Source organism: Pectobacterium sp. 1950-15 (genome assembly GCF_037136835.1).
Lineage (GTDB): Bacteria > Pseudomonadota > Gammaproteobacteria > Enterobacterales > Enterobacteriaceae > Pectobacterium.
Window position 1 is genome coordinate 115,343 of sequence record NZ_JBBBQR010000005.1, and the last position, 57,671, is coordinate 173,013.

55 protein-coding genes and 1 riboswitch (2 of these 56 running past the window's edge) are annotated in these 57,671 nt (G+C 53.4%); of the genes, 34 read left to right on the forward strand and 21 right to left on the reverse strand.

Features of this window, described 5'->3' with window-relative positions:
• Both lipB and lipA read left to right on the forward strand, forming a co-directional pair.
• Window positions 1-124, forward strand: the 3' end of a protein-coding gene (lipB, locus tag WCT94_RS07900; RefSeq protein ID WP_336868965.1) for a lipoyl(octanoyl) transferase LipB. The gene continues 560 nt to the left of window position 1, outside the view; the window shows 124 of its 684 coding nt (coding positions 561-684); the start codon falls outside the window, past its left edge; its stop codon occupies window positions 122-124.
• 227 nt (window positions 125-351) lie between these two features.
• Window positions 352-1,317: a lipoyl synthase gene (gene lipA, locus WCT94_RS07905; protein WP_010298756.1), complete on the forward strand. Its 966-nt coding sequence runs from the start codon at window positions 352-354 to the stop codon at window positions 1,315-1,317.
• An 82-nt stretch (window positions 1,318-1,399) separates the two neighbouring features.
• Here lipA and tatA read toward each other — a convergent pair whose 3' ends face one another.
• Window positions 1,400-1,597, reverse strand: coding sequence for a Sec-independent protein translocase subunit TatA (gene tatA, locus WCT94_RS07910; RefSeq protein ID WP_015839460.1), 198 nt, complete (start codon window positions 1,595-1,597; stop codon window positions 1,400-1,402).
• 226 nt (window positions 1,598-1,823) lie between these two features.
• A riboswitch (Fluoride riboswitch) is annotated at window positions 1,824-1,926 on the forward strand.
• A 99-nt stretch (window positions 1,927-2,025) separates the two neighbouring features.
• Between tatA and crcB the strand changes: the two genes are divergently transcribed.
• Window positions 2,026-2,409, forward strand: coding sequence for a fluoride efflux transporter CrcB (crcB, locus tag WCT94_RS07915; protein ID WP_095994005.1), 384 nt, complete (start codon window positions 2,026-2,028; stop codon window positions 2,407-2,409).
• A gap of 81 nt (window positions 2,410-2,490) precedes the next feature.
• Here the strand turns inward: crcB and cspE are convergent, their stop codons facing one another.
• Window positions 2,491-2,700, reverse strand: a complete 210-nt coding sequence (gene cspE / locus WCT94_RS07920) for a transcription antiterminator/RNA stability regulator CspE (protein WP_005976270.1) — start codon at window positions 2,698-2,700, stop codon at window positions 2,491-2,493.
• Window positions 2,701-2,918: 218 nt separating this feature from the next.
• Here cspE and WCT94_RS07925 point away from each other — a divergent pair, with 218 nt between their 5' ends.
• Complete coding sequence (locus WCT94_RS07925; RefSeq protein WP_336868966.1) at window positions 2,919-3,626, forward strand: aspartate/glutamate racemase family protein; 708 nt, start codon at window positions 2,919-2,921, stop codon at window positions 3,624-3,626.
• A gap of 288 nt (window positions 3,627-3,914) precedes the next feature.
• On the opposite strand, the gene ypfM is transcribed toward WCT94_RS07925, so the two are convergent.
• On the reverse strand, window positions 3,915-3,974 hold the full coding sequence (gene ypfM, locus WCT94_RS20820) for a protein YpfM (RefSeq protein ID WP_145962348.1): 60 nt from the start codon (window positions 3,972-3,974) through the stop codon (window positions 3,915-3,917).
• A 233-nt stretch (window positions 3,975-4,207) separates the two neighbouring features.
• On the opposite strand from ypfM, the gene WCT94_RS07930 reads away from it, so the two are divergent.
• The 4 genes from WCT94_RS07930 to WCT94_RS07945 are packed head-to-tail and all read left to right on the forward strand — an operon-like array spanning window position 4,208 to window position 6,579.
• On the forward strand, window positions 4,208-4,585 hold the full coding sequence (locus tag WCT94_RS07930) for an ArsC family reductase (protein WP_336868967.1): 378 nt from the start codon (window positions 4,208-4,210) through the stop codon (window positions 4,583-4,585).
• A 1-nt stretch (window position 4,586) separates the two neighbouring features.
• Window positions 4,587-5,714 (forward strand): succinyl-diaminopimelate desuccinylase, encoded by a 1,128-nt coding sequence (dapE, locus tag WCT94_RS07935; RefSeq protein ID WP_336868968.1) that lies wholly within the window; start codon window positions 4,587-4,589, stop codon window positions 5,712-5,714.
• The gene (locus tag WCT94_RS07940) at window positions 5,711-6,385 is read left to right on the forward strand and encodes a M15 family metallopeptidase (RefSeq protein WP_336868969.1); all 675 of its coding nucleotides are present in this window, start codon (window positions 5,711-5,713) and stop codon (window positions 6,383-6,385) included. Before dapE ends, WCT94_RS07940 begins: the two co-directional genes overlap by 4 nt.
• A 2-nt stretch (window positions 6,386-6,387) precedes the next feature.
• Window positions 6,388-6,579, forward strand: coding sequence for a YpfN family protein (locus tag WCT94_RS07945; protein WP_015839454.1), 192 nt, complete (start codon window positions 6,388-6,390; stop codon window positions 6,577-6,579).
• 63 nt (window positions 6,580-6,642) lie between these two features.
• On the opposite strand, the gene WCT94_RS07950 is transcribed toward WCT94_RS07945, so the two are convergent.
• Window positions 6,643-7,542 (reverse strand): LysR family transcriptional regulator, encoded by a 900-nt coding sequence (locus WCT94_RS07950; protein WP_180778347.1) that lies wholly within the window; start codon window positions 7,540-7,542, stop codon window positions 6,643-6,645.
• A 483-nt stretch (window positions 7,543-8,025) separates the two neighbouring features.
• Between WCT94_RS07950 and WCT94_RS07955 the strand changes: the two genes are divergently transcribed.
• The 6 genes from WCT94_RS07955 (at window position 8,026) to WCT94_RS07980 (ending at window position 13,691) form a co-directional block, all read left to right on the forward strand.
• Window positions 8,026-9,348 (forward strand): CitMHS family transporter, encoded by a 1,323-nt coding sequence (locus WCT94_RS07955; RefSeq protein ID WP_336868971.1) that lies wholly within the window; start codon window positions 8,026-8,028, stop codon window positions 9,346-9,348.
• Window positions 9,349-9,409: 61 nt separating this feature from the next.
• Window positions 9,410-10,750 carry an acyclic terpene utilization AtuA family protein gene (locus WCT94_RS07960; RefSeq protein WP_336868973.1) on the forward strand — a complete coding sequence of 447 codons (1,341 nt, stop codon included), beginning with the start codon at window positions 9,410-9,412 and terminating at the stop codon, window positions 10,748-10,750.
• The gene (locus tag WCT94_RS07965) at window positions 10,750-11,049 is read left to right on the forward strand and encodes an AtuA-related protein (protein WP_319847024.1); all 300 of its coding nucleotides are present in this window, start codon (window positions 10,750-10,752) and stop codon (window positions 11,047-11,049) included. Before WCT94_RS07960 ends, WCT94_RS07965 begins: the two co-directional genes overlap by 1 nt.
• A gap of 148 nt (window positions 11,050-11,197) precedes the next feature.
• Window positions 11,198-11,854 carry an acetate CoA-transferase subunit alpha gene (gene atoD, locus WCT94_RS07970; RefSeq protein ID WP_336868975.1) on the forward strand — a complete coding sequence of 219 codons (657 nt, stop codon included), beginning with the start codon at window positions 11,198-11,200 and terminating at the stop codon, window positions 11,852-11,854.
• Window positions 11,854-12,501, forward strand: a complete 648-nt coding sequence (locus tag WCT94_RS07975) for a 3-oxoacid CoA-transferase subunit B (RefSeq protein WP_180778345.1) — start codon at window positions 11,854-11,856, stop codon at window positions 12,499-12,501. The genes atoD and WCT94_RS07975 overlap by 1 nt, the downstream gene beginning before the upstream one ends.
• 11 nt (window positions 12,502-12,512) lie before the next feature.
• Entirely contained in the window at window positions 12,513-13,691 is a 1,179-nt protein-coding gene (locus WCT94_RS07980; RefSeq protein ID WP_256599655.1) for an acetyl-CoA C-acetyltransferase, read from the forward strand.
• Window positions 13,692-14,002: 311 nt separating this feature from the next.
• Here WCT94_RS07980 and WCT94_RS07985 read toward each other — a convergent pair whose 3' ends face one another.
• The 3 genes from WCT94_RS07985 to WCT94_RS07995 all read right to left on the reverse strand — a co-directional run bounded on the left by WCT94_RS07985 (window position 14,003) and on the right by WCT94_RS07995 (window position 17,050).
• Window positions 14,003-15,673 (reverse strand): methyl-accepting chemotaxis protein, encoded by a 1,671-nt coding sequence (locus WCT94_RS07985; protein WP_336868977.1) that lies wholly within the window; start codon window positions 15,671-15,673, stop codon window positions 14,003-14,005.
• 362 nt (window positions 15,674-16,035) lie between these two features.
• Window positions 16,036-16,653: an esterase gene (gene ypfH / locus WCT94_RS07990; protein ID WP_336868979.1), complete on the reverse strand. Its 618-nt coding sequence runs from the start codon at window positions 16,651-16,653 to the stop codon at window positions 16,036-16,038.
• Between the two features lie 169 nt (window positions 16,654-16,822).
• Complete coding sequence (locus tag WCT94_RS07995) at window positions 16,823-17,050, reverse strand: DUF1272 domain-containing protein (RefSeq protein ID WP_336868981.1); 228 nt, start codon at window positions 17,048-17,050, stop codon at window positions 16,823-16,825.
• 229 nt (window positions 17,051-17,279) lie between these two features.
• Here WCT94_RS07995 and WCT94_RS08000 point away from each other — a divergent pair, with 229 nt between their 5' ends.
• The 3 genes from WCT94_RS08000 to WCT94_RS08010 all read left to right on the forward strand — a co-directional run bounded on the left by WCT94_RS08000 (window position 17,280) and on the right by WCT94_RS08010 (window position 21,611).
• Window positions 17,280-20,228 carry an autotransporter domain-containing protein gene (locus tag WCT94_RS08000; RefSeq protein ID WP_336868982.1) on the forward strand — a complete coding sequence of 983 codons (2,949 nt, stop codon included), beginning with the start codon at window positions 17,280-17,282 and terminating at the stop codon, window positions 20,226-20,228.
• A gap of 220 nt (window positions 20,229-20,448) precedes the next feature.
• Window positions 20,449-20,820, forward strand: a complete 372-nt coding sequence (locus WCT94_RS08005; protein ID WP_336868983.1) for a hypothetical protein — start codon at window positions 20,449-20,451, stop codon at window positions 20,818-20,820.
• Window positions 20,821-20,849: 29 nt separating this feature from the next.
• Window positions 20,850-21,611: an AAA family ATPase gene (locus WCT94_RS08010; RefSeq protein WP_336868984.1), complete on the forward strand. Its 762-nt coding sequence runs from the start codon at window positions 20,850-20,852 to the stop codon at window positions 21,609-21,611.
• 2 nt (window positions 21,612-21,613) lie between these two features.
• On the opposite strand, the gene WCT94_RS08015 is transcribed toward WCT94_RS08010, so the two are convergent.
• Genes WCT94_RS08015 through WCT94_RS08025 form a run of 3 tightly spaced genes read right to left on the reverse strand, consistent with a single transcriptional unit; the run spans window position 21,614 to window position 28,079 of the window.
• Window positions 21,614-23,938: a S9 family peptidase gene (locus WCT94_RS08015; RefSeq protein WP_336868986.1), complete on the reverse strand. Its 2,325-nt coding sequence runs from the start codon at window positions 23,936-23,938 to the stop codon at window positions 21,614-21,616.
• Window positions 23,844-25,646, reverse strand: a complete 1,803-nt coding sequence (locus WCT94_RS08020; RefSeq protein ID WP_336868987.1) for an ABC transporter ATP-binding protein/permease — start codon at window positions 25,644-25,646, stop codon at window positions 23,844-23,846. The genes WCT94_RS08015 and WCT94_RS08020 overlap by 95 nt, the downstream gene beginning before the upstream one ends.
• 60 nt (window positions 25,647-25,706) lie before the next feature.
• A complete protein-coding gene (locus WCT94_RS08025) occupies window positions 25,707-28,079 on the reverse strand; it encodes a TonB-dependent siderophore receptor (protein ID WP_336868989.1) in 2,373 nt (790 codons plus the stop codon).
• A 408-nt stretch (window positions 28,080-28,487) separates the two neighbouring features.
• On the opposite strand from WCT94_RS08025, the gene WCT94_RS08030 reads away from it, so the two are divergent.
• The 8 genes from WCT94_RS08030 to trxA all read left to right on the forward strand — a co-directional run bounded on the left by WCT94_RS08030 (window position 28,488) and on the right by trxA (window position 36,601).
• Entirely contained in the window at window positions 28,488-29,009 is a 522-nt protein-coding gene (locus WCT94_RS08030; RefSeq protein WP_336868991.1) for a sigma-70 family RNA polymerase sigma factor, read from the forward strand.
• A gap of 9 nt (window positions 29,010-29,018) precedes the next feature.
• The gene (locus tag WCT94_RS08035; protein WP_336868993.1) at window positions 29,019-29,987 is read left to right on the forward strand and encodes a FecR family protein; all 969 of its coding nucleotides are present in this window, start codon (window positions 29,019-29,021) and stop codon (window positions 29,985-29,987) included.
• Between the two features lie 100 nt (window positions 29,988-30,087).
• Complete coding sequence (locus WCT94_RS08040) at window positions 30,088-31,011, forward strand: energy transducer TonB (protein WP_336868995.1); 924 nt, start codon at window positions 30,088-30,090, stop codon at window positions 31,009-31,011.
• Between the two features lie 78 nt (window positions 31,012-31,089).
• Window positions 31,090-31,830, forward strand: coding sequence for a MotA/TolQ/ExbB proton channel family protein (locus WCT94_RS08045; RefSeq protein ID WP_336868997.1), 741 nt, complete (start codon window positions 31,090-31,092; stop codon window positions 31,828-31,830).
• Window positions 31,831-31,844: 14 nt separating this feature from the next.
• Window positions 31,845-32,267 (forward strand): ExbD/TolR family protein, encoded by a 423-nt coding sequence (locus tag WCT94_RS08050; protein WP_336868998.1) that lies wholly within the window; start codon window positions 31,845-31,847, stop codon window positions 32,265-32,267.
• Between the two features lie 157 nt (window positions 32,268-32,424).
• The gene (locus WCT94_RS08055; protein WP_336868999.1) at window positions 32,425-33,789 is read left to right on the forward strand and encodes a TldD/PmbA family protein; all 1,365 of its coding nucleotides are present in this window, start codon (window positions 32,425-32,427) and stop codon (window positions 33,787-33,789) included.
• A gap of 34 nt (window positions 33,790-33,823) precedes the next feature.
• Window positions 33,824-35,269: a metalloprotease TldD gene (gene tldD / locus WCT94_RS08060; protein WP_336869001.1), complete on the forward strand. Its 1,446-nt coding sequence runs from the start codon at window positions 33,824-33,826 to the stop codon at window positions 35,267-35,269.
• Window positions 35,270-35,335: 66 nt separating this feature from the next.
• On the forward strand, window positions 35,336-36,601 hold the full coding sequence (trxA, locus tag WCT94_RS08065; protein ID WP_336869003.1) for a thioredoxin: 1,266 nt from the start codon (window positions 35,336-35,338) through the stop codon (window positions 36,599-36,601).
• Between the two features lie 32 nt (window positions 36,602-36,633).
• Here the strand turns inward: trxA and WCT94_RS08070 are convergent, their stop codons facing one another.
• From WCT94_RS08070 to WCT94_RS08100, 7 genes are all read right to left on the reverse strand, one after another.
• The gene (locus WCT94_RS08070; protein ID WP_336869005.1) at window positions 36,634-38,709 is read right to left on the reverse strand and encodes a tRNA(Met) cytidine acetyltransferase TmcA; all 2,076 of its coding nucleotides are present in this window, start codon (window positions 38,707-38,709) and stop codon (window positions 36,634-36,636) included.
• Window positions 38,710-38,726: 17 nt separating this feature from the next.
• Complete coding sequence (locus WCT94_RS08075; protein WP_336869007.1) at window positions 38,727-39,179, reverse strand: DUF441 domain-containing protein; 453 nt, start codon at window positions 39,177-39,179, stop codon at window positions 38,727-38,729.
• Between the two features lie 210 nt (window positions 39,180-39,389).
• On the reverse strand, window positions 39,390-40,103 hold the full coding sequence (purC, locus tag WCT94_RS08080) for a phosphoribosylaminoimidazolesuccinocarboxamide synthase (protein ID WP_015839428.1): 714 nt from the start codon (window positions 40,101-40,103) through the stop codon (window positions 39,390-39,392).
• 143 nt (window positions 40,104-40,246) lie between these two features.
• On the reverse strand, window positions 40,247-41,284 hold the full coding sequence (gene bamC, locus WCT94_RS08085) for an outer membrane protein assembly factor BamC (RefSeq protein WP_336869009.1): 1,038 nt from the start codon (window positions 41,282-41,284) through the stop codon (window positions 40,247-40,249).
• 16 nt (window positions 41,285-41,300) lie between these two features.
• On the reverse strand, window positions 41,301-42,179 hold the full coding sequence (dapA, locus tag WCT94_RS08090; RefSeq protein WP_180742319.1) for a 4-hydroxy-tetrahydrodipicolinate synthase: 879 nt from the start codon (window positions 42,177-42,179) through the stop codon (window positions 41,301-41,303).
• 214 nt (window positions 42,180-42,393) lie between these two features.
• Window positions 42,394-42,756, reverse strand: a complete 363-nt coding sequence (locus WCT94_RS08095; RefSeq protein ID WP_336869010.1) for a cupin domain-containing protein — start codon at window positions 42,754-42,756, stop codon at window positions 42,394-42,396.
• 76 nt (window positions 42,757-42,832) lie between these two features.
• Entirely contained in the window at window positions 42,833-43,645 is an 813-nt protein-coding gene (locus WCT94_RS08100; RefSeq protein WP_336869011.1) for an AraC family transcriptional regulator, read from the reverse strand.
• Between the two features lie 230 nt (window positions 43,646-43,875).
• Here WCT94_RS08100 and WCT94_RS08105 point away from each other — a divergent pair, with 230 nt between their 5' ends.
• From WCT94_RS08105 to arsC, 4 genes are all read left to right on the forward strand, one after another.
• The gene (locus tag WCT94_RS08105) at window positions 43,876-44,427 is read left to right on the forward strand and encodes a glycine cleavage system transcriptional repressor (RefSeq protein WP_271878935.1); all 552 of its coding nucleotides are present in this window, start codon (window positions 43,876-43,878) and stop codon (window positions 44,425-44,427) included.
• Between the two features lie 108 nt (window positions 44,428-44,535).
• A complete protein-coding gene (gene bcp, locus WCT94_RS08110) occupies window positions 44,536-45,003 on the forward strand; it encodes a thioredoxin-dependent thiol peroxidase (protein ID WP_010286501.1) in 468 nt (155 codons plus the stop codon).
• A gap of 196 nt (window positions 45,004-45,199) precedes the next feature.
• Window positions 45,200-46,636: a beta-barrel assembly-enhancing protease gene (locus tag WCT94_RS08115; protein WP_431892137.1), complete on the forward strand. Its 1,437-nt coding sequence runs from the start codon at window positions 45,200-45,202 to the stop codon at window positions 46,634-46,636.
• Between the two features lie 14 nt (window positions 46,637-46,650).
• Window positions 46,651-47,028: an arsenate reductase (glutaredoxin) gene (gene arsC / locus WCT94_RS08120; protein ID WP_336869017.1), complete on the forward strand. Its 378-nt coding sequence runs from the start codon at window positions 46,651-46,653 to the stop codon at window positions 47,026-47,028.
• A gap of 76 nt (window positions 47,029-47,104) precedes the next feature.
• On the opposite strand, the gene hda is transcribed toward arsC, so the two are convergent.
• The 3 genes from hda to upp form a co-directional block, all read right to left on the reverse strand.
• Window positions 47,105-47,812: a DnaA inactivator Hda gene (gene hda, locus WCT94_RS08125; RefSeq protein WP_180742315.1), complete on the reverse strand. Its 708-nt coding sequence runs from the start codon at window positions 47,810-47,812 to the stop codon at window positions 47,105-47,107.
• A gap of 99 nt (window positions 47,813-47,911) precedes the next feature.
• Window positions 47,912-49,201: a uracil permease gene (gene uraA / locus WCT94_RS08130; RefSeq protein WP_015839418.1), complete on the reverse strand. Its 1,290-nt coding sequence runs from the start codon at window positions 49,199-49,201 to the stop codon at window positions 47,912-47,914.
• 351 nt (window positions 49,202-49,552) lie between these two features.
• Entirely contained in the window at window positions 49,553-50,179 is a 627-nt protein-coding gene (gene upp / locus WCT94_RS08135; RefSeq protein WP_014914591.1) for a uracil phosphoribosyltransferase, read from the reverse strand.
• Between the two features lie 337 nt (window positions 50,180-50,516).
• On the opposite strand from upp, the gene purM reads away from it, so the two are divergent.
• The 5 genes from purM (at window position 50,517) to speG (ending at window position 56,469) form a co-directional block, all read left to right on the forward strand.
• Entirely contained in the window at window positions 50,517-51,554 is a 1,038-nt protein-coding gene (purM, locus tag WCT94_RS08140) for a phosphoribosylformylglycinamidine cyclo-ligase (protein ID WP_015839417.1), read from the forward strand.
• Entirely contained in the window at window positions 51,554-52,192 is a 639-nt protein-coding gene (purN, locus tag WCT94_RS08145; protein ID WP_336869018.1) for a phosphoribosylglycinamide formyltransferase, read from the forward strand. The genes purM and purN overlap by 1 nt, the downstream gene beginning before the upstream one ends.
• Before the next feature lie 279 nt (window positions 52,193-52,471).
• Complete coding sequence (locus WCT94_RS08150) at window positions 52,472-53,578, forward strand: ABC transporter substrate-binding protein (protein ID WP_336869019.1); 1,107 nt, start codon at window positions 52,472-52,474, stop codon at window positions 53,576-53,578.
• A complete protein-coding gene (locus WCT94_RS08155) occupies window positions 53,571-55,727 on the forward strand; it encodes a TonB-dependent siderophore receptor (protein ID WP_336869021.1) in 2,157 nt (718 codons plus the stop codon). Before WCT94_RS08150 ends, WCT94_RS08155 begins: the two co-directional genes overlap by 8 nt.
• Window positions 55,728-55,893: 166 nt before the next feature.
• On the forward strand, window positions 55,894-56,469 hold the full coding sequence (gene speG / locus WCT94_RS08160) for a spermidine N1-acetyltransferase (protein WP_180778323.1): 576 nt from the start codon (window positions 55,894-55,896) through the stop codon (window positions 56,467-56,469).
• 333 nt (window positions 56,470-56,802) lie between these two features.
• Here speG and ybbP read toward each other — a convergent pair whose 3' ends face one another.
• Window positions 56,803-57,671, reverse strand: the 3' end of a protein-coding gene (ybbP, locus tag WCT94_RS08165) for a putative ABC transporter permease subunit YbbP (RefSeq protein ID WP_336869024.1). Its footprint extends 1,561 nt past the window's final position; only the last 869 of its 2,430 coding nucleotides appear in the window; the start codon falls outside the window, past its right edge — the gene reads right to left on this strand; its stop codon occupies window positions 56,803-56,805.

Genomic DNA, 57,671 nt, shown 5'->3' on the forward strand with positions numbered 1-57,671 from the left:
GGGCGTCACGTTGGATGACACCGCTCCCGTGCTGGTGAACACCTTTTTGCAGTTAGTTGGCTATTCCGCACCCGAGTTTACTCCGTGGAATCTTGATGTACAGGGTGAGCCGCTTCCTGGTTAACATGTTTCATCCTGTCAATAAAAATCAGTCAGTTAGGCGATCGTTTTTTGATAAATTACATTTTATTCACATAATTTCTTCATTTTGATCGCGCAAAGGCTGATTGTGGTTAGGCAAGATGATATAATTTTTATAGTTTTTTAAAAAAAAGTTTAATCAAAAACATAATCCTTTGAATTTGAATAACAAATTTAAAGAAACGATTCAGAACTGGAACTTACGCAAACATGAGTAAACCGATTCAGATCGAACGCGGCGTCAAATACCGCGATGCCGATAAGATGGCGCTAATCCCGGTACGTACTGTCGTTACCGAACGCCAAGAGCTTCTGCGCAAACCTGAATGGATGAAGATTAAGCTTCCGGCAGATTCAAGCCGTATTCAGGGAATCAAAGCGGCCATGCGCAAAAACGGGTTGCACTCAGTTTGCGAAGAAGCGTCCTGTCCGAATCTGGCGGAATGTTTCAACCACGGTACCGCCACCTTCATGATTCTGGGCGCCATTTGTACGCGTCGCTGCCCGTTCTGTGACGTTGCCCACGGCCGCCCGCTTACGCCAGATGCCAATGAGCCAGAGAAACTGGCTCAGACTATCCATGACATGGGCTTACGCTACGTTGTGATCACCTCGGTTGACCGTGATGACCTGCGCGATGGTGGAGCACAGCATTTTGCGGACTGCATTAGCGCTATTCGCCGTAAAAACCCGAATATCCGCATCGAAACGCTGGTGCCAGACTTCCGTGGTCGTATGGATCGCGCGTTAGAGATCCTGACCGCTACGCCGCCGGATGTGTTCAACCACAATCTGGAAAACGTACCGCGCGTTTATCGTCAGGTTCGCCCTGGCGCGAATTATGAGTGGTCACTGAAACTGCTGGAAAACTTCAAAAAAGCGCATCCAGATATCCCGACCAAATCTGGCCTGATGGTTGGATTGGGGGAAACCAATGCTGAGATCGTGGAAGTCATGCGCGACCTACGCCGCCACGGTGTGACAATGCTGACGCTGGGACAATATTTACAGCCGAGCCGCCATCACCTGCCGGTACAGCGTTACGTCAGCCCTGATGAATTTGATGAGATGAAAGCGGAAGCGATGGCGATGGGCTTTACCCACGCAGCATGCGGCCCATTTGTTCGCTCGTCCTACCATGCCGACCTGCAGGCGAAGGGCATCGAAGTAAAATAAGCGCTCATACATTTTTACACATTTTTTGTGTGGGATAAAAAACGGACGGCTATTGCCGTCCGTTTTGCTGTGTGAGGCGTGATCAGGATTCTTTGCGCGACGAATCATTCAGCGCTGCGGTATCATCCGTTTTTGCTGGCTGATCGTCATTCATCGCCTTCTTGAAACCTTTAATCGCCGCGCCCAGATCACCGCCTAAGCTACGAAGTTTATTCGTACCGAACAGCAGAATGATTAATGCGCCAATTACCAACAGCTTGGCAATACTAATACCTTCCATACAGACCTACCTGATTTACAGATGCTGGAGACGCCAGCGAACGAGAACACGTGCTTGTCGAAAAAATGCTTTATATCCTATGTCCTCTATGTAAAACCTTACGCAGCACGACACAATTGGCATCTGTAACAAAGTAAGACGTAGCGCTTTTGCACGCATTCAGATTGCTTTACAACTTTCCCCCTCAGCCTCACTACAAAAATCCCTTCTGAAGGCGTAAACTCCCCCACTGCGCGGAGATGACATTCCTCCCTACCCTGGCGCAGCCAAAACGCTGACCGCTGCAGACAGGGTACAACCGCCACCCGGCTAATGATGTCTACGTCCACCTCGCAGAGAGGGCGTAGCGTCCTGCCCAATACTCTCCGAGATCGTGAAAACAATCGATGTAAGAACATCCAAACAAAAACAGGCCAGGAAAGGTTTCTATGTTTAGTACATTACTCGCGGTATTTATTGGCGGCGGAGTGGGTAGCGTGGCGCGCTGGCAGCTCGGCGTGAAGTTTAATAATCTGTACCCAACGCTGCCGTTGGGCACCCTGCTTGCCAATCTAATCGGTGCCTTTGTTATTGGCGGCGCACTCGCTTTCTTCCTGCGCCATCCTCATCTCGATCAGGACTGGAAAATATTGATTACCACCGGGCTATGCGGCGGCTTAACGACGTTTTCTACCTTTTCCGCAGAGGTTGTCATGTTCCTGCAAAGCGGGCAGCTGGCAGCGGCGGGGTTACATGTGCTGTTGAATCTGGCAGGGTCGTTACTGATGACCGCGTTGGCGTTTGCCTTGGTCACGTGGGTGACAACACACTGATATCTTGTGGAAATGGATAGCACGTGGAAAATTAAGCAAAAAAAACCCGCCATTGGCGGGTTTTTCACGAAATCGGTATAATTAAATAGCGTTAACGTTAGCAGCAGAAGGACCTTTGGCACCGTCAGTGATTTCGAACTCTACACGCTGACCTTCAGCCAGAGTTTTGAAACCATTGCTCTGGATGGCAGAGAAGTGTACGAACACGTCTTTGCTACCATCTTCAGGAGTAATGAAACCGAAGCCTTTGGACTCATTAAACCACTTAACACTACCTTTAATCTTAGACATCAAACTTACCTTTACATGAATGAAAGACACAAAATCTGTGTCAGGTACAGTACAACAATAGATTGGCCTTTTGTCCAGTTGAAGTTGGATAAAAAGTGATAAAAATCGCTAAAAAGATATACCGGACGACCTCGCTGCCCTATTTTAACTCGATGCAGAACACAGAGCGCTCGGTTCGGGCCGATTCATCACTTTTTATGATATCGAAGGAAGGTAGTATGGTAAGCAAAACGCTGGGTCTGATCGGGGGAATGAGTTGGGAATCCACCATCCCGTATTACCGTCTCATCAACGAGTATGTGAAAAGCCAACTTGGTGGCCTGCACTCCGCCAAAATCATCCTGCACAGCGTCGATTTCCACGAGATAGAACAATTGCAGGCACAAGGTGATTGGGAGCAGTCAGCCGCCGTCCTCGGCAATATCGCGGTGGGATTACGCCAGGCAGGCGCGGATGCTATCGTCATCTGTACCAACACCATGCATAAAGTGGCCGATGACGTTGAACGTGCCTGCCAGCTTCCTCTTTTACATATTGCCGATGCCACCGGCGCCAGCCTGAAACAGCACGGATTGAAGAAAGTCGGCCTGCTCGGAACCCGCTACACAATGGAGCAAGATTTCTATCGTCAGCGCATTCAGGAACGATTTGGCGTGGAGGTAGTGGTTCCCAACCATGAGGGAAAAGCGATCGTTAATCGCATCATTTACGACGAACTTTGTCTGGGGAACATTAACGACGTCTCACGGCAGGCCTATCGGGACATTATCCAGCAGCTTGAACAGCAAGGCGCAGAAGGCATCATCTTGGGTTGTACAGAAATTCCGTTACTGATCGGTGATCAAGATGCGACAGTTCCTCTTTTTGATACCAGCAAGCTTCACGCGATTGCCGCAGCAAAATTTGCGCTTAACCAATCATCATGATGAATTAATTGAATAAAAGGGAAATTACCCGCGAACTTAATAATACCCTCTTTTATTCACTCAAGTTTCCCCTTTTTTCCTCTAAATAATTCGAGTTGCAGGCAGGCGGCGACACAGTGAATCCCCAGGAGCTTACATCAGTAAGTGACTGGGGTGAGCGAGGAAAGCCAACGTACATGCAACTTGAAGTATGACGAGGATAGAAAAAAAGCAGTATTGAGAGACTCAATACTGCTTTTTCGCATAATTTTATTCCTGGTATGGAATGACTAACAGTACTTCTCGTTATTATTTACGTAACATTGTTTCAATAAAATCTTTCCAAGTGCTTACTTCTACTTCTACCATACAAACCTCTTGGTGATTAACGGCGACGTATTATATGCACAGTTTTTAATCAAATAAAAGTACCGTACCAGTATAAAAAGCGTACTAACATTTATTTCTGCTACACAGTTCACAGTAGATCTCCCCGCCTTTTTTCGGCATGCTGGGCTATCGCACGATCGGGCCCCGTCGGGCCGTGCTGTCGAGTACAGCAATCGTTATGCAACCCAATAAGCAGAAAGGATTTTACCCCTATGGCGCTGACCATGTACGGCATCAAAAACTGTGACACTATAAAGAAAGCGCGCCGCTGGCTGGACGATCAAAAGGTGGCGTATCGCTTCCATGATTACCGTGCCGACGGTCTGGATGAACAGTTGCTCCAGCGCTTTATCGACCAACTGGGGTTTCAGGCCTTACTCAACACACGTGGAACAACCTGGCGTAAGCTCAGTGAAGAGCTGCGTGAACGCATCAACAGCGATAACCACGACAGCGCAGAGGCCGCCAAAAACCTGATGCTGGAGCAGCCGGCGGTGATTAAACGACCGTTGCTGATTGCCGATGACGGCAACGCGCTGCTGGGGTTCAGTATCGACAGCTACCAGAAATTTATTGCGGAGAAAAAATAACGTGTCTTGCCCAGTCATAGAGCTCGCTCAACAGTTAATTAAACGCCCTTCCCTTAGCCCGAACGACGAGGGCTGCCAGGCGCTCATGATTGAACGCCTGGCAGCGATGGGCTTTACCGTCGAAGCAATGGATTTTGGCGATACCCAAAATTTCTGGGCATGGCGCGGCACAGGAAAAACGCTGGCCTTCGCCGGGCACACTGACGTGGTTCCCAGCGGGGATGAAAGCCAGTGGCAGCACCCGCCGTTTGAGCCGATCATTCGCGACGGTATGCTGTACGGCCGTGGCGCGGCGGACATGAAAGGTTCACTGGCCGCGATGGTGATTGCCGCCGAGCGCTTTGTCGCCGCCCACCCGAATCATCAAGGGCGTCTTGCGTTTCTGATTACCTCGGACGAAGAAGCCAGCGCCGTTAACGGCACGGTAAAAGTGGTTGAGGCGCTGATGGCACGCAACGAGCGATTGGACTACTGTCTGGTCGGCGAGCCGTCCAGTACGCACGTCGTGGGCGATGTGGTAAAAAACGGCCGTCGTGGTTCCATCACGGCGAACCTGCGCGTACACGGCGTACAGGGGCACGTTGCCTACCCTCATCTGGCGGACAACCCTGTTCACCGAGCAGCACCAGCGCTGAACGAGCTGATCGCCACCGAGTGGGATCGGGGCAACGATTTCTTCCCGCCAACCACTATGCAGATTGCCAATATTCAGGCAGGCACCGGCAGCAATAACGTCATCCCCGGCGAACTGTTTGTGCAGTTTAATTTCCGTTTCAGCACCGAATTAACGGATACGCTGATTCAACAGCGCGTAGCGGAATTGCTGGATCGCCACCAGCTCAATTACACCATTGACTGGAAGCTTTCCGGCCAGCCATTCCTGACCGCACGCGGCGAACTGGTCGATGCCGTAGTGAATGCCGTCAAGCATTACAATGAGGTTACGCCAGAGCTGCTGACCAATGGCGGCACTTCCGATGGCCGCTTTATCGCTCGTATGGGCGCGCAGGTGGTTGAACTGGGTCCCGTCAATGCCACGATCCATAAAGTGGACGAATGCGTCAGCGCCGCAGACCTGCAACTGCTGAGCCGCATGTACCAGCGCATTATGGAGCAGCTCATCGCATGATGACGTCAGCTATGTTAACCGGTAAAAGCGACCAGCATCTGGTCGCTTTAGACGGTCGCCATCGCCTTCAGCCGGAGGCGGTAACGGCATTTCTGGCGCTCCAGCTGGCGGCAAAAACCGCAGGGTTTAACCTACAGCCTGCCAGCACGTTTCGTGATTTCGAACGCCAGCGTCAGATCTGGAATGGTAAATTTCGCGGCGAGCGTCCCGTCATGGACGCAAACAGCCAGCCGCTGGATGTCTCATCTCTGGACGACGGCGAGCGCTGTGAAGCGATTCTACGCTGGTCTGCCATGCCCGGCTCCAGCCGTCACCACTGGGGCAGCGATCTCGATATCTACGATCCCGATTTATTACCCGCAGGCAGCTCGCTCCAGTTGGAGCCGTGGGAATATGAAGAAGGCGGTTATTTTGCCGCATTGAACGCGTGGATGAGCGCGCACATGCATGAATACGGTTTTTATCGGCCTTATGCGCACGATCTCGGCGGTGTCGCAGTCGAACCCTGGCATATCAGCTATTATCCATTAGCACAGTATGCGGAAGAACAGCTTACACCCGACCTCATTCTTGCCGCCTGGCAAGATGAAGATATTGCAGGCTACCACTGGCTTTGCCAGAACTTGCCGCAGCTGTTTACCCGTTATATTCATAATGTTGATGAGGCGTAACCATGGCATGGCTGGCTGATTACTGGTGGATAATCCTGATTATCCTGATAGGCATGCTGATTAACGGCATCAAAGAATTGCGCAACGTTGACCACACGCGTTTTCTGCTCAACAAACCCAAACTTCCCCCGCATCGTGACAACAACGATAAATGGGACGATGAAGACGACGACTGGCCAAAGAAAAAACCCTGATACCGGCCATCGCCAAACCGCCTGCACGCGAGTTAAGCCCCGCGCTGCGGACGGTTTGGGTTCTCACGCGGCGGGAACAAAACTTTCTGCCCGTTCCAGAAGAAAATCATAAAACTCTTTCGCACACACCGAAAGCTGGCGCTCTCTATCCGTCACCAGATAGATACCGCGCTGTAGCGATAAATCCCGGAATGGGATAATCGCAATGTCTTTGTGCTGAAACTGGAACAGCGTCAGCCCCGTCACAATACTCACGCCATAATTTGCCGCCACCAGCCCCATCATGGTGGTCAACTGACGCACTTCCAGCACGTAGTTAAAACCTTCCGGTTCGATAAGCTGATCGGTGTACTGTCGGATACTGGTGCCTTTGCAGAACCCGACAAACGGGTATTGCGCGACATCGGCCACATCGACACTGTCGCGCTGCGCCAACGGGTGCGAGTTCTGGCAGATCAGATAAAAGCTGTCGGCAAACAGCATGCGAGAACTGAACGTTCCCGGTGACGGCTGCCCTGCCGTCAGCGCCAGATCGGCGCGCCCATCCAGCACCGCCTTCAGGCAGCGATCCCACTGCGTATCCAGCAGTTCAACCTTAATCTTGGGGTAAGCGCGGTGATATTGCGCCAGCACCTGAGGTAACCATTCCACTGCCATTGACGGCAATACCGCCAGTACAATCTTCCCTTTGTACCCCGTGGCATACGACTTGATTTCACCGACGGCATCGTCATGGGTTTGCACCAGCCGACGGGCAATATCAATGAAATGGAGGCCATCAGCATTGAGTTGCACTTTACGTGTATCACGGTCAAATAGCCGATAGCCGACTTCTTCCTCCAACCCGGCAATTAATGAACTAAATGCAGGCTGAGAGAGATTTATTTTCTGAGCCGCGCGCGTGAAATTATCGGTTTCCGTCAGCGCGATAAAGGCTCGTAATTGTTTTATCGATAAGTTCATAGTGTTTTTATATAAATAAAATGAAGTCTCCGGTAAGAAAGGAACAAATTCAATAAAAAAAATCGGTAACTGCCATTTTTATGATCCTTCCCGCATTTATTTAATTCCATTCAAACACAGCCCACTATTCATAAAAATGGACACTTTCGATAAATATCACAAATCATAAAAAACAATTACGTAAAAAGACCCAATTAAATAAACCAAATCAATCAATTAGACATTAATAAGAAAATCAAAACAGTTAATACCATTAACAAATAAAATAAACCCATCAGATTTACGAATAAAACCATTGCGATTACGAGTTAGTATAAAGAGGGTTGAGGGTGATAAAAATAGTGCAGACAAGAAATCAAATGACTCTGGCGTAAGCACTCATTTGTTTTGTTAATTATGACAAGGATTGTTATTGAGTTGTTTAATTTATTGTAAATAAAACAAATAGGCAACATACAAATATATTATTAAAGAGGATCTTTTATGCTAGCTCTCATCGGGGTGCTAACCATAGCCACCCTGCTCTTTTTCATCATGACCAAACGAATGTCGCCTCTGGTGGCGCTGATCGTGATTCCCGTTCTTGGCGCGCTCGCGGCAGGCAGCGGCACCGATACCGCGAAATACGTGGTGGACGGCATCACCAAACTGGCCCCAATGGCGGCGATGTTTGTGTTTGCCATCGCCTTTTTCGGTGTCGTCACCGATGCTGGCATGTTTGATCCTATCATCAAAGGGATCTTACGCATGGTCGGCACCAGCCCGGTAAAAATCATTATCGGCACGGGCGTATTAGCACTGATCGCGCATCTGGACGGTAACGGTGCCGTCACCTTCCTAATCACCATTCCTGCAATGCTGCCGCTGTTTAATAAGCTCGGCATGGACAAGCGCATTCTGGTCGGTATTACCGCACTCAGCGCGGGTGTTAACTTCCTGCCGTGGACCGGGCCGATGATCCGCGCCGCCGCCGCGTTAAACACCACCACGCATGACCTGTTTATTCCGCTTATCCCAGCGCAGCTTTGCGGTCTGACCTTCATGGTGCTCATGGGCTATTACTGGGGCAAAAAAGAAGAGAAGCGTCTGGGATTAGCGTCGGGTAATCCGCTGGCTGGCAGCTCACCGTCCATCGCGGCCGAAGCGCATGTGAAAGAACTGACCGATGCCGAAAAAGCGCTGCGTCGTCCGAAGATGTTCTGGGTCAACATCGCGCTGGTGCTTGCCGTTATCGGCACGATGGTGTTTACCAAAATTTCACCTACGGTCGCCTTCATGATCGCGCTGACGCTGGCGCTGATGTTCAACTACCCCAACGTTGAAATGCAGAAAGAGCGCATTAATGCCCATGCCAAAGCGGCGCTGATGATGGCCAGCATCCTGTTTGCAGCGGGTGCGTTCACCGGCATCATGAGCGGCACCGGTATGCTGAAAGCCATGTCGCTCTCGGCGGTCAGCTTTGTGCCGGAATCTTTTGCCTCCCACATTCCGTTTATCGTCGGCCTGATCTCCATGCCACTGAGTCTGGTGTTTGACCCTGATTCGTACTACTTCGGCATCATGCCAGTCATTGCCCACACTGTGGACATGCTGGGTGTACCACCGATTCAGGTCGCGCAGGCTTCCGTATTAGGACAGATGACCACTGGCTTCCCGGTTAGCCCGCTGACGCCTGCCACCTTCCTCCTGGTTAGTCTGGCGGGTGTCGATCTCGCCGACCACCAGAAGTTCTCTATCCCTGTGCTCTGGGCCGCCAGCGTCATCATGACGTTCGCCTGCGTCATCTTCGGGGTCTTTCCTCTGTAGGAAACGCACCGTTTCCCATTGATGACGCCAACAGACACATTTCATTGATAAAGGTAAGTTTATGAAGACAATTCGTATTGGTTCCGGCGCTGGCTATGCGGGCGATCGCATCGAACCGGCCGTAGAACTGGCTCAAAAAGGTGACATTCAATATCTGGTATTTGAATGTCTGGCGGAACGCACTATCGCTATCGGCCAAAAGCAGAAGCAGCAGAACCCGGAAAAGGGCTACAACGAACTGCTGTCTGACCGCATGCACGCCGTGCTGCCGCTCTGTCTGGAAAAAGGTATCAAGATCATCACCAACATGGGCTCGGCTAACCCCGTGGCAGCCGGTCAGCGCGTATTGGAAATCGCCAAAGAGATTGGCGCAGACAAGCTGAAAATCGCCGTCGTCACCGGTGATGATGTGCATTCGGTACTGATTGCACAGGATTCCAAGCTGGATGAGATAGGTCAGCCTGTTTCACGCTGCGGCAAAGACATTATTTCCGCCAATGCCTATCTGGGCGCGGATGCACTGGTAGAGGCTCTGCGTCAGGGCGCAGACGTGATTATTGCCGGACGCGTTTCCGACCCGTCGCTGTTCCTGTCCGCCATGATGTATGAATTCAACTGGGCAGCCGATGACTGGGATCATCTGGGCAAAGGTACCTGCCTCGGTCACCTGTTGGAATGTGCAGGTCAAATCACCGGCGGCTACTACGCCGATCCTGGTGTTAAAGACATCCCTCATCTTGATCGTTTGGGCTTCCCAATCGCGGAAATTAGCGAAGATGGCAGCGCCGTGATTACCAAAGTAGAAGGTTCCGGCGGCCGCGTCTGTGTGGATACCTGCAAAGAACAGCTGCTGTACGAAATCCACCGCCCGGATAGCTATATCACCCCGGACGTGATTGCCGATTTCAGCCACGTCACGTTTACCCAAGACGGTGAAAACCGCGTACGCGTGCAGGGTGCCACCGGACGCGCGAAAACCGACACGCTGAAAGTCTCCGTCGGCTATCAGGACGGGTTCATCGGCGAAGGCGAAATTTCTTACGCCGGCCCCGGTGCCGTCGCGCGCGGCCGTTTAGCGCTGGATATCGTCAAAGGGCGCTTTGCACTGTGCCAGATTGATCTTCAGGAAGTGCGCTATGACCTGATCGGTGTCGATGCCCTGCACGGTGCGCAACGGTCGCAAAGCAGCGAACCGTATGAAGTCCGCGCACGCGTCGCGGCACGCTGCACCACCAGAGCGCAGGCGGTGAAAGTGGGCAACGAAGTTGAAACGCTCTATACCAATGGCCCGGCAGGCGGCGGCGGTGTTAACAAAGCGGTGAAAGAAATACTGGCGATGGATTCTACCCTGCTGTCTCGCGCCTGCGTCACACCAGCCGTTGATTATCTGGAGATTAAATAATGAAACTGCGTGAAATTGCTCATTCCCGTACCGGCGATAAAGGAAATACCTCCAATATTTCGCTGATTGCCTACCGGGCAGAAGACTATGACGTGCTGAAAGAGACGATCACGGCCGAGAAAGTAAAGGCCTGGTTTGCCGATATCGTGACAGGTGATGTCGTTCGCTATGAGCTACCCGCGATCGGCGCTCTGAACTTCGTTATGTACGGTGCTCTGGGCGGTGGTGTTACGCGTTCACTGGCACTGGATATGCACGGCAAAGGATTAAGCTCGGCCATACTGGATATCGATATTTAATCCGATAACAGAGAGCAGGTGGCGGTGATTTATCCCCCCTGCTCCCGCGAAATAACTGACATGTGCCACAGTAATTAACAGGTATTTATTTACCTGTGGGGATTCGTGCGGCCATTTTCCAGAGTCATCATTTAAGAGTAAAGATGCAATGAATAATAAAGTCATTGATGCCAGCCATTTCCGTTCTTATTTATTTGATGGAATGACAATTATGTTCGGTGGTTTTATGGGCGTCGGAACACCGAAATTATTGGTAGATGAGATCATTAAATCCGGCGTCTCTGATTTAACCCTGATCGGCAATGATACCGGCTTTGTCGATACCGGCGTTGGGCCGTTAATTGTCAGCGGTCAGGTAAAAAAACTGATTACCTCACATATTGGTACAAACCCGGAAACCGGACGTCGCATGATCGCCGGTGAATTGGACGTAGAGCTGGTGCCGCAAGGGACGCTGGCAGAACGCATTCGCAGTGGTGGTGCAGGCTTAGGCGGCTTTCTGACGCCAACAGGCGTTGGCACCATTGTCGAAGAGAATAAACAAAAAATAACCCTTAACGACATTACCTATTTATTAGAACTGCCGATTATGGCAGATCTCGCCATATTACAGGCCAGTGTTGCCGACACCAGCGGAAACCTTATTTACCATCTCACCGCCCGTAATTTTAACCCGCTCATTGCGCTTGCCGCGAAGAAAGTCGTGGCGCAATGCGAACAGGTTATTCCGGTTGGTCAATTAGCACCAGAATGTATTGTCACCCCAGCGGCGCTGGTCGATCACCTTTATTTGGGAGAAAAATAATGGATGCGAAAGAATTAATCGCCCGCCGCGTTGCGCTGGAGCTGAAAAACGGCGACGTGGTGAATTTGGGTATTGGTTTGCCCACCAAAGTCGCGAATTACGTCCCGCACGGCATTGAAGTCACCTTCCAGTCGGAGAACGGCTTTTTAGGATTGGGGGCAATCACTGAACCGGACAGCAATCTGGTTAATGCCGGTGGTCAGGCATGCGGCATGGTGCCCGGCGCGGCCATGTTCGACAGCGCGTTTTCCTTTGCGCTGATTCGCGGCGGCCATGTCGATGTCTGCGTGCTGGGCGGCTTGCAGGTGGACGAGCACGGTAGCCTCGCCAACTGGATGGTACCGGGGAAAATGGTGCCCGGCATGGGCGGCGCGATGGATCTGGTTGTCGGCGCGAAGAAGGTCATTATCGCCCTGGAACACTGCGCCAAAAATGGCGATGCGAAGCTATTGCACCAGTGCACCTACCCGCTGACCGCCGCCAATAAAGTTAGCATGGTCGTCACAGAACTGGCGGTCTTCCAGTTTATCGACCAACAAATGGTGCTGACCGAAATCAGCCCTGACATCACCGTGGACGAACTGCGCCAAAAAACCGAGGCGAACTTCATCGTGTCCGCCGATTTAAAACCCTTCAGCATCCATTAATCGAGGCGACCATGAACGACTCCGTTGTTATTGTTAATGCCAAACGCACCGCAATCGGTAAATTCGCAGGCAGTCTGGCCAACACATCCGCTATCGAGATGGCGTCAGCCACCATTCGTGACTGTCTGTCGACGCTGCCGGACACGCTGGCGGTTGATGAAGTGATTCTCGGCAATGTGCTGCAAGCTGGTCTGGGTCAAAACCCGGCACATCAGGCGAGTCAGGCTGCCGGTCTCTCTTTTGAGACCCCCTCGCTGACCGTCAGCAAAGTCTGTGGTTCCGGCCTGAAGGCCGTCGTGCTCGGCGCACAGTCTATTCTGTCCGGCGATAATCAGGTCTGCGTAACGGGCGGGATGGAAAACATGAGCGCCGCGCCTTACCTGCTGGAAAAAGCGCGCCACGGTTACCGCATGGGAAATGGCAAGCTCGTTGACATCATGATTAACGATGGCCTGTGGTGTGCGTTTAACGATTACCACATGGGCACCACGGCGGAAAATATCGCCGAGCGCTACCAGCTTACGCGTGAAGAACAAGATCGGGTGGCGCTGGCGTCCCAGCAGAAAGCCGTCGCCGCAATTGAGGCTGGCCGCTTCAAGGCGGAAATTACTCCGCTGTCACTGCGTAACAAGAAAGAGACGCGGATCTTCGATCGGGACGAATTCCCTCGTGCGGATACCACGCTAGCGTCGCTGGCAGCGCTACGTCCGGCATTCTCCGCGAACGGCACCGTCACCGCAGGCAATGCGTCCGGCATTAACGATGCGGCCGCGACGCTGGTGTTAATGCGTGAATCCGAAGCGAAAAAACAGGGGATTACCCCGCTGGCGCGTATCCGCAGTTGGGCATCTGCTGGTGTACCGAGTGAAGTCATGGGGCTGGGGCCGATTCCGGCGACGCAGAAAGCGCTACTCAAAGCCGGGCTGACAATCGGCGATATCGACCTGATTGAAGCCAACGAAGCCTTTGCCGCGCAGTTTCTGGCCGTACAGCGCGATCTCCAGCTCGATCCAGAAAAAGTGAACGTCAACGGCGGTGCGATTGCGCTGGGTCACCCTATCGGAGCAAGCGGCGCGCGCATTCTTGTCACGTTGGTACACGCGCTGCACAGCTACAACAAAACGCTGGGGCTGGCGACGCTGTGCATCGGCGGTGGGCAAGGTATCGCGATGATCGTTGAGCGCATTTAAAACGGGTTGTTGGTCGAAACATGTGTCAGAGAATAAAGTAATCCGACCATCGACAAACCTATTTGCAGAACGAAAACGGGAGTAACGGAATAGAAGAGTAAAGCGTTTGCGCCAGGGACAAAAACGTCAGGAACGTTTTTGAACGTCGCTTGCGACGGCCCTGAAAGGGTGAATCTCAGGGATGAGATTCATATCTGCGCAAGCCGAGCGTACATGGACGTATTCACAGCGTCTTTACGATCTATCCGTTACTACCGCTCTACGGACGGTTTTTATTGTTTTAACTGGGGAACAGCAGCACGACTCCTAGGCTAAAACGTTTCCCAGTTCGCATTTGCCGAGCCAGAGGATGCGGGTTTGGGCAACAGCGATGTCGGTAATGCAGCAAGAGACGGCGCACTCTCGGTGCGATGTTCCTGTGCTGCCGATTGATTAATTTTGAACACCGCCACCGCGTTCTGTAAATATCTGGCCTGCTCTTCCAATGCCGCCGCGGCAGAAGCCGATTCCTCCACTAGCGAGGCGTTTTGCTGGGTGACGCGATCCATTTCATTGACCGCCTGCCCGACCTGCTCGATCCCCCGGCTTTGTTCATCGGACGCCGACGCGATTTCCCCCATGATATCCGTTACCCGACTCACGGCGCTGACGATTTCTTTCATCGTATCGCCCGCGTCTTTTACCTGCACAGAGCCGGTATTGGTGCGGCTAACCGAATCATCAATCAGCGTTTTGATCTCTTTAGCTGCCTGAGCGCTGCGCTGCGCCAGCGTTCGCACCTCCCCTGCCACCACGGCAAAACCTCGTCCTTGCTCACCGGCACGCGCGGCCTCTACCGCCGCATTCAGCGCCAGAATATTGGTTTGGAAAGCGATGCTATCAATCACGCTGGTAATGTGGGCAATTTTTTGCGAACTGTCGGCGATCTCATTCATCGTTTTCACGACATTATCGACGACAGTGCCGCCTTTATTCGCCGTATCTGACGCATTTTTTGCCAGCTGCGTAGCCTGACGCGCATTGTCAGAGTTTTGTTTCACCGTTGAGGTCAACTGTTCCATGCTGGCGGCTGTTTCCTGTAGCGAGGCGGCCTGTTGCTCCGTACGCGAAGACAGATCGTTGCTGCCGACCGAGATTTCACTCGCCCCAGAGTGGATGGAGTGGGAACTGTCGCGCACCAGACTCACGGTGCGGATTAATGACTGCTGCATATGGTGCAGCCCCGCCGCGAGCTGGCTCATTTCATTACGGCCGGCGGTATCAATAGGATGCGTCAGATTGCCCTCGGCGATCGCGCTGATATGCCGCATGAGCGTGCGCAGCGGGTGCAAAAGAATGCGCTGCAACCCGATCCAACTGAGGATAATCACCAGTACGACAACAACGGACAAAGCGCCCAGCAGCCACAACATCGTTTCAAACGCCGTGTGGTTTTCCTTCAAGCCGTCATCCGACAGTTGGTTTTGCGCCTCACGCCACGTAATGTAGGTGTCCTGCATCGCCACGTTAAGCGGCGTGGCACCACTACTCAATTTCATCGCCGCCCCCGCTAACCCGCCGGAAAGCGAATCAACAATATCATTCAGCAGCTTGTCGTAAGCGGTATAACTCGCCTCAAGTTTTTTGGATAACGCGTCATCCAATCCGGGCGTATTAGGCAGAGACAAATAGTGTTTATAACTACTCTCTGAGGCAGCCAATTGCGATTTAGCCTGCTGTAAGAGCGCCTGCATCGCCTCTTTATCCGCATTCCCCATCATCATGTTTTGTATAATCGAGCCAATAGCGATGCGCGTCTGATTCATCATAATCCATGCATCAGTAAAGGCGGCCACATTCTGGTTAGAGCGTTGGGAAACAAGGAATCCCTCTCTGTCGTTAATCAGTGCCCGAACGGATAGCGCACCGGTTAAGAATTGAGATATCCCCAAGACAAACAACAAGATAACAAGGATGGTAATGACTTTTATGCGTTTAAACATGGCACACCCTCTTTTTCCATAAGGATGGAATATTTATATCGGAAAAAAGAAGATAAATATTGAACACTCAACACAAATAAAAACATTGCCTATATTATTTAACATCCAAATATGGATTATTTTATTTTTAATATGGATAAAAATTCATTCCTAAATGACATACTCGAATTTGAATGCAGCGTAGGAAAAAAAAGCAATAAGAGAATCTGATGGAATGAACGCTAAATAATTCGAGTAGCGTGATAACACATTCGCACGTTGAGCGACATATGCCCGTGTTCCTGCAAAGCCAGCCCTGTAACGGACCGGCATGTAAAGGAAACCAACGAACAGGCAGATTAGAGTATGGCGGAACTAGCGGGTTATTTGAGATAGGCCAACGCCTGTTTCAGCATCCGTTCATCAATCCCGTGCCCAACAGCGGGCGCGATATCCAACGTAAACGCAGTCCCCAGTCTCTGAAAACGCTCAGCGGCAGCATGAGCGTGTCCAACCACAATCACACCGTCCGCTTCACCGTGAATCAGGTGTACCGTAACATCAGCAAAGGCTTTTTCTGGCAACACGGCAAAGCGGCCGCTGAACGCGATAATGTGCCTGGCCAGCGCAGATTCTGACTTCAACGCTTCGAGCGACATAATACTGCCCTGAGAGAAGCCCACCAGCACGGTTTGTTCCGCACTCATGCCACTTTGTTCCTGCCAGTGGCGCACCGTCTCCACAAAACGCGGCAGGTTTGCTTCAATACGAGATAAACGATTCTCTTCCGTGATCCCCTGCACAGAGAACCACTGCCGACCGTCGCCATAGCCGGTGCTGAACGGCCCGGCGATACTGATCACCATCGCCTGCGGCAAGGCGGCGGCAAAATAGCGCCCAATCTGTGCCATGCCCGCGGCGGTATCGCCCACGCCATGAAACAACAGGATTAACCGATTCGCCGCCGAAGGCTGCTGAACAACAACATAATCTTGATTCACGTTTCTCTCCTGAGAACCTGCGCCGAACGCCACCCTCTGCCAGCATTCGTCATAAAGTACGGTTAATGCTCACTATACGCCGCGTGCTAAAAGGAGAAATCGGGAATTACTGAACGAGATGTTCCATTTTTTGCAACGACAGCGGGGACATGCCGCCTTCCTCGCCCTGTCAGTGCGGTTTGACGATACGGATCGTTGAAGCCGGATCGTTCGCCAGACAGCGGGCCGGACGCACAGGCCGTTTGACCAGACCACCGCCGCAGTTCGGACAGGCGTGGTGAAACACGGTCTCCGCACAGTCGGGACAGAACGTACATTCATAGGAGCAGATATACGTTTCGGCGTCCGGCGGCAAATCACAGTCGCAGTGTTCACAGTTGGGGCGTAATTCCAGCATCGGCTTATCCTGACTCAGCAAAAAATAATAGGGTTCGCGCTGTCACTTTCCTGTGGTTGTTGCACAAAGATCGGTGAAGGGGAATAAGGTTCTTTTCTACCAGAAACCGTCCTTCGTGCAAATAAGGTTTATTCACCAGAATAACGCCTCTCAGTAGCGGAAATTGGCTTTCCAAATCCCTGTTTTTTCTGGGAGGCGGTTCCATGTTCTAAAAATACAGGGAAATATAATGACAGCAGCGCAGCTATTCTCATTAAAAAGCACCAATTCATTAAAAAATAACGTATTCAGGCGGTCAATCATCGCTGCCCATATCAGTCTCGCGTTACTGGTATTGGCAGGCTGCGGAAGTAGCGGAGGGGGCGCCGGTGAAACTGCCAGCGTCGCGCCAACGACGCCCTCGCCCACTACGCCGACGACGCCAACCACACCCACTACGCCGGAAACGCCGACGTCATCTGCCGTGAAGGTAGGCATTATTGACTCTGGTCTGGAAGCCGCGCGCCCAGAATTTAATTACAGCAACCTGCATTTTGCCTCTTTTGTCGGCGGCAGTTCGCAGCTTAACGATAATCAGGGCGTGAACGGCCACGGTACGCTGGTGGCATTAACGTTAGCGGGTTTGGCAACGGAAAGCTATGCGGGAGGCGTCGCGCCAGACAGCGAACTCTATATTGCGCAAACGTCGTTAAATAACCGCTTCGATTATCAAAACACCACGTCTGCCGTGAACTGGCTGCTCAATTCAGGCGTGAAAATCATCAATATGTCCTATGCGGCAGATGAGCGATTAACAACCGCCGAGACACTGAACGCCGCGAGAAACAATTTTAGCTATCTCTTAGTGCGTAACGAATTGAAAAGCATTGTCGATGCCGAGGCGCTAAGTATTGTCGCTACCGGGAACAATGCCACCTCCACACCGTCCCCCAATACCCAGATCCCACTGATTTTTGACGATGCCTCGCTGCAGAAAGGGATTTTGGCCGTTACCGGCTATGTTCCCGAATGGGTAGGCAATGATGGCACCACACGCCCTTCAGAACTCTATCTCTTTGATGCCTGTGGTAATGTCGCGGCCTATTGCATGAGCGCACCGGGCTACGTCGATTATCCGCTGGCTAACAGCAGCACCATAGAACGCAGTCATGGCACCTCGTTTGCGGCTCCGCGCGTCGCTGGAGGCGCCTCGCTTGTCAAGGCGACTTACCCATGGATGACGGGCTACAACCTGCAACAGACCTTGCTCACTACCGCGACCTATCACACCGATGGCTATCGACGATACGACGCGGATAATTCTTACTATGAAACCATCAGGGACAGCGAGGGGAATGTTACCGCCGTTATTTTCCGTCCGGCTTATATCACCGTCGCCGACACCGCCAACGGCAGGCCTTACAATGACACCTTTGGCTGGGGCGATCTGAACGTCGATAAAGCGGTAAAAGGCCCGGCCATGTTTTATGCCGATAACTTCACCGCTCGTTTAACGGCGGGTGACTACACGTTTGCTAACGATATCAGCGGTGATTACGGCCTGATTGTCAACGGCGCCAGCAATGCGGGAGGCGTTCTGCATTTAACCGGCAGTAACACCTATAGGGGCGACACGCTGATTACCGCCAACAGCCTGTACGTTGATGGTTCAATTACGGGCAATGCCAGCGTATCCGGCTCCGGCACGCTGGCAGGAAAAGGCCGTATTGGCGGCAATGTGAGTAACACGGGTATCGTTGCCACCACCGCAGATGGCGGGTTGACCGTCGCAGGCAATTACACGCAGGGCAGTACCGGCCTGCTGAGCGTAACGTTAGCCAATCCATTCACCGTTGAAGGCCGCGCGGCACTGGATGGCGGGTTACGCGTTGGTCTCCCCAGCAACACCTATATCGTTCAGGCACAAGAAACGCTCCTGCACAGTAATCAGGGCATTAGCGGTACGTTCAGCAATCTCGACCTCGGCCTGTTCCTGACCGGCAACCTGACCTACGGCAGTAACGATGTGATCGGCGCTTTCAGCCGTCTGAATACTGTTGATGCGGTAACCGCCAGCGGCTTACGCAGTGCTGCACAGCTGCAAACGGCGGCCAATATCGAGTCAGCATTACAGGTCGCTGACCGTTGGTCTGCCCAATCGTCAACGTCCGCACAGCAATCCGGTTTACTGGCGAAGGCCGCTGCGTTTCAACAGTTAGGCAGCGCGAGCGCCGCCGCCGTTGCGCTAGATTCATTGTCTGGTCAGGCGCACGCCTCCAGCAACGCGATTCTGTTTAACAGCCTGGATTATCAGAATCAGTTGCTGAACAACCGTCTGGATTTATTGGGAAGAGAGAAAAGCTACGGCCTGTGGATTGAGACGGGCAAGTTGCGCGGTGACCTGAAACAGTCGGGCTATCTGGGCAGCCATTACGACATCACGCTGACGGCCATCGGCACGGATACCGACTTCAACACCCCTGGATTACGCGCCGGGATTGCCTATACCAACAGTCAGATCAAAGCCGACTACGACGGTAGTGGCGGCAGCAGTGAGAATGAGCTGCACGGGGTGATGACCTACGCCCGATATAATCTCACGCCAGAATGGTATGTTCAGGGCAACCTGAGCTATCAGCACGGCCGCGATAAGCTGAAGCGTTCTATCCTGCTGGACAATGTTGAGGCGGTTTCCAGCAGCACCTCAAGCGATAGCTGGCAGGGTCTGCTCAAAACGGGCTACGATCTGGCGCTCAACGATATCTTTAGCGTGCAGCCCTATGCCGGGCTCAAATACAGCTACCTGTCCACCGGCAGCTTTACGGACACCGGCAGTGCGTTCGGCCTGACGGGAGAAGGCAACGATTATTCCCGTACCGTTGGCCTGACGGGGGTGAACCTGCGAGCGCTGTTGCAATGGAATCAGGGATGGTGGAGCAGCGTCGGCCTTAGCGGAGAATATCAACACGCGTTTACCAACCCGTCGCTCGACGTTTCTGCCCGCTGGAGCGGTCTGGGCCGCGAAGGTGAGCGCCTGGATATTCCCGGCATCCGACTGGATAAAGATTCGCAGTGGGCAGGTGTGAGGTTGGACGTGGGTAAAGCCGCCGATGCCCGTTTCTTCCTGCGTGCTGACAAACACTTTGCCGATCGCGGTAACGAAGAAGTGCTGCGCGGCGGCGTTGACGTTTCCTTCTGATAGCCATGACGCCGACGGTCTCCGTCGGCGTCAATATAAGATTTCCATCATCACGGAAAAACTCAAATTAAAATGTCGCTAACGCACAAGCAGCTCAAGGTATATATTCATATTTCTTCTGTTCTATACCAATTTAATCATGAGACCTAAATTCACACATACCGTAAAATAACGCAATCTGGGCTCTTAATTCTCAATCAGTTCAATAAGGGAAAATGGTGTGAAAAGAATAATTTTACCCTTTGTTATTTCCAGCATTTTAATCCTCTTCGTCGCAGGTTACTTTGCAATCGAGAATAATCCTTATTCAGGTACCGCAGCATCCATCGCTGGATATATCATCGGCGCCATCATCGTGTTAGCAGCTAAGGCAATCATATTCAGGCACAAAATATCACCCTATGACGTCCTAGCTATTACCGCCATCACGATATTATTTTCTCTAACCACGGCGACTTTCGACCTATTCTTCTCAAGCTCTCCGCCACTCATTAAAGCATTACTAGCCAGCACTATTTTACTGACTGCTGGTTTTATCACTCTGAAAATTTTCCATCATCCAAATAAAGGCACTTTATTAGGAAAAAAATAAGATGCCTTCAATATCAAAAGGTAAATAAGGTGGAACAACGTGACAAACCCTATCTGCAACGTGTCTATTTTCATCCAAAGAAAATACGTGATCCCCAGCATTATCCCTTTAGCATTCCGGCAATCAGCGATCTCGAAAAGATTCGCTTCCACCCCGATGTTACTTTCCTTGTAGGGGAGAATGGCTCTGGAAAATCAACTTTTTTAGAGGCGGTGGCGATCGCGATGGGGTTCAACCCGGAAGGCGGATCGCGTAACTTCAATTTCAGCACACGCGACTCCCATTCCAACCTGAGCGACTACATCCGCATCGTCAAAGGTATAACACGTCCACGCACCGGCTATTTTTTACGGGCAGAAAGTTTTTTCAACGTCGCGACAGAAATAGAAAATATTGACCCTGGTCTGATTCAACTGGCTTACGGTGGTGTTTCGCTACACCAGCAATCGCACGGCGAATCGTTCATGGCGCTGTTAAACCATCGCTTCGGTGCCAACGGGTTTTATCTGCTGGATGAACCGGAAGCGGCACTCTCTCCAACCCGACAGCTTGCAGCCTTAGCGCGCATCCATCAGCTAGTGAATACGGGATGTCAGTTCATCATTGCCACCCACTCGCCTATTATTCTGGCTTACCCCAACGCGGTGATTTATCAGTTCGATGACAATGGCATTCAGCAGGTCGCCTGGCAGGAGACCGAGCACTATCAAATCACGCGGCAGTTTTTAAATAACCCACAGGGTATGATGGATGTCTTATTCGCCGATGATGACATCGGCGAATCCCTTTAGTGTCAGGGTGATTGCTCCACCGGGCTGTTCCAGTCGGGTGTTTTGCGCCCTGCGAGATGACGAATAAAAAAGTCCCACATCAGCCGCTGACCGTATGCACTGCCGCTTACACCATGGCCTCCACCGGGCATGTAGAACAGGTCAAAATCCTTATTGGCTTTAATCAACCGATCGACAACCTGCATCGTGGTGGATGGATCAACGTTTTCATCCAACTCCCCCACCATCAGCAACAATTTACCCTGCAAACGCCAGGCATTTTCTGCATTGGAAGACGCCGTATACTCCTTGCTTATTGGCCACCCCATCCACTGCTCATTCCACCAGATTTTATCCATACGGTTATCGTGACTGCCAGAATCCGCCACCGCGACAGTATAAAATTCAGGATGAAAGAGCAGTGCTGCCATCGCACTCTGCCCACCCGCAGAAACACCGGTAATACCGACGCCACGAGCAATGTCATACCAGGGATACTGTCGTGCTACTGCCTGATGCCACAGAATCCTATCGGGGAAACCCGCATCCTTGAGGTTACGCCATGCCATATCGTGAAATGCACGCGAGCGGTTATTGGTGCCCATACCGTCAATCTTTGCCACAGCAAAGCCTAATTCGGTCAAGGGTTCGGGCCAAAAGGAAAAATCTTTCGGCACAAAAGAGCCATGCGGCCCGGCATAGATCCCCTCCACAACAGGGTATTTTTCCCCTTCATTAACATGACGTGGCGGATAAATAAGCCCCCAGATTTCGGTTTTACCGTCTCTACCCGGCGCCATGAACGGAACAGGAGGACGCCAGCCAGCAGCACGCAAACGGCTGATATCGGTGGTATTGACGCGCATAACGGCTTGATTATCGACCGTACGATAGAGCGTGGTGATCGGCGGCAGATCGTAGCGCGAGTAGGTATCGATATAGTAATCGCCGTTGGGTGAAAAATTCAGCGTGTGGTTGGCGGGTTCCGGTGTTAATGCCGTCAACTCGCTACCGTCAAAGCCGATTTTATAGCCGTGTGTGTAATAGGGATCTTCACCTTGATTGATGCCTGATGCACTGAAGTAAATGACCCGATTCTTTTCATCAACCCAGTTAACGGCGCGCACCACCCAATCACCTTGGGTAATGGCGTTTTTCACTGTTCCGGTCACCGCATCATACAGGTACAGATGCTGCCACCCACTGCGCTCTGAAGCCCAAACGATCTCTGTACCGTTAGTCAGATCGTGCCGGTAATATTTACCGCTACCGGTCAACACCCCTGTCAGCGGCATATAATCGATAAACGTGTCCGACGTTTCGTTAATCAGCGTGCGTGCCTTACCCGTTTCACTATCCACTTCAATAACCCGATATACCTGATGGCCACGCTGATTATATTCAAATGTGAAAACACGTCCCCCTTTCTGCCAAACGGGGTAAGAGAGCGAATAGGGATTGGGAAACAGCGCCGGGTCGATAGCCGTAATACGTCGTGAAGCCACTTCAATCACGACGGGCTGAGGTCTATCCAATACATCGCCCGGTTTGGGGTAGGCAATCTGACGATGTTTCGGCTGTAACTGGTCTGTGGGGGAAGATTCAATATAGTGAACATAACGTTTCTCACCCCGCTGAGTACGAAACAGGACTACTCTCGCGCTATCTGGAGACCAGCTCAATCGTTCGATCTCGTACTCATTCTCTGCTGTTCCGTCCTGCGTGATGGTGATCCGTTCACCATCCTGCTTACCGATCAGCACCAGATTGTGATTATCAACGATCGCCTCCCATTTCCCATCGGGCGATATCCGGCTCTGATACGCGGGAACCTCTTGCTTTTGTTCTGCTGATTGAGAGAGATCGGACACAACACGACATTGGTAGAGATGAATATCACAGCCAAGCAGTCGTGCCCCTTGAGGGATAAATAACAGTTTTGCCTGTTCGTTATAATCCACCTGTTCAAACGGCAGTGTCGTCGCCGTCACTGGCTTAGTGAGTAATGGGTTGAGCGCCTGTGCCAGACGCTCGTGATCAAAAGCAGGCCGCTGAGTCTGGCTGGCAATCTCCACCCGCATAAATTCATAACCACTGGGTCTATCTGCTGTAGCAACAACCGAGCGACGATAAACAAATGACTGACCATCCGACTGCCACATCATCCGCCCCGGATAATGGTCAACCAGCGTCCGGTAATACTGTCCCAGCTCCCGCACACGGCGATAATCCTCGCGGTTCAGATCGGGCGACTCATTCGCCACGCCAGGCAAGGCCACGCTCGCTAAAAGCACTATCAGTACGTTGATACCGTGGCGCGTCATCGCCAGTCTGGTTTTCCCTATCATGATGGTTATCACTTCCGGTTAGCGGTGTCAGATGTAAATGATGAGTATGGAAAGCAGCCAGCGTTTCACGATGTGCCACGCTGATGATAGCGCTGTCAGGTAAAGCGTTTACCAGCGCTTGATAAACCCGCTGTTCCGTCTCCGGGTCAAGCGCGCTCGTGGCTTCATCCAGAAAAATAAAATCGGGTCGATGCAGTAACGTGCGGGCTATCGCCACTCGCTGCTGTTCACCGCCAGATAGCCGATGCTGCCAGCGATCTTCATCATTCAGCTGTTCGGCCATGTTCGGTAATGCGCTGTCTATCAGCGCCTGCCGACACGCCTCATCGCTAAAATCACGCGCCTGACCGGGGTAACACAACGCGGCTTTCAGCGTGCCTGTTGGAAGGTAGCTTTTTTGCGGTAAAAACAGCGTGCGACAGCGGCGAGGCCTGGCAATCGCCCCGCTACCGTGCTGCCACAGACCGGCACAGGCGCGCAGTAGCGTGCTCTTCCCTACACCGGACGCCCCGTTAATCATCCAGCGCTCGCCCGGCGACACCTGCCAGTTATCTAACGCCGTCAGTGCCCGCCCCGCTGGCGTAAACAACCGCAGGTTCTGACAGGAAAAATCAGAGCCATCATGATCCGTAATCCGAATAGGCGATGGCGACTGCTCGCTTTTATTCAGCGCTTCCTCCATATCCTGCAAACGCTTCGTCAGCGCCAGCCAGCGCGTGAAGGACTGATACGCCTGCATAAAGTAACTCAGCGTCGCACCGAGAGAGCCGTAGGCCATCTGAATCCGTGTCATATCGCCAAAGGTAATCTCGCCGCTTAATAACAGCGGTAAAGCCAGCAGCGTCGGTAAGGGCGAAAGGAAATGGCTAAACAGGCTCTGGCCAAACGACACTTTGAAACCGCGCAGCAGCACAGACAGCGCGTTATCACGCACGCGGGCAAAGCGCTGAGCAAGGCGCTCTCCTTCTCGCGCCCCGCCTTGATAGAAGGCAATCTGTTCAGCATTTTCACGTAGCTGAACGCCCAGAAAGCGGAAGTCTCCCTCCGCGTTCTGCTGATTCATATTCAATCGGATCAGAGCCTTACCGAGCCAGTGCGACAGCGCGACCTGAAGCACGTACTCGATGTAAAGGGCATAGACCATGTAGCCGGGAATCGCCCAGTCGCTGCCCATAAATGAAAAACGCAGCACGCCGGACACCGACCACAGCAGCGCCGTGTACGTGACGGTGCTGATGATGACCGAGATAATGCTGAGAAAAAAATTCAGCGAGGCCGACACCAGCTCGTTAACGTCATCGGCGATGCGCTGATCGATATTCGACAGCGCACCATCCCTTTCTATTTGGTAATAAGCCGATGTTCCCGTCCACCGCCGAATATAGTGGAGCGTCATCCAGGTACGCCAGCGCAGCGCCAGATAGCCTTGACTCAGTACGTTTACCCACCTCAGCATCATGGCTCCCAAACCGAGCACAAAACTGAAGATAAATAGCGGTTTTATTTGCTCCCAATCCAGCCCAATCAGCGCATCGGTAAATTTCCCCGCTATCCGGTTCGCCTCCACGCTGATATAGGCTGTCCCCAGATTAATGCTAATAATCACCGCCAGAATAAACAGCGCCAGATATTTCTCTGACGTCTGCCAATAGGGCATCAGAATCTGGCTGATGCCCGGTCTTGCCGTACTTGTCTCTCTTGCGTTCATGCGCCGTATCTACCTGCTGATTCGTATGAATACCCGTTTTCGTCTTCGCCAAACGGATTATCAGAACGAATACGTCCCGGTGAGACGCCATACTCGACCATCTTTTACCCCCACCCACGAACGTGTGGATGATGGATAATAGATATCACGATCGAAAACGTTATTGACGCCCAGCGTCAGCGACCATACAGGCTGGCGATAGAAGACGGACGCATCTGTAGAGTATTGGCTACCGATATCAAAGGATTGCGTACCACGACCACTGCTGGCTCGTGATGTGCCGCTCACCCCTACAGAGGCACCTGCGCCCTGTAGACTCCCTGACTGAATTTCATAGGATGTCCAGACATTGCTGGCATGACGTGGCGATCCCTGTGACTGAACCAAAGAAGGATCTTTGTTTTCCGAGTAGGTATAGCTGGCCGTGATATCCCATCCTGGCAACACAGTGCCATTCAGATCCACATCAAAACCTTGTGTTTCACGCCCTTCCGTACCGACCGCAATCCCATTCTGGAACACCACCAGATTTTGCTGTTTCAGACTGAAGAAAGCCGTCGTTAATGTCAGGTCGTCATCCAGCAAGTTGAACTTCAACCCTGCCTCCTTGGATTTCCCCGTTGTCGGCGGCAGAGTTTCTCCGGTACGACTCACCTGAGCATTACCGCTGAAGCTGTTCAGCAAATTGGCATAAATCGTAATATCAGGCGTAATATCAAAGCTCAGCCCGTAATTTGGAATCCATTTACTCGTGGAATAATTAGAAGGACGCGTTCCCACCAGATAAGAGTTATTCCAACTGGAGCGCTTCAGAGCAAGTTGAGCGTGCCATCTTTCCCATAGATCAATTTGATCCTGCAACAGGAAACCACTCTGGATCAGCTTCGAGCTATAAGTACGGCTGGTGGGTTCACCAATACCGGGATAGACCAGCGAATCAGGATTGTAGACATTGCCGTTAGTCAGCAACGTAAAGTCGCCATCGTAGCTAGTGAAGCGCCCGTATTGGTAATCATGCCCAACCAATAATGTTTGGGTAATCGGCCCTAACTCCACTTTGCCACGGAAATCGTTTTGCAGGCTCCAGTTCTGGTTGGTGGATTTATAGGCCAATGGATGACTGAATTTGCTGCCATCATTATTGATTTGCAGCGTTTCATTCATCTTGGCCTGCATAGAGGCGCTTTGGAAACCCGCTTTACTGTTGAACGTCCAGCCATGCAGCAGATCCTGCTCAAACTCGTAATAGGCATTGGTCGTTTTCAGCTTGTTGTGATCGTCCTTATCGCCCAGCCGATAAACAGGGAGTTTCTGTACAGCCCCGTTATTGTAGAACGTTCCTGCCGGGCCGGAATCACGGAGCTGATTGATTTCCGCGCCCACAGTCAGCCGTGTCGCGTCCCCTTTCCATGAGAAAGCCGGGGCCAAATAATCGTTGTGGTTGCCGTTGAAGTCAGGATAAGACTGACTGGACTTCATGGTAGATGCATTTAAACGGTAGCTGAAAGCCTTGTCATCCGTGAGCGCACCGCCGAGATCAATGGCAGTTTTGAATTCACCATAACGCGCGGCCTCAACCTTAACGCGCCGGATCGTCTCCGCCACAGGCTTTTTGCGCACGATGTTAATCGTCCCTGCGGCAGAGCTGCTTCCCGCCAATACCGATTGCGGCCCTTTCAGTACCTCAACACGTTCGATACCATCGATAGCCGTTCCCTGACCAATACCAGCGTTGCTGGATCCGGCAAGACCGTCCGTCGCGCCCGATGTCACGTTAAAACCGCGAATCCAATAGGTGGGAGTACCCCGGTTAGACTGCACCGTCACTACACTACCGGAGTTTTTTAACGCATCTTCCAGCGACGTTGCCTGACGGGCGGTAATCAACTTATTACTGATCACCTGCACCGACTGTGCCGTTTGCTGCAATGATGTACTGGTGCGTAATGCCGAAGATGACGTGCCGGGGTTCAATACGGTTTCATCTTCACTGCCTGCGCTGACCGTAATCGCTGGCAGCGTTTTGTCACTTGCCTGCGCCACTTCCGCATCATTGGCGCGGGAAGATACAATCGTCAGCGTGCCATTATCCGTCGTCGTCAATAATAAGGGCGTGCCTTGCAGTAAGCGTAAAATAGCCTGACGCGTTGAATAGTTGCCATTCAGCGCGGCACTCTGATAATTCGCCACCAGCGCAGGATTAAAAGAGAGCGTCTGTTTGCTTTGATTAGCGATAGCCAATAAGCCTTTTTGCAGGTCGCCAGCCGGAATAGAAAAGGCAATCGTGTCATTTTCACCCGCCGCGTAGACGCTCACAGGAGCGGCCGTCGCACCGATGAATAGCGCAGAATTAAGCGCTAGCATGTTAGTAAAAAATAAGCGTTTCTTAAAACTCAACCCCAGAGCGGGAGAGGCAGTATTACGTTTTTTCATTTTTCCCTCGTCAATTGCTTCAACAAATCAGTTTTTATTGGTCTTCGTATGAGTTGTGCAATGACGATGAAAAAGTGACAGCGGGAAGTCGATTTTTACGACAATTATTTTTTCACGATAACGAACCTATTGATTCGGAAAATACTTTTTCTTTGTGTTTTTAATACGGGCAATACGTCTTTCTTCTACACCTTCTTTTTATTTCATTTTGCAGAAGTCTCTGGAAATAGCGATTTCTCCCTTTCAGGCAGTAACAGAACATTTCTAACTAACTATAGAAAAAAAACGTGTTTTGACTCCTGCAAATTTTGACTTAAAAACAGCACAGGACGCATCGTTCCTTTTTTCTGCGGCCCTGGGGTATCCCGGCTCAAGCATTGTTGTGATTTACGCTATTTAAGGATGCCCATGTACACAGAGGCTGCTAAAAAACCCGATTTGCTGTCGTTGATATTTCGCAGCGATTATCGCTGGCTAACGGAAAAATTACGCCGCCGCATTGCCTATGGCTGTGAAGCGGAAGATGTCGCTTCCGAGGCCTTTCTACGTTTAGCCTCGCTGCCAAATCTCGCCAACGTACAAGAACCGCGCGCGATGTTAACGACGCTCGCCAAGCGCGTGCTGTATGAAAACTGGCGTCGGCGCGATCTGGAAAAAGCCTACCTCACCGCGCTGGCGAGCAAACCGGAGTTTCACCATCCGTCACCGGAAGAGCAACAACTGTTGATGGAGGCGCTGCTTACCATCGATCAGGCGCTGGATGGTCTCTCCATCAAAGCACGACAGGCCTTTCTGTTCAGCCAGCTTGATGGCATGACCTATGCGGACATTGCCGTACAGCTCGATGTGTCCGTCAGTATGGTCAGAAAATATATCGCCAAAGCGTTGACCAATTGCTATTTGGCCACGCAGGACAGCAGTGATTTATAGGTGAACCGCATGGCACGACGACACATGGATGACCCGATTGCCGAACAGGCGATTGAATGGATGGTGCTGCTGCGTTCCGGTGAAGCGACACAGACCGATTATGACGAGTATCTCCGCTGGCGATATGAGAACCCGCTGCATGAGCGCGCCTGCCAGCGCATCGAGCAAATGCTGGGGAAATTTCAGCCGCTGCTTGCTGCACTCCCCCATGAGCCGATTCGACAGGCACTATTGGCACCATCAGGCCGGCGCAAAGCCCTGCAATACGGGTTGGGGATGGTCGCTATTGCCTCGCTAAGCAGCCTGTTACTTAATCAGCACTATCCTCTGTCACCGCTGTTGTCCGATGTGAAAACCGCTACAGCGCAGCGCCAGCAAGTTCCGCTCAGCGATGGCAGTTCGCTCATGTTGAACGCACGTACCGCCGTCGACATCAATGTTGAACCAGAGAATAGCATCCGTCAGGTCGGTGTTCTCAACGGCGGTGTCTTCGCGAAAATTAAACCGGATGCACAACGCCCTTTTATTATTGATACCCAGATGGGCAATATCGTCGCCCTTCAGGCCAATGTAAACGTGCGCTATGAAAGCGGTGGCGTACACGTCGGGGTGCTGGACAATATTGCCAAAGTGACGAATCACGCAGGGCAAAGCCTGCGCCTTCATGCCGGTCAGGGCGTGTGGTTCGATCGTTCAACGCTCTATCAGGTTGCCGTGACGCCGGAAACAGAAATCGCCTGGATGCAGGGCCGTCTGGAAGTGCGCGATCGCTCTCTGGCTTCAGTCATCAGCGCACTGCGTGATTACACCCCTGGGATCATCCGCTTGGATCCCGCTATCGCCGATCTGCGCGTCAGCGGCAATTTCCCGCTAGATAACCTGAATTACACGCTGGATTCGCTGGCGCAAACCATGCCTATCGCCATCGTGCATACCACCGATTACTGGATACATATTCGCGCAGCCAAACCGGCATAAACGGTAAGCCATCAAAAAATTTCACGCGCGTGGTGACACTTTTTCCGCCTCGTTGCACATCATTAATAGAAGTCATCACCACCCCGATGTTCGGGGCTGAATGAAGCATTCGATACCCCAAGCAAGAGCAGCAGAGGAAAACGTGCAACAGGCATCCGTGCAACACTTTTCGTTAAACGCGCGCGTTGATGCGGCACCCGCCGCACGGCATGACGTCTCCCCCGCCCAGCCGTCGCGCAACATGATGGCGACAACACCTGTTCGGGGAGAAATGGGGAAGATAGCGCTCAGCTTTCTGACCGTCGCACTCATCCATGCGGGCGTCGCCGCCCTGCTCATCACTCGTACAACCGAATACACACCGATCAATTTGCTTAATCCGGCCGCCAGCGTGAGCATTCAGGCCACGATGGTGGAAGCGCCAGAACCGGAGCCTATTCCCGAACCGTCGCCGGAGCCACCTGTGCTGACGTCAGAACAGGGAGAGCGCGAGATTGCGTCGGTTCCCGAAAAAGCGATCGTTGAGGAACAGCAAACGCCGCCACCGCCGGTCAAAAAGGAAGTCCACCAGCCGCCTGTGAAGCCCGTGGTAAAACCACAGCCTGTCCGCCCAAAAACGACCGCCGAACGGCAGCCTGCGGCACGTCCAGCGCCGGAGCCTTCTCCCGCGGCACCGGAAGCGACGCCAGGCCAGTTGACGCTCGCCAGCAAGGGCAACCTGATGCAGAACCTTCCGGGGGCGCAGCCTAAACAGGTCGCCTCCGTCGGCTGCGTCGTCCCGCAACCTGACTACCCCCGCCGCGCCAAGCGTCTCCAGCAGGAAGGCAATGTGCTGGTTCGTCTGGTGATTAGCCCAGAGGGGCGATTGCTCCGGCACGACATCGCCCGCAGCAGCGGATATGACACCCTGGATCAGGCCGCAGTTGAGGCCGTGGCTCAGGCACGTTGTACGCCTTACCGCGAAAATGGACAGGCCATTACCGTCATGACGATTCAGCCCGTTAATTTCCAGCTGACTCGCTAAGAAAACACCAGCGCTGCAATGGCACTGCCGCCATTTTGCAGACGCGCCCGAATCAGGTTATTGCATAAGAGGTCACACATGAACACGTTAGATATCCACCATTTCTGGCAGCAGGGCGACGTGGTCACCCACTCGGTAGCCATTATTCTGCTGATCATGTCGCTGCTGTCATGGACAGTCATGCTGCTTAAAGCGCGCCAGCTACTCGCACTGAACAAGAGCGTGCAATACAGCCGCCATACCTTTTGGCAGGCGACTAGCCTGCAAGAGAGCGTCGAAAAATTCGGTAAGCAGCGTTTCAACCCGTTCCGCGATCTGGTGATCGAAGGACATGCGCTGCTGAAACACCCACATAAATTCTCTTCCACACTAGGCGGGCATGTCGATCTCAGCGACTGGCTGGTACGCGGCCTGAGCAACACGCTGGACACCAACTCAGGGAAACTGCAATCCGGCCTCGGAACGCTGGCCTCCATCGGTAGTACCGCGCCGTTTATCGGCCTGCTGGGCACCGTCTGGGGCATTTTTCACGCGTTGCAAACCATCAGCACTATCGGCCAGCCCGATCTGGCACAGGTAGCGGGTCCCGTCGGCGAAGCGTTAATTATGACGGCGTTTGGTCTGTTCGTGGCGATTCCCGCCGTCTTAGGATTCAACGCCATCAATCGCCGCAACCGCATCGTGCTGCATGCCATGAATCGCTTTGCGCACGATCTCCACGCTTACCTGCTGACGGGCGCACGCGTGGACACCAGCGTTACCGACCTGAATAGCACTGCGCGGTATGAACCCGTTCATCCCGTTGAACGCTCCGCCTGAAGAGGAACACCGCCATGAGTATGTCGTCACCGTTTGAAAGCCAGGAAGATGCGCTGCTTAACGACATCAACATGACACCGTTTATCGATGTCATGCTGGTGCTGCTGATCGTGTTTATGATTACCCTGCCAGTCATCAACCACGCCGTGAAAGTGGAACTGCCACGGGCCAGCGTGGAGAAAATCAAAAAGGATCCACAAGCGGTAGATATCGCGATTACCGCGACGGGACAGATTAACTGGAATAAAGAAGCAGTCGACGATGCGCAACTGATCGCCAAGCTGGAAGCCGCATCAGCCGAAGGCGCTCACCCCAATATACGGCTGTTTGCCGATCAGGCCGTCGAGTATGGCCGGGTGGCGTATGTCATGACCAGCGCCCAGCAGCGCGGCCTGAACAAAATCGATTTCGTCCTGCAACCGGTCAAGACCCCCTGATCACGTCTTCCGCACTGATGCAGAGCGTTTCTCTGGCATCAGTGCGCCAAAACTTCTCACTTCACTCCCCAGCGTAAAAAAGTTTCGCAACGCGGTGACGCTTTTCTGCCTTCGTTGCACATCATGAGTAGAACACTGCAACGCATGGATACCAATAATGCCTTCTCTTGATGAATCCCCCGTTCTTGCTACGCCACACACCGACACGCTTCAGTCGCTGGCCGGTGACGTGCTGGATTTCGCGGCTGCTAAAGGCGCCAGCCAGGCAGTCGTGAGTGTCTCGCAGGGAAACCGCCGAACGATCCGCGTCAGGAACGGCGATATTGATACGCTGACGCAAAACCAAAGTCGCTTTCTGTCCGTCACGGTCTACTTCGGCCAACGGGCGGGAAGTGTGTCCTCCACCTTATTTAGCCGTGAAGCCTTGCGGGATGCGGTTGATGCCGCCAGCACGCTGGCTAAATACGCCGATGAAGATCCCTGTAGCGGCCTGCCGGAACCCCAGCATTTCGCCCGAGATATTTACGATCTCGCGCTGCACAGCACCGACACGCTGACGGTTGAGCAAGCGCTGTCACTGGCATTGCGTGCCGAGCAGGCCGCCAATAGCACGCACGAACACGGTTACAGCGAAAGTACGGAAATCACCTCGCAGCAGGGTGACTTTATTCTGGCGAACTCCGCCGGCTTTTCCGCAGGCTACCCGACGTCGCTGCACACGCTGTGGAGCCATGCGATTGCCCGCAACGAGACGCATCGCCAGCAAGGCTTTTGGCACACCGTCGGCCGGGCACCTTCGCTGCTGGCCGAACCAGAGGCTATTGGTCATACCGCAGCCCGGCGCGCAGTGGCGCAGCTAGGGGCAAGAAAACTGTCAACCCGCCGCTGTCCGGTACTGTTTGAAGCCCCTGCGGCGCACAGCTTAATTCATCATCTGGTCGGTGCGCTGAGCGGCGCATCGCTCTACCGTTCCACATCATTTCTGGGTCAATGCCTTGGCGACACTATCACCGCCCCGCATCTGAGCCTGCATGAAAACCCGTTAATTCCCGGCGCACTGGCCAGTGCCTGCTTTGATACCGAAGGCGTCGCCGCCGTTCCGCGTCACGTCATCCGCGACGGTATCGCGCAAGGCTATTTTCTCTCCAGCTATAGCGCCCGGCGGCTGGGGTTAACGACGACCGGACACGCCGGAGGAGCCTATAACCTCACCGTTAGCAGCAACCAGAGCCACCCCGCCGATGATTTACCGACGCTACTGCGCCGTATGCACACAGGGCTGCTGGTGACCACGCTGCTGGGGCACGGGCTTAACCCGATGACGGGCGATTATTCACAGGGGGTTGCAGGCTTTTGGGTCGAAAACGGCGACATTCAGTATCCGGTCGAAGAAATCACTATTGCAGGCAACCTGAAAACGCTGCTTCTGCAATGCGTCGCGCTTGGCGCGGATATTCACACGCAGGGCAATCTCTCCTGCGGTTCTCTATTGATTGAAGAGATGCAGATCGCCGGGCAGTAATCCCACATCGCGTCACAGAAACAGGATCACCATCATGGCCATACACGCCACCACGACATCCGTCTCACCTGCGCTGTCGGCATTTTCGCTGGAAACGACAGAGATAACGCACGCGCTGAACCACATCATGCAGCGCCAGGTGGACTATGCCGACCTCTATTTTCAACGCCGCCAGCAGGAAGGCTGGCAGGTAGAAAACGGTATTGTGCGCCCCACGGGATTTAGCCGCGATCAGGGCGTTGGCGTTCGCGCCGTCAGCGGAGAGAAAACCGCCTTCTCCTACACCAACGATCTTCGTCCGCAGGCCATTCTCCAGGCCGCCAGCACCGTAAGAGAAATCAGCCGTCAGGGGCAAACCGCCAGCGTGGCCTTACCGGCATCATTGCCGCACGGTGCCGCCACGCTCTACCCGTCAGACAATCCCTTGATCGCTATCACGGAAGAGCATAAACGCCAGTTACTGTTTTCGATCGATCGTCAGGCACGTGCTCGCGATCCCCGAGTGACGCAGGTAACGGCCTACCTGAACGCCTCACATGAAACCATTCTTATCGCCCGGCATGACGGCCGACTCGCCGCCGACGTTCGTCCGCTGGTGAATTTGGTCATCAATGTGGTGGTCGAGCAACAGGGTCGCCGCGAGAATGGCTCCAGCGGTGGCGGACGGCGGCTCGATTATGGATTTTTTACCGAAGAAACGGTCAGCCACTGGGTTAATCAAGCCGTCGCTCAGGCGCTAAATAATCTGGACGCCAGCCCAGTGCCAGCAGGCACCTACAGCGTGATCCTCGGTGCAGGATCACCCGGAATTCTGCTGCATGAAGCCATAGGACACGGCCTGGAAGGCGATTTTAACCGCAAAGGCAGCTCCGCTTTTTCCAGCTTGTTAGGAGAACGCGTCGCCGCGCCGGGTATTACCGTCGTGGATGACGGAACACTCGCGAACCGACGGGGCTCGCTGCATGTGGATGATGAAGGCACGCCGTCGCAGTGCACGACGCTCATTGAAGACGGCATCCTGCGCGGTTATTTACAGGACAGCCTCAATGCCAGACTGATGAATACCGCGCTAACTGGCAACGCACGTCGGGCATCCTATTCCACATTACCGCTGCCGCGTATGACCAACACCTACATGTTGGCTGGACAGTACCCCGCCGAAGAAGTGATTGCCTCCGTTAAAAACGGTCTCTATGCCGTCGGCTTCGGCGGCGGGCAGGTTGATATCAGCAGCGGGAAGTATGTCTTTTCCACCACGGAAGCCTACCTGATCGAGAATGGCCGCGTCACTCGGCCGGTTAAAGGCGCCACGTTGATTGGTCACGGACCGGAAGCGCTACTACACGTCGCGATGGTGGGCAACGATCTGGCTCTGGATGACGGCAATATCGCGTGCACCAAAGAAGGACAGTCATTGCCCGTCAGCGTCGGCCAGCCAACGCTTCGCATCGACAACATGACCGTAGGCGGCTCGCAGTAAGCCGTATTGTCACGGTTCATTGCTCCCTACCCCATTTACTCACGATTTTCTCTGAACGGAGACACCATGTCAGACACCATTATCACCGCCAGCGACACCTCGCTGGATGCGTTGCTCGCGACTAGCGACAAGCCCATTCTGCTCGACCTGTGGGCGCCCTGGTGCCAGCCGTGTAAAACGCTGGCTCCTCTGCTGAGCACGATTGCCGACAACACGCCTGATAACCTGACCGTCGCCAAGTTGGATGTAGAGCAATATCCGGCGTTCATGCAGCGTTTTGGCGTGCGCGGCATTCCTACGCTGCTGCTGTTTAAAAACGGACAGGAAATCTCCCGGCAGATCGGCGTAAAAACGCTGGCGCAGCTACGCGGCTGGCTGGAATCGCACCAGATTGCGATACAGAACACCGTCCAGCCGCTGGCAGACAGCCGTGTAACGTGGGGCTCGTTCTATGGTGATGCTTCTCTGCATGCTTTTCTCCACCAGCGACTGCGCCAGCATGCGGCAGACGGCGATATTGAAAACGCGTTCGCGCCCTACTGGCAGGACAACAAAGGCTCGGTTTCTGCCGTACTGGCGCACAATGCAGACATTCGCATCTTCGAGCGGGTTACTGGCCTGCCTGCCGCACTCGGTCTGCTGCTGGAAAAACTGCCGAGCACCACGCCAGCGCAAGTCGACGCACTCTTCACCGCGCTCACGCCGGGAAAAGCCGTAGACGGCGTCGCGCTGCAATGGCTGCACCACTGGTTAAGTCACGAAGAAAATCCGTGGTCTGACTGGCTGGCAGATAAAACCGTCGACAGCCTGCGCCAGCAGTGGACTCATGCGATTTCGCGGCTATTAGCGAGTGAAGTGGTAACGGAAAGCGAATGGACGGCCCTGCATCAGCAGGCGATAAGCTGGGAAGAGAAAGCCTCCGGTGAACTCGGTCTGGAAAAAAATATTGCGACAATACTCGCCAGCCTATCGCCGCCGCCTGCTGCGTCCGATGCCGATAGCTGGCGGAGCATCAGTATCACGCTCGGCTTCGCGCTGTCACAGATCCTGCAGATTAAAGACGGCTGGAGCAGAGAAGAACGCGCAACGCCGGATAATCGCTTCCGTTGGTTTCAGGCACAGGAAGACGCCACGCCGAGCAAAAAGCTAACGCCTGAGCAAATTACCGCGCTACGTGAACAATGGCTTCAGGAGAACCCGGTTTTTTCTGCGAAAGAGGACGCTTTTTATCAGCGCTATCCACAGCTGTTAGAAGCGCAGAAAATCCCCTTACAGGAAACGCTGTGGGCATTACTGCACCGTGCGCCCGCCTTCAAATCACAGCTGGACTGATGCCATAGTCTGAATTTCCGTAATACGGCGTCTCAGGGATGAGGCGCATCCCCCGCCAAACGAGTAGAAATCACCCACTCTCTCCAGCGCTCAACGCGTTGTGCGTCAAGATCGAACAACGCATTGGCTGCTTCTTCGCGCCAGCGTTTCAGGAGCGCTTTCTTGCCAGTCAGCCCCAATGTAGCCGCTATCTGTTCGCCTTCTCCCGGCTTTTCCACCAGCAAGCGTAGCGCAGGCAGCGGCAACGAGGTGTGGATGAGCAGACGACAGATCGCCGCGAAGCTGGCCTCCATCGGGCGATGTGCAAACGCAAACCCCGCCAGTTCACGCCAGTCGTCTTCATTCAACGCCATGCTTTCTGTCTGCGGCAGCGCAAGATTCAGCGGAATCAAACGCTGTAACCAGCGCCAGTCGCGCGCCAATTGCTGGTTGCCCTGCTGTGCCAGTTGATGCCCCGCGTCGCTCAGCGGCAGTATCGCCATCGCGCTGTAGCAGCCACTACTCGCCTCAAGATGGCTGCCAATGCGCACCAGTTGAAACCCACACGACTGCCAGAACGCCCACAGGTCTGGCTGATAGCCAAAACTAACCGACAGGTAATCCAGCGCCTGTCGTTGCGCTTCGCGCGCCTGCTCTGCGATTAACGCTCGCCCGATTCCCTGTCGGCGGTATGCCGATGCCACCGCAATCCGGCTTACGCGGCGCGCGCGCAGCGTCGGTGCATGCCACAGCCCGGCATGTGCCGCCAGCGACTGCGCCACCAGATTGCCACGCGGGCGTCGCCGCCCAGCCCACACCTCATGAGCCAGTGAGTCTGACAACCCGCCTTCTTCCACCAGCCACAGTACGCCACATAGGTTGCCAGCCACCTGTACGCTAGCAACCTGCATGCCCGGTGCATCCATCAGGCGGCGCAAATCCAGCGGCGAAGTACGGTAATGCGCGCTGCACAATAGCGCGTAACACCACGCCAGTCGCTCAGGGTGCGTTAGCCAGTGGTCAGTGCGCTCGATGCGGCTTTCCAGCGTCGAAGGGGAAATAGGTAGGGCGATCTGCGGTGTGGAATAAAACGTTTCAGGCTCATTGAATAGCAATGCTTGATCCAACACCCGCTCCAGCGGATCGTTAGGGGCCCAGCGTAGAGGGTCATCGAGCGTAAACGCTTTCCACTGCGGCAGCGTCGCACAAAACTTCAGTAGAAATCCCCGTCCGGTGCCTTCATATCCCTGTACCGTCGTGGTCATCAGAATACGAGGGAAATAAGGTAACAGCGCGGAGAGCACGGAAGACGGAATCGCCGCCGCTTCATCAATTAACAACCAGTCGATATCGGGCGTGCCATGAAGGCGGCAGTGTGCCAACAGCGCATCCGGTGCCCAGAATTGCGCATCGGCACGCGCGTGCTGTTGCAGAATCTCCGCCGCCGCACGAGACGGTGCGGTGATCCAGCAGGCTCCATGACTCCGCTGTGTCAGCATACCCGCCAGCGCCGATTTTCCCCGCCCGCGCGGTGCAGTAATGACAAATACGCCAGATTCTGCGGCGCTCAGCTCATCCAGAATATGCTGCTGTCGCATGGTCGGTTCACCGTTCGCAGGCTGCCAATCAACGCGTACAGCCAGTGGCCGAATGACACTATCCTGACCCTGTTGCCAAAGCACCACGTCCTCATCGGCTAACAGCTGACGCTGGAAATGATGGATAAAATGCGGGGTGGCAATCGGCTGTTCTTGTTCACTCCAGCGCAGGCTGTCTTCATCCGGCAAGGTCGGCCATGACTGCCACGACGGCACCAGAATAATCAGCCAGCTACCGGCCTGTAGCGTGCCTGACAGCATCGCCAGCGCCTCGACGTCCACGCCTTTGCGTGCATCAAACACCGCATGGAGAAACTCCCGTCCCAGCAGCATCCGTACTCGGCTGGCTGGCAGCGAGGTAACGGAAGCTGGCGTGGATTCGCCGATCCACAGCCAGTCGCCGGACAATTGGCGGCTAAGCGCCAACGCCTGCGCTTCACACCAGTTGAGTTCACCGCTCAGCACCAGCAGGCGTCGGACGCCATAGCGCTGCTGCTGGAGTTGGCTGTGGAGAAAATCACGCAGCATCATCACAGGTGCCGAATGAATCAGGTCTTGCCGATCAGCAGGGAAAGCAGCCCAGCGGCGATCAGTGGCCCGACGGGGACACCGCGAAACAGCGCCACGCCCATAACCGTGCCCACCAAAAGCCCTGCCACAACGGAAGGTTGATTGCTCATCAGCGACACGCCGCGTCCGCCGAGCCAGGACACGACAACGCCAATGAGGATCGCCAGCAGAGATTTCCAATGCAGGAAGGAATGCATGACTTCGCTGGCGGTAATTTTGCCGCTGGCAATCGGTGCCATTACGCCAATCGTCAGAACGACGATACCGATGCTCAGGCCGTATTTTTCTACCCACGGGAAATAGCTGTTCAACGGCGTGATGCGTATCGCCAGCAGAACCAGAATCGCCAGCGTGACAGTCATGTTATGGCTGATGATACCCAGCCCCGCCAGGACAAGCAGAATTAACAATGTTGGATCGAAGTAAGCCATGGATGCGAGTCTGTCGAAAAGTAGTCAGGTTGCGCGTTAAGCAAACCGCAATCATAGCATTAATCAGAGCAGGGGCAGGAATCGAAGTAAGAGCTAGGTCAGCAACTTATTCAGACAGAGACGAGGAATCAAAAAACAACTTTCGGGAGGAAAACATTCAGGCCGTCAGCCTAGCGGAGACCGGCGACCTGAACGTAAACGATTGCGCAGTTAGTCTAATTTTACGCCGATACGGTGCGCAACTTCTTCATACGCTTCAATCAAACCACCGAGGCTCTGACGGAAACGGTCTTTATCCATTTTGTTCAGCGTTTCTTTGTCCCACAGGCGGCTACCGTCTGGTGAGAACTCATCACCCAGCACGACTTCACCTTTGAACAGACCGAACTCCAGCTTGAAATCGACCAGAATCAGCCCGGCGTCGCCAAACAGTTTGCTCAGCACGTCGTTCGCCTTGTAGCTCAGCTCTTTCATGCGAGCCAGATTCTCTTCGTTCACCCAGCCGAACGTCTTACAGTAAGACTCGTTCACCATTGGGTCATGCATCGCATCGTTTTTCAGGAACAGATCGAACAACGGCGGATTCAGCTCGATACCTTCTTCGATACCCAGACGTTTTACCAGCGATCCCGCCGCGCGGTTGCGCACGACACACTCGACCGGCACCATCTCCAGCTTTTTCACCAGCACTTCATTGTCAGACAGCAGGCTCACCATTTGCGTTGGGATTCCGGCTTCTTCCAGTTTGCTCATGATGAAATGGTTGAACTTGTTATTCACCATTCCTTTACGGTCAAACTGCTCAATGCGCGCACCGTCTCCTGCTGATGTATCATTGCGAAACTCCAGCACCAGTAGATCGGGATCTTCGGTGGTGTAGACGGTTTTCGCCTTTCCACGATACAGCTCAGCTAGCTTTTGCATCTTTAATTACTCCACACAGTGAGGGTCAACAAGTACGACCCGATATTTAACGCTTCCCCGAACGGTTGCCGATAGCGCCCGTCAATTCGGGTAGAGATTGTTGAATGAAGAAGGGCCGGATAATCCGACCCTTGGTTTATGCGTTATTTACTGAACGCCGCCTGGAATACGGCCACCAGCGCATCGTTCTGAGACTGGGTTAGCGTATGCCCTTTGGAGTCGATAAATTGCAGACTGCTGCGGTTATCTAAATCACCGACCTGCAATTTGTAATCGCCGTTAGGCAGTTCAGGATTTTTCGCGCCCAGGTCATCCCAGGTTCCGCCGCTCGGTGCTCTGTATTTGACGGAGACAGAACCCTGCGGACGGCTGCGATCGCTAACTTCCATGCCGATTTTACTCAGCGCGGTTGGCAGACGATCCCATACCACCGTGTACGGACCGCGTACAATCAGCAGTGGCAGACCTGTGTCATCCGCCCCGCTCTGCACATCCAGCGAACCAATGGTGCGGTTTGCCAGTGCGTTTTCGCGCGCGGTTGCCTGAGAATCCAGACCATTACTGAGCGCATTCAGCATCAGACCGGCGTAGCGCTGATTTTGATCGCTCGTCGTCACAGGCTGGCCGTTCAACTGTAATCCCAGCAGTTTCACGATCAGTGCGACCTGATAACCCTGCTGCTGCACGGAAATCTGATAACGCCCTTGGTACGGTACGTTTTCATCTTCACGCGGCCATGAGATCCAGTCGGTCGTCAGCGTTTGGCTGGCGTCCTGACGGCTGGCAATGGTGAACGCTTTGTCTTGCAACACACGGATAACCTGAGACCAGAGCTGGCTATTTTGCGAACTGTTTTCTAACAGCAGCGTTGCCGTATCTCCTGAGCTCTGGGTGCGGGAACCATTCAACAAGGCCAATGGCTGCACGGGAGGACGAATATCCAGCTCCTTGCCGACCGCGCCATTCAGGGTCACTGGCGGTATATCATAATCCCCGTTCTGCACCGGTAAAATCATCCCGGCTGGCGTATTCAGCGCGTGCTGCGCTGGCGCCTTCAGATAGGATTCATCGCCACTCACCTGACGCTTATAGCGCTGATCGGAGGAACAAGCCGCCAGCAGCATCACGAGTGATATGCCAACGACTTTCGCCACCATCGACTTTTGTAATGAATAACTCATTAAATCTCCCTAACGATTACAGCAAACCCGCTTGCTTAAGTGCTTGCCCCATCACCGTACGACCGGCATCGGTCAGCGGTGTCATCGGCAGGCGCAGCGTATCGGTCGCCATGAGTCCCAATTCCTTACAGGCCCATTTCACCGGAATAGGATTGGGTTCAACAAATAATTTCTGATGCAGTGGCATCAGGCGCTGATTTAAACGGCGCGCTTCGACAAAATTACCTTGCGCCGCCAGCTTGCAAAGTTCCGCCATTTCACGCGCGGCAATGTTCGCCGTTACGGAAATCACACCTTTACCGCCGAGTTGCATAAAGTCCAGACCGCTGGCGTCATCGCCGCTCAGCAAAATGAAGTCTTCACTAACCAGCTCTTGGATCTGGCTTACCCGACTTAAGTTCCCCGTCGCTTCTTTAATTGCGACAATATTTTTCACTTCGGACAAACGGGCAACCGTTTCCGGCAGCATGTCGCAGCCAGTACGGGAAGGTACGTTATACAGGATTTGCGGCAGATCGGTATGCTCGGCAATCGCTTTGAAGTGCTGGTACAGGCCTTCCTGCGTCGGTTTATTGTAGTACGGCGTGACCGTCAGGCAGCCCACAACGCCGGTGCCGTGAAAACGTTTGGTCAGTGAAACGCCTTCGGCGGTCGCGTTAGCACCGGTGCCAGCGATGACAGGAATACGTCCGTCGCTCAGTTCCAGCGTCAGCATCACGACATCACCATGTTCGTCATGGCTCAGCGTGGCGGATTCACCCGTCGTGCCGACAGAGACAATCGCCGATGTACCGCTAGCGACATGATAATCAATCAGTTTTTTCAAGCTCGCCCGATCGACGGCGCCTTTGGCGTCCATCGGCGTAACCAGCGCAACAATACTTCCCGTAAACATTGGCCATCCCCTCCACAAACAAGTGCTTCATGGTACTTTTGACTTCTATGCAAAAGCAAGCGGACAAGGGCGTTGTCGGCGTCTGACGCAGGTTTTTTTATGACGCAGTAATCGAAATTAAAAATGCTTCTGACGTTTTGCGCCAAAAGCAGCCCGTTTACTGCGACTTATCCGTCACTCGCGGGATGTTTCAGGTTATTTTTCACCCAACCGTTCAAATCCAAATATCATTTTCAGCCGTCCGCTCACCGCCTTCACGACCCGTATTCAGCACGCCTTTTGGTTCAATGAGCAGCATTTTTACTTCGTGTTCTGCATAAGGCTTATGTTCAACGCCGCGTGGGACAACGTACATTTCCCCAGCATTGATGTGCACATCGCCGTCACGAAAATCGATTCTCAGTTGGCCTTCAAGCACGATGAACGTTTCGGCCGTTTCGGGATGGGAATGCCAGATGAAATCGCCCTGAATTTTCACGATTTTAAACTGATAGTCATTCATCTCCGCGATCACTTTCGGCTGCCAGCGATCGTCGAATAACGCTAACTTTTGGGCAAAATTAATGGATTTATACATACCGTCTCTCCTTATGATGACGCCCTCAGACTAGCGAAGCAGAGTACCGACGGTATTGAACGATTGTGCAAGTAGATTAAAACGTAGTGAACATGCGCTGCCAGTGGCCCGGTGAAAGGCCAAATGCCTTCACAAAATGGCGCGTCATATGGCTTTGGTCCGCGAAGCCCGCCCGAACAGCAATATCGACGAGGCTGTCACCGGCCAGCATACCTCGCCGACAGTGTTCGAGACGGCGCATGGTGACGTAGCGGTACGGCGTCGTGCCGAAAAGTGCGCGGAAATCGCGCGTCAGGCTCCAGCGGTCCCGACCGCTCACCTGTGCCAATTCATCAAGCGTAATGCTCTTATCAAAAGCATCATGAATATATTCACGTGCCCGTTCGGCAGCGTGATAGTCGAACAAACGCCGCGGATGCCGCTGTCCACCCACCGCCGATAGAGCCTGCGCCAGATCGTAGAGCACATCGTCTTCTTCCAGCTCATCAAACGCTTCTTCCATCGCTCTGAGCAACGGTTCTGTTGCCGCAAACAGACGCGGATCGTTAGATATGCCGCCGTTAACGAAGGGCAGAGGTTTACCACCGAGTATTTTTTGAATCAGCGCCGGCTCAACGTAAATCATGCGGTACTGAAAGCCGTCGGCAGAACCCGCTTCGCCATCATGAATCTCATCCGGATGAAGTACCAGCGTTCCCCCCGGCACGCTATTGCACAGCGTGCCACGATAGTGAAAGCGCTGCACGCCGGATAACGTCCGCCCAATCGCATAGGTATCGTGCCGATGGGGATCGTAACCGTGTCCACGGAAGAAAGCCTCAATTCGTTCGAACGAGGCGGGATGCTGAGCCTGCTTTACCCAGTCGTTATTTATTTGATGCCGTCGCATGATGAAAGGCGCTTTATCTCTGGTGACCAGAGCTCACCTTAACGCGGAATGCCCACAATCACGAAATATTGTCTAAGCAACGGCAAGCGGCGTTAAAAATTGCTCCAGTTTTTTATGGCGGGCTATCCCTGCCCGCCACCCTTCGGGCCGCCGCAAGCGGCGTTAAAAATTGCTCCAGGCAATTTTTTATGTTTACCATGTGATTAATGGGAAAAAAGACAGGAAGCATGATGTTGCCAAGCTCACAAGAATACTATCTGGTTATTACCGCACTGGGGGTGGATCGCCCTGGTATTGTCAATGCGATTACCCGCCACGTCAGTAGCTGTGGCTGCAATATCGAAGATAGCCGTCTTGCCATGCTGGGCAAAGAATTCACCTTCATTATGTTGCTGTCCGGTAGCTGGAACGCGATAACGCTGATCGAATCAACCCTGCCGCTGAAAGGCGCAGAGATGGATCTGCTGATCGTGATGAAGCGGACGGAGTCACAGGCCAGCCAGCCGACGCCTTCTACCGTCTGGGTGAAGGTTGACGTTGCCGACTCCCCTCACATCATCGAGCGCTTTACCGATTTGTTCGATTCTCATCAGTTAAACATTGCTGAGCTGGTGTCAAAAACGCAGCCCGCCGAGGGTGACAAACCGCCGCAGCTGTATATTCAGATTGCCGCACACAGTTCTGCCACGCTGGATAGCTCAATTATTGAGCCAGCCTTTCATCAGCTATGTACAGAATTGAACGCACAAGGCAGTATTAGCGTCGTTAACTATGCCCAGTAGTATTTGGGGCCCAATAGTATTTGTGCCCAATGGCATAACGCTGCCATTATTATTGCAAATAGCATGGGTATATCCACAGCATGAAGAGAAACAAGACGGAGAGTCGTGATGAACACACTGAAAGCCGGTGATATTGCACCGAAATTTAGCTTGCCCGACCAAGATGGCGAACAAGTAAATTTAACCGACTTCCAGGGACAGAAAGTGTTGGTGTATTTCTACCCTAAAGCGATGACGCCAGGATGCACCGTTCAAGCCTGCGGTCTGCGCGATAACATGGACGATCTGAAAAAACATGGCGTTGAAGTTCTCGGTATCAGCACGGACAAATCAGAAAAACTGTCCCGCTTCGTCGAGAAAGAAGTCTTAAATTTCACGCTGCTTTCTGATGAAGATCATCAGGTATCAGAAGGATTTGGCGTTTGGGGAGAAAAAACCTTCATGGGGAAAACCTATGACGGTATTCATCGCATCAGTTTCCTGATCGATGAAAACGGCAAGGTAGAGAAGGTGTTTGACGACTTCAAAACCAGCAACCACCACGACATTGTTCTCGATTATCTGAAAAACGCCTGATTCGCGGTTTTCAAATCCTCCACCGGCACCGTGATACGTGCCGGTTTTCTCTGTTATTCTCCCTCTTCACTACGTTTTTCCCGTTCGGGCATTTCTTTGTCTGCCGTCGCTGGCTAAGATAGTTGGCAAAATGCTTTCACGTTAGCTGTTGATAAGGTTATCTTCCGTTATGTCTATTCGGTTAAGAAAAACGGTCATGTCCGTGCTGTTTGGGGCACTACTGGCTGGCAACCTGCTACCTGCTCAGGCCGACACGCAGGATCGACTGCCGGATATCGGCACCACCGCAGGCGGCACGCTCAGTATCAATCAGGAACTGGCCATGGGGGATTTTTACGTCCGTCAACTGCGGGCCGGCGCGCCGCTTATCAACGATCCGCTGCTGTCCAATTACATTAATCAACTCGGCAACAAATTGGTCAAACAGGCCGATTCGGTACGCACACCGTTCCACTTTTACCTGATCCGCAATGACGACATTAACGCCTTCGCCTTCTTTGGCGGCAACGTGGTTCTACATTCCGCGCTGTTCCGCTATGCCGATAGTGAAAGCGAACTGGCCTCCGTGCTGGCACATGAAATCTCTCACGTTACCCAGCGCCATTTGGCACGCAGCATGGAATCACAGCAGCGCAGCGCCCCGCTCACCTGGGTTGGCGCCTTCGGTTCCATTCTGCTGGCAATGGCGAATCCACAATTAGGCATGGCAGCACTCAGCGGCACCATGGCGGGTGCGCAGCAAGGGATGATTACCTTTACGCAGTCCAACGAACAAGAGGCTGACCGCATCGGTATTCAGGTATTGCAGCGCGCGGGGTTCGATCCGCAGGCTATGCCGAATTTCCTGCAAAAACTGGCGGATCAGTCGCGTTATGCGTCAAAACCACCGGAAATGTTGCTGACTCACCCCTTGCCGGAAAGCCGCCTGTCCGATGCCCGTAACCGCGCCAACCAGATGCGCTCAACGCCGGTACAGTCTTCTCAGGATTTCCTGTTCGCCAAAATACGCACCTTTGGTATGTATGGCTCGCCGGATCGTCCGCTGAGCAACGATCTGCTGGAGCAATGGGAAAAAGGCAACGTGCGGGAGCAACTGGCTGCGAAGTACGGTCGAGCGATTCAGTTTTATCAGGCGAAGAAGTACGATGAGGCGCGCAATGTGCTACAACCGCTGCTAAGCAGCGCGCCTGAAAACCCGTGGTTTCTGGATATGATGACCGATATCGATCTGGGGCAAAACCGTGCGACGCAGGCGATCAGCCGCTTACAAAGCGCTCCCGGAGCGCAGGCTAATCCGGTACTTCAGCTTAATCTGGCGAATGCCTATGTGGAAGGGAAGCAGCCTGCCGCTGCCAGCAAAATACTCTATCGCTATACCTACGCGCACCCCGACGATTCAAACGGCTGGGACCTGCTGGCACAAGCAGCAGCAGCACAAGGACAGCGAGCAGAAGAACTGGCTGCACGCGCAGAGAGCCTGGCGCTCAGCGGCCAGCTCGACCAGGCTATTCGGCTCCTGAGCAACGCAAGCTCACTGGTTAAATTGGGAAGTCTGGAACAGGCGCGCTATGACGCCCGCATCGACCAGCTGCGCCAATTGCAGCAGCGTTTCCGCCAGTACCAGAAATCCTGATAAGGAGCATGACGATGACACACTCTTCAACCCAAACACCCGTGACGATTTACCACAACCCGCGCTGCTCCAAAAGCCGTGAAACGCTGGCGCTGTTGCAGGAACACCATGTCACGCCCGACGTCGTGCTCTATCTCGACACGCCGCCCGATGCCGCGACGCTGGCTCAGCTTATTCAACAATTGGGCTTTAACAGCGCACGTGAGTTGATGAGAGCCAAAGAAGAGATTTATCAGCAGTTGGGGCTGTCCGACGCCGCGCTGACGGAAGCACAGCTGATTCAGGCAATGGTCGATAACCCGAAGCTCATTGAGCGCCCCATCGTCGTGGCACACGGTCAGGCACGTATTGGTCGCCCGCCGGAACAGGTGCTGGAAATACTGTCGTTGTAAAAAATGGCGGTAAAAATAGTTGTAAACGAGAGACGTGAACGATCCTCAACGACGATCTTTTTACGAGGATCGCTAACTACAGCCCGAGGATCTCTTTCACAAAAGGAATGGTCAGCTTGCGCTGTGCAGTGATGGAAGCATGGTCGAGCTGATCGAGCGTCATAAATAACGTGCGCATTTCCCGATCCAGACGCTTAAGCAGAAAACGGCTCACGTCTTCCGGCAATTCGAACCCGCGCAGTCTGGCACGCAGCTGTAGCGCTTCCCCTTTCTCATCATCCGACAGCGGTTGCAGCTTGTAGATTTGCCCCCAATCGAGACGAGAAGCCAGATCGGGCAGACGTAAATTCAGCTGACGCGGCGGACGATCGCCGGTAATCAACAGCCGGGCACGTCCTGTTTCCTGAATGCGGTTATACAAGTTAAACACCGCCATTTCCCACTCTTCATCACCCGCAATCGATTCGATGTTATCGATACACACCAGCGCCAGTTGTTCCATGCCTTCCAGCACATCCGGCACAAAATAGGCGCGTTTATCCAACGGCACGTAGCCCACCGCGCGTTCCTGACGCGACAGTTCAGCGCAGGCAGCATGCAGCAGATGGCTGCGCCCGCCCCCTTCACGTGACCAGAAATAGATGTAGCTGCCGTGTTCCTGATGCAAAGCATTATTAATAGCGGCAAGAAGAGACGCGTTTTCACCCGGATAGAAACTGGCAAAGGTTTCGTCATCGGGTAAGTAGAGTGGCAATGAAAGCTGTGCCGGCGTGTTCAGAATCACCTCAAGTAAAACGGGCAGGAAATCGGATCGAGTTTATCACAGAAACCGAGCCCTGTTGAGGACACGATATTGGCGGCCTCAACAGGGGAACTCATGCGGTTATGAGCGGGTGTCGTTCTCTTCCGGCGCATCGAGGATCTCTTCCTCTTTGCGGAACAGGCTGATGACCTTAAACACCAGGCTCATCCCGATACCGACAACCGTCGCCAGCGCCATACCTTTCAGCTCGGTCGCGCCCAGATGCACTTTCGCACCGCTGACGCCGATGATCAGAATCACAGAAGTCAGGATCAGGTTTTGCGCTTTGTTGTAATCCACTTTGGATTCAATCAGCACGCGAATACCAGACGCCCCGATTACGCCGTACAGCAGCAGTGATACACCGCCCATGACAGGAACCGGTACAGCCTGAATTGCCGCCGCCAGTTTGCCCACGCAGGAGAGCAGAATCGCGAGGATTGCCGCACCACCGATCACCCAGGTGCTGTACACTTTAGTAATCGCCAGCACGCCGATGTTTTCGCCGTAGGTTGTGTTCGGCGTAGAACCAAAGAAGCCGGACAGCACGGTAGAAATGCCGTTGGCGAACATGGAGCGGTGCAGCCCCGGTTCACGCATCAGATCTTTCTTCACGATATTCGCCGTCACGACCAGGTGACCGACGTGTTCTGCAATCACCACCAGCGCCGCAGGCAGAATCGCCAGAATGGCAAACCATTCAAAGCGCGGCGTGTAGAATGTCGGCATCGCAAACCAGTGCGCTTCACGAATCGGGGTCAAATCCACCACGCCCAGCGCGAACGACAGCGCATAGCCTGCCAGTACCCCGATCAGAATCGGGATGATCGCCAGAAAACCGCGAAACAGTACCGATCCCAGAATGGTGATTGCCAGCGTCGCCAGTGAAATCGTCACTGCGGTAGAATCGACAGAAGCGCCATCAGCAGGCAACAAGCCAGCCATTCCCGCCGCCACACCGGCCAGTTCAAGGCCGATAACCGCAACAATCGCCCCCATCGCCGCAGGGGGGAACAGCACATTCAGCCAACCAGTCCCCGCTTTCTTAACAATCAGCGCTACCAGACAGAACAACACGCCACACATGATGAAGCCACCCAGCGCGACCTCGTAGCCCAGCGGCAACAGCAGTAAAACCGGAGAAATGAACGCGAAGCTCGACCCCAGATAAGCCGGGATTTTCCCCTTACAAATGAATAAATAAAGCAGCGTACCGACACCGTTGAATAACAGTACGGTTGCCGGATTGATCTTGAACAGAATGGGTACCAGAACGGTAGCGCCAAACATCGCAAACAGATGCTGGAAACTCAACGGGATGGTTTGTAACAAGGGTGGTCGTTCACTTACCCCGATGGCGCGACGAGTCATCTTCAATATCCTCTGTAGTGTTGTTATCTAGTGTTGCTATTTATGTGTGCAGGTCGACCCGCACTTATTATCACAGCCAGACTCACCCCGCCCCACCGTAGCGAAGCAGGAGAATGGTGACTGCTGATGTATAAAAGAACCGCGTGTGACGTAACACAGGCCGTGGCGCACCATAAGCAATACCGATACCCTAAATAATTCGAGTTGCGTGAAGGCGGCAACCGCACGAATCTCCAGGAGCTTACACAAGTAAGTGACTGGAGTGAGTAAGGGCGGCCAACGCACAAGCAGCTTGAAGTATGACGGGTATCCTTGCGCCAAAAAAAAGCCGACTATAAGTCGGCTTACCTGCTATTTCGTACCAAATATTTTATCGCCCGCATCGCCCAGGCCCGGCATGATGTAACCCTGCTCGTTGAGGCCTTTATCGATGGATGCCGTGTAAAGCTCAATATCCGGGTGAGCTTTTTCCAGTGCGGCAATCCCTTCTGGCGCCGCGACTAACACCAGCACCTTAATGCTGTGACAGCCTGCTTTTTTCAGCAGATCGATCGTCGCGATCATTGAGCCGCCGGTCGCCAACATAGGGTCAACCACCAGCGCCATGCGCTCTTCGATATTGGAAACCAGCTTCTGGAAATAAGGAACAGGCTCCAGCGTCTCTTCATCACGGTAGATGCCGACAACGCTGATACGCGCGCTAGGAACATTTTCCAGCACGCCTTCCATCATCCCTAGTCCTGCACGCAGAATCGGTACGACGGTAATTTTCTTGCCTTTGATCTGATCGACTTCAACCGGACCGCACCAGCCATCAATGGTGACTTTTTCGGTTGCCAGGTCAGCCGTGGCTTCGTAAGTCAGCAAACTTCCCACTTCGGAAGCCAGCTCACGAAAACGCTTCGTACTAATATCGTTCTCTCGCATCAAACCCAGTTTGTGTTTGACGAGCGGGTGTTTCACCTCGACGATCTTCATCATTATCTCCCCATCGGCTAGTGGACGGACAAAAACGCCAAACGCGTTTTTAAACACCGCTTGCGGCGGCCCGCAGGGCGGCGGGCACGAGAGCCCGTCGTAAAAAAAATCGCGGGATTATACCGCCTTTTTTACTTAGCGCCATATGATTAAGCCTGATCCAGATCAACCGAGAAGAGAAATTGTCGCCATTAACGAAAAATAGCCAGCCGATGACTCATCACTCGCAAACGATTGCCTACACTGTTAGAATTAGCGCGCACTATTTTTACCACAGTATGTTTTCTAAATACCGTGTTTTCTGAATACGACCCGTAACCTTCGTGGGGACTCAGCAGTGACCGACAAAACCTCTCTCAGCTATAAAGACGCAGGCGTGGATATCGATGCAGGTAATGCATTGGTCGACCGTATCAAAGGTGTAGTGAAACAGACCCGTCGCCCGGAAGTTATGGGTGGATTGGGTGGTTTCGGTGCCTTGTGCGCCTTACCGCAAAAATACCGCGAACCGATTCTGGTTTCCGGCACTGACGGAGTCGGCACCAAACTGCGCCTGGCGATGGATCTGAAGCGCCACGATACGATTGGTATCGATTTGGTTGCGATGTGCGTGAACGATCTGGTGGTTCAGGGCGCTGAGCCGCTGTTCTTCCTCGACTATTACGCTACAGGCAAACTGGATGTCGATACGGCTGCCAGCGTGATTACCGGTATCGCGGAAGGCTGTAAGCAATCAGGCTGTGCGCTGGTCGGTGGCGAAACCGCCGAAATGCCGGGTATGTACCACGGCGAAGACTACGACGTTGCCGGCTTCTGCGTCGGTGTTGTAGAAAAATCAGAAATCATTGACGGCAGCAAAGTCCAGAACGGCGATGTTCTGGTTGCCCTCGCGTCCAGCGGCCCGCACTCAAACGGCTATTCTCTGGTACGCAAAGTGCTTGAAGTCAGCAAAACCGATCCAGAGCAGTTCGAGCTGGAAGGCAAACCGCTGGCCGATCACCTGCTGGCCCCGACCAAAATCTACGTGAAATCCATCCTGTCCCTGATTGAGAAAGTGGACGTTCATGCGATTTCTCACCTGACCGGCGGCGGCTTCTGGGAGAATATCCCACGCGTTCTGCCAGAAGGTATGCAGGCGACTATCGATGAATCCAGTTGGCAATGGCCTGCGGTCTTCAACTGGCTGCAACAGGCCGGGAATGTTAGCCGTCACGAAATGTATCGTACTTTTAACTGCGGTGTTGGTATGATCATCGCACTGCCAGCCGAACAGGCAGACGAGGCCGTTGCATTACTCAACAGCAGCGGTGAAAACGCATGGAAAATCGGCGTCATTACTCAAACCGATGCCGGAGACGCAGTGGTTATTAACTGATGAAAAACATCGTTGTGCTGATTTCAGGTCATGGAAGCAACTTGCAGGCGTTGATTGACGCCAGTAAGAACGGACGTCTCAAAGGAAAGATCGTCGCCGTATTCAGTAATAATGCGGAGGCCTACGGGCTGGAACGCGCGCAGAATGCGGATATTCCGACGTTCGTCCTGAACCCTGAAGATTTTGCCGATCGCGCCGCATTTGATGCCGCGCTGGCAAATGAAATTGAGCAACATGAGCCGGCGCTGGTGGTTCTGGCAGGTTACATGCGGATTCTTAGCCCGGAATTTGTTGCCCAATTTGCTGGAAAAATGCTGAACATTCACCCTTCTCTGCTGCCCAAATATCCCGGCCTGCATACACACCGCAAGGCGCTGGAAAATGGCGATCGGGAACATGGGACTTCCGTGCATTTTGTCACGGATGAACTGGATGGCGGCCCGCTGGTTCTGCAAGCGAAGGTGCCTGTATTTAATGACGACACCGAAGAAAGCCTGAGCGAGCGCGTAAAAACGCACGAGCACACGATTTATCCGATGGTCATTAACTGGTTCCTGAACGGCAGACTGGTGATGCGGGATAATGAAGCCTGGCTGGACAGCGTGCGTATTCCGCCACAGGGCTACGCTGCTGAGTAATTCTGTCTCTTCATCATCTTAGTAAGGCTCCCACTACGGAGCCTTACTTCCCCCTCTCACCTCTTCTTCTCCGCCTCTTTCTTTCCGTATCCACGCCAGACACCGCTGTTTTCCCCTCTCTCTACGCTTTAAATATTTACTAATCTTTACGAAAAAAATCACTAAGGCTCAGATAAAAAAGAACATTTCTATCAACCGAAATTGCACCCACTTTTCATCGGTTGAAAACGAAAATGACAATGATTATCTTTCCCCATCCTACATTCTGTGAATTCCATCATGCGTACTGCCTTACTGCTTTGCCTGCTTTTCCTCAGCCCATTCCTACAAGCCAAAACGGTCACCGATATGTTGGGCCGACAGGTGGAAATACCAGACAACCCCCAACGCATCATTCTGGGTGAGAGCCGCATGCTGTATACGCTGGCGCTGCTTCAGCCTGATAACCCGGCAAAGCATGTTGTCGGCTGGCCAGGAGATATGGCGCGCTACGATGCGCAGAGCTGGTCACGCTATATCGAAAAATTCCCACAGCTGAGCCAGATCCCCCAGTTAGGTAACGGCAGCCTGCAAGCAATGAACGCGGAGATGCTGCTGCCGCTAAAACCCGATCTGGTCATTCTTCCCCGGTTGGCAAAAAACGCGGCCAATGAAGATTTGCTGCAACAAACGCTGACTCGTGCCGGGATCCCGTTTATTTATGTCGACCTGCGTATCGACCTGCTCAACAACACGTTGCCCAGTATTCGCCTGCTCGGCGAGGTGCTCAATCAGTCCCAGCGTGCTGCTGCCTTCAGCAATTTCTATCAGCAGCATATGGACGTGGTTCGCCAGCGTCTCGCGCAATACCACGGAAAAAAACCGACGGTCATGCTGCATTTGCATCTGGGCAGACGCGATACCTGCTGCACCACGGCGGTCGGCGGCAGCCTTGGCGACCTGCTGACTTTCGCCGGCGGCGAGAATATTGCCAACGGCACCATCAACAGCGTCTACGGGGAATTGAGCCCAGAGCGCGTGCTGGCTGCCAATCCTGATGTCTACATCGCCACCGGCATGGCTGGGCCGGAAGGTAAACGTTTCTCCAGTCTGATGCTCGGACCGCTGGTTAACGACGCGCAGGCGAAAGAGAGCTTCGACACGCTTATCCGTCAGGAACCTATTTTGTCTCACCTGCAAGCCGTGAAAACAGGCCGGGCCTGGAGCATGTGGCACAACTTCTACCTCAGCCCGTACCACGTCGTGATGGTCGAAATGTTTGCCAAGGCGCTTTACCCGGATCGGTTTGCCGATATCGATCCGCAACAAACACTACAACAACTCTACCAACAGTTTTTACCTATTGAATTTTCAGGGATTTATTGGAGTCAGATTTCGCATGAATAAGTTTGCAATAAGAAAGCCCCCGTTCCGCCACAGCTGGCCGCTGCTGGCGCTGTTGCCGTTTAGTATTCAGGCCGCCATCGTTGATGGCAAAGAAGACACCATGGTGGTGAGCGCGACACCTGGCGAGCAGACAGGAAAAGAGACGGGTTATCAGCCGCATAAAACCGTGACCGGCACCCGTACCGAAAGCCGCCTGCTGGATGTGCCACAGGCCGTCAACGTCGTTCCGACTCAGGTACTCGACGATCGCGCAGTACGCAACATCGATGAAGCGCTGTATAACGTCAGCGGTATCACGCAGTCGAATACGCTGGGCGGCACACAAGATGCCATCATCAAACGCGGCTTCGGCGATAACCGCGACGGTTCGATTTTCCGCGATGGCGTACGCTCCATTCAGGCACGCAACTTTACGCCCAGCAGCCAGCGCGTCGAAGTGCTGAAAGGCCCGGCCTCCATGCTCTACGGCATGGGCGAACCCGGCGGCGTGATCAATATCATCAGCAAAAAGCCTGAACTGGTACAGAAAACGCACATTGAAGGCTGGGGAAGTAGCTTCAAGGGCGGCGGCGGACAGTTGGATGTCACCGGCCCGTTAGGTACATCTGGTCTGGCTTACCGCATGGTGGTCGATCATGATGAAACTGACTATTGGCGCAACTTCGGGCGTAACCGTCAGACGACGGTGGCACCATCCCTTATGTGGTACGGCGAAGACACCACGGTGCGCGTAGCCTACGAACACATGGAATACCTGACGCCTTTCGATCGCGGCACCCTTATCGATCCGAAGACGGGCAAGCCGGTTAATACGCCGCGCGATCGCCGTTTTGATGAAAGCTACAATGCGACACGCGGCGATCAGGACAGCGTCACCATGCAGGTTGACCGCAATCTGAATGACCGCTGGAAAAGCAGCCTGACCTATTCGTATAACCGCAACCGCTACAGCGACAATCAGGCGCGGGCCGTATGCCAAAATGACACCGTCTGTTTTAACTCAGACTCTGGAATGCTTTACCGTCAGCCAGACGCTACGGGATACGCACACAGTCAGGCGCAGATTGTCCAACTCACTCTGAATGGCGACGTTGACTGGGGTAGAATCAATCACCAGTTACTGTTTGGCTTTGATTACGAGGCAGACAGGACATTTAGAGGAGACATGATTCGGGGAAGCAAAGCAGGTGGATTCAACATCTATAACCCAGTATACGGCCAGCTTTCCGCCTCTACCGTCGTTAGCGCGAAAGACAGCGACCAGCGCGAGAATATCGACAGCAAAGCTTTCTTTATGCAGGACGCTATCCGCCTTAACGAGCGTTGGCAGTTGCTGGGCGGTTTGCGGTATGACACCTTTGATGTGATGTCAGGTAAAGGTCGCCCGTTCGTCACGCGGACAGATAGCACCTACAGTCGCGTCGTCCCACGAGCGGGTGTCATCTATAATCTGACATCCTATTCTTCGCTTTATGCCAGCTATAGTGAATCATTCAAACCTAACTCTTCTATTGCGACACAGGCCACCTCTCTGCCGCCAGAGTTAGGGCGTTCTTATGAAATCGGAGCAAAATGGGATTTGGACAACCGTATCAGCGGTAATCTGGCTCTCTTCGATATTGAGAAACGCAACGTCATGGTGACAGAAAGAATAGGGAACGAAAATTTTGGCCGTGTTGTAGGTCAAGTCCGTTCACAAGGGGCTGAACTTGATCTCGCAGGAAAACTAACGGACTCACTGAGTCTAATCGGTTCTTATGCCTATACCGATGCTCGCGTCACCGCCGATCCAAAAAATAATGGCAAACGTATGCCAAATTCCGCTCGCCATACCGCCTCGCTATTCCTAACGCAGGACTTCGGCAATATTGGCCTGGCAGCCGGTGACGATCTGCGTGCGGGTGCGGGTGCGCGCTACGTCAGCCGTCGTGCAGGAAAAGACGATAACAACTTCTATCTGGATGCCTACACTGTCGCCGATGCGTTTATTGTCTATAGCCTGCCGCTCAACGGCTACAAAGTGAAATGGCAGCTCAATGTGAAAAACCTGTTCGACCAGACCTATTACCCCTCCAGCGGTAACGACAATCTGCGCGTCGCCATCGGCGAGCCGCGTCAGGTGGTGCTGCGCGCCAGCGTCGATTTCTAATCCGCTTTGCCCCGCATCTCAGCGATGCGGGGTATCTTGCGATGTTTCATTCCACATTATGCGTTCAGCGCCAGCCTATCCGCCGCTATACTAGCGTTGGCATACCCATGCCAACGTGACTCTGGAAACCTCGGTTCACGTCCCTTTTATCAATTAAGGATTCACTATGTCCGGTACGAGCAATTCCGTTCGGCTACGACCGCTGGAGCGGGACGATCTCACTTTTGTTCATCAGTTAGATAACAATGCCAGTGTGATGCGTTATTGGTTTGAAGAGCCTTACGAGGCCTTTGTCGAACTCAGCGATCTGTACGACAAGCATATTCATGACCAGAGCGAGCGGCGCTTCATTATTGAACACGAGCAGACCAAAGTTGGTCTGGTTGAGCTGGTGGAAATTAACCATATCCACCGTCGCGCGGAATTTCAGATCATCATCGATCCGGCCTATCAAGGCCGCGGCTACGCCAGCACGGCGGCCAAACTGGCCATGGATTACGGCTTCTCGGTATTGAACCTCTACAAGCTGTATTTGATTGTGGATAAGGAAAATAAGAAAGCGATCCACATCTACAGCAAATTAGGGTTTGAGGTCGAAGGCGAACTGATCCATGAGTTCTTCATCAACGGTGAATATCGCAACACGATCCGCATGTGTATTTTCCAGCATCAATATCTGGCGAAACACAAAACCGTGACGGGAACCGGCGGCGAAGCACCGGGAAGTTCTATCAGTCAGTAAGGTAAAAAGATAGATTTTCTCTGTTATCCGGCATCAAAAATTATGCAGCGGTGAGCTTGACCGCCGAGTGAGCGACAGGACGTCGCGAAAGCCAGTGCCGCGTCGGGAACGCGTCACTGGCGGCTCGGTTAGCGGTCATGAACACCGATGGAACCGCGTAGCGGCATAATTTAGCCAGAAGCCAGGGTTCGCAGGGCTGCGGCGCTTGAGCGCCCTGCGTCGGGCGCTTAGTAAGGTTTTGCATAAACGTGGCGGCGGTACTGCGCACGAAACTTTCTCTGTGTTTGCATAGCAATTCGTCTCAGAGAAAATGGCGTATTCTTATACGCAATATTAACCCGCGAACTGCCGGAACAGGGCTTTACCACGTAAGAGTCGTAGCCCCAGCCAGCCGCCGCAGAGTGAGAGCAGGCACGCAGCGATTAACGGGAGCGTTATCCACATCGTGACATTCGGTTCCCAGGCAAAGTTAAAGACTTTACGCTGCAACAGCCACAGGGCCGATTCTGCGCCAATCGCCGCCGCCGTTCCTGCCACCAGCCCCAACACCGCGAATTCACACCACAGCGTGGTGCGCAGCAGGCGTAGCCCAGCCCCCAGCGTTCGATACACCATCAATTCCTGACGTCGCTGGCGCATCCCAACCTGAATCTGTGCCAACAACAGCAGCACGCCGCAGAACAGTACCAGAATGACCATAATCTCCAGCGCCCGGCTTACCTGCTGCAAAACCAGCCCCACCTGACGCAGAATACTGCCGATATCCAGCACGCTCACCGTCGGGAACTGGCGATTCAACTGCGTAATCATCTTCTCATCACCATCGTAGCGGAAGCTGGTCAGCCAGGACTGCGGCTGGTTATCTAACGCCCCCACGGGGAAAATGAAGAAGAAGTTCGGACGCAGGCTTTCCCAATCCACCTGACGGAAGCTGGTCACCGTGGCGCTAAACGGCTGCGTATCACCAGTAAAGGTCAACGTATCGCCAATCTTGATCCCCATCTCTTTGGCTTCTTTCGCTTCCATCGAGACTTCACCCGCCTTCGGCGCGTCGCCTTCCACCAGTACGTTATGCTGCGGGATTCCGTTCATCCAGGTCAGGTTCAGCTCACGGTTCACCGTGTTGCCGCCCGGATCGTCCTCGTGGATCACTTCCGTCGCGACCTGCTGATTAATCTCCGTCAGCCGCGCGCGAATAATCG

Coding starts and splice junctions, on each gene's coding strand:
- atoD (WP_336868975.1), top strand. CDS start 11,198: ATGAATAATAAAGTCATTGATGCCAGCCATTTCCGTTCTTATTTATTT.
- WCT94_RS07980 (WP_256599655.1), top strand. CDS start 12,513: ATGAACGACTCCGTTGTTATTGTTAATGCCAAACGCACCGCAATCGGT.
- WCT94_RS08000 (WP_336868982.1), top strand. CDS start 17,280: ATGACAGCAGCGCAGCTATTCTCATTAAAAAGCACCAATTCATTAAAA.
- uraA (WP_015839418.1), bottom strand. CDS start 49,201: ATGACTCGTCGCGCCATCGGGGTAAGTGAACGACCACCCTTGTTACAA.
- WCT94_RS08035 (WP_336868993.1), top strand. CDS start 29,019: ATGGCACGACGACACATGGATGACCCGATTGCCGAACAGGCGATTGAA.
- WCT94_RS08095 (WP_336869010.1), bottom strand. CDS start 42,756: ATGTATAAATCCATTAATTTTGCCCAAAAGTTAGCGTTATTCGACGAT.
- WCT94_RS08050 (WP_336868998.1), top strand. CDS start 31,845: ATGAGTATGTCGTCACCGTTTGAAAGCCAGGAAGATGCGCTGCTTAAC.
- WCT94_RS08070 (WP_336869005.1), bottom strand. CDS start 38,709: ATGATGCTGCGTGATTTTCTCCACAGCCAACTCCAGCAGCAGCGCTAT.
- WCT94_RS08115 (WP_431892137.1), top strand. CDS start 45,200: ATGTCCGTGCTGTTTGGGGCACTACTGGCTGGCAACCTGCTACCTGCT.
- WCT94_RS08030 (WP_336868991.1), top strand. CDS start 28,488: ATGTACACAGAGGCTGCTAAAAAACCCGATTTGCTGTCGTTGATATTT.
- bcp (WP_010286501.1), top strand. CDS start 44,536: ATGAACACACTGAAAGCCGGTGATATTGCACCGAAATTTAGCTTGCCC.
- tldD (WP_336869001.1), top strand. CDS start 33,824: ATGGCCATACACGCCACCACGACATCCGTCTCACCTGCGCTGTCGGCA.
- WCT94_RS08015 (WP_336868986.1), bottom strand. CDS start 23,938: ATGATAGGGAAAACCAGACTGGCGATGACGCGCCACGGTATCAACGTA.
- crcB (WP_095994005.1), top strand. CDS start 2,026: ATGTTTAGTACATTACTCGCGGTATTTATTGGCGGCGGAGTGGGTAGC.
- WCT94_RS07995 (WP_336868981.1), bottom strand. CDS start 17,050: ATGCTGGAATTACGCCCCAACTGTGAACACTGCGACTGTGATTTGCCG.
- dapA (WP_180742319.1), bottom strand. CDS start 42,179: ATGTTTACGGGAAGTATTGTTGCGCTGGTTACGCCGATGGACGCCAAA.
- WCT94_RS07960 (WP_336868973.1), top strand. CDS start 9,410: ATGAAGACAATTCGTATTGGTTCCGGCGCTGGCTATGCGGGCGATCGC.
- lipA (WP_010298756.1), top strand. CDS start 352: ATGAGTAAACCGATTCAGATCGAACGCGGCGTCAAATACCGCGATGCC.
- WCT94_RS08025 (WP_336868989.1), bottom strand. CDS start 28,079: ATGAAAAAACGTAATACTGCCTCTCCCGCTCTGGGGTTGAGTTTTAAG.
- tatA (WP_015839460.1), bottom strand. CDS start 1,597: ATGGAAGGTATTAGTATTGCCAAGCTGTTGGTAATTGGCGCATTAATC.
- upp (WP_014914591.1), bottom strand. CDS start 50,179: ATGAAGATCGTCGAGGTGAAACACCCGCTCGTCAAACACAAACTGGGT.
- WCT94_RS07975 (WP_180778345.1), top strand. CDS start 11,854: ATGGATGCGAAAGAATTAATCGCCCGCCGCGTTGCGCTGGAGCTGAAA.
- WCT94_RS08150 (WP_336869019.1), top strand. CDS start 52,472: ATGCGTACTGCCTTACTGCTTTGCCTGCTTTTCCTCAGCCCATTCCTA.
- WCT94_RS08040 (WP_336868995.1), top strand. CDS start 30,088: ATGAAGCATTCGATACCCCAAGCAAGAGCAGCAGAGGAAAACGTGCAA.
- arsC (WP_336869017.1), top strand. CDS start 46,651: ATGACACACTCTTCAACCCAAACACCCGTGACGATTTACCACAACCCG.
- WCT94_RS07950 (WP_180778347.1), bottom strand. CDS start 7,542: ATGAACTTATCGATAAAACAATTACGAGCCTTTATCGCGCTGACGGAA.
- WCT94_RS07955 (WP_336868971.1), top strand. CDS start 8,026: ATGCTAGCTCTCATCGGGGTGCTAACCATAGCCACCCTGCTCTTTTTC.
- WCT94_RS07930 (WP_336868967.1), top strand. CDS start 4,208: ATGGCGCTGACCATGTACGGCATCAAAAACTGTGACACTATAAAGAAA.
- cspE (WP_005976270.1), bottom strand. CDS start 2,700: ATGTCTAAGATTAAAGGTAGTGTTAAGTGGTTTAATGAGTCCAAAGGC.
- speG (WP_180778323.1), top strand. CDS start 55,894: ATGTCCGGTACGAGCAATTCCGTTCGGCTACGACCGCTGGAGCGGGAC.
- WCT94_RS08100 (WP_336869011.1), bottom strand. CDS start 43,645: ATGCGACGGCATCAAATAAATAACGACTGGGTAAAGCAGGCTCAGCAT.
- trxA (WP_336869003.1), top strand. CDS start 35,336: ATGTCAGACACCATTATCACCGCCAGCGACACCTCGCTGGATGCGTTG.
- bamC (WP_336869009.1), bottom strand. CDS start 41,284: ATGAGTTATTCATTACAAAAGTCGATGGTGGCGAAAGTCGTTGGCATA.
- WCT94_RS08055 (WP_336868999.1), top strand. CDS start 32,425: ATGCCTTCTCTTGATGAATCCCCCGTTCTTGCTACGCCACACACCGAC.
- purN (WP_336869018.1), top strand. CDS start 51,554: ATGAAAAACATCGTTGTGCTGATTTCAGGTCATGGAAGCAACTTGCAG.
- WCT94_RS08045 (WP_336868997.1), top strand. CDS start 31,090: ATGAACACGTTAGATATCCACCATTTCTGGCAGCAGGGCGACGTGGTC.
- WCT94_RS08020 (WP_336868987.1), bottom strand. CDS start 25,646: ATGAACGCAAGAGAGACAAGTACGGCAAGACCGGGCATCAGCCAGATT.
- WCT94_RS07925 (WP_336868966.1), top strand. CDS start 2,919: ATGGTAAGCAAAACGCTGGGTCTGATCGGGGGAATGAGTTGGGAATCC.
- WCT94_RS07940 (WP_336868969.1), top strand. CDS start 5,711: ATGATGACGTCAGCTATGTTAACCGGTAAAAGCGACCAGCATCTGGTC.
- purC (WP_015839428.1), bottom strand. CDS start 40,103: ATGCAAAAGCTAGCTGAGCTGTATCGTGGAAAGGCGAAAACCGTCTAC.
- WCT94_RS07965 (WP_319847024.1), top strand. CDS start 10,750: ATGAAACTGCGTGAAATTGCTCATTCCCGTACCGGCGATAAAGGAAAT.
- WCT94_RS08155 (WP_336869021.1), top strand. CDS start 53,571: ATGAATAAGTTTGCAATAAGAAAGCCCCCGTTCCGCCACAGCTGGCCG.
- WCT94_RS08105 (WP_271878935.1), top strand. CDS start 43,876: ATGTTGCCAAGCTCACAAGAATACTATCTGGTTATTACCGCACTGGGG.
- WCT94_RS07945 (WP_015839454.1), top strand. CDS start 6,388: ATGGCATGGCTGGCTGATTACTGGTGGATAATCCTGATTATCCTGATA.
- WCT94_RS08075 (WP_336869007.1), bottom strand. CDS start 39,179: ATGGCTTACTTCGATCCAACATTGTTAATTCTGCTTGTCCTGGCGGGG.
- WCT94_RS07985 (WP_336868977.1), bottom strand. CDS start 15,673: ATGTTTAAACGCATAAAAGTCATTACCATCCTTGTTATCTTGTTGTTT.